The sequence below is a fragment of the Winogradskyella ouciana genome, from assembly GCF_009709615.1.
GTDB classification, from domain to species: domain Bacteria; phylum Bacteroidota; class Bacteroidia; order Flavobacteriales; family Flavobacteriaceae; genus Winogradskyella; species Winogradskyella ouciana.
The window spans coordinates 461,372-519,042 of record NZ_WJYA01000005.1 but is presented as its reverse complement, the minus strand read 5'-3'; the positions used below and the strand labels follow the sequence as shown (position 1 = coordinate 519,042).

General features: G+C 34.6%; 55 protein-coding genes and 1 tRNA gene (2 of these 56 running past the window's edge). 10 read left to right on the top strand and 46 right to left on the bottom strand.

The window, feature by feature from the left end; translation table 11 throughout:
• A protein-coding gene (gene purD, locus F1003_RS09825) for a phosphoribosylamine--glycine ligase (RefSeq protein WP_155089281.1) crosses the window boundary here: on the bottom strand, positions 1–994 show its 5' portion. The gene continues 278 nt to the left of window position 1, outside the view; only the first 994 of its 1,272 coding nucleotides appear in the window; the start codon lies at positions 992–994; the stop codon falls past the left edge of the window.
• Positions 995–1,078: 84 nt separating this feature from the next.
• Between purD and F1003_RS09820 the strand changes: the two genes are divergently transcribed.
• Together F1003_RS09820 and F1003_RS09815 are read left to right on the top strand one after the other, a co-directional pair.
• The gene (locus tag F1003_RS09820; protein ID WP_155089233.1) at positions 1,079–2,389 is read left to right on the top strand and encodes a phenylacetate--CoA ligase family protein; all 1,311 of its coding nucleotides are present in this window, start codon (positions 1,079–1,081) and stop codon (positions 2,387–2,389) included.
• Positions 2,390–2,392: 3 nt separating this feature from the next.
• Positions 2,393–3,553, top strand: coding sequence for a glycosyltransferase family 4 protein (locus F1003_RS09815; protein ID WP_155089232.1), 1,161 nt, complete (start codon positions 2,393–2,395; stop codon positions 3,551–3,553).
• On the opposite strand, the gene F1003_RS09810 is transcribed toward F1003_RS09815, so the two are convergent.
• From F1003_RS09810 to F1003_RS09675, 28 genes are all read right to left on the bottom strand, one after another.
• Positions 3,550–4,905: an undecaprenyl-phosphate glucose phosphotransferase gene (locus F1003_RS09810; RefSeq protein ID WP_155089231.1), complete on the bottom strand. Its 1,356-nt coding sequence runs from the start codon at positions 4,903–4,905 to the stop codon at positions 3,550–3,552. The genes F1003_RS09815 and F1003_RS09810 overlap by 4 nt on opposite strands.
• A 146-nt stretch (positions 4,906–5,051) precedes the next feature.
• Positions 5,052–6,185: a glycosyltransferase gene (locus tag F1003_RS09805; RefSeq protein WP_155089230.1), complete on the bottom strand. Its 1,134-nt coding sequence runs from the start codon at positions 6,183–6,185 to the stop codon at positions 5,052–5,054.
• Positions 6,186–6,221: 36 nt separating this feature from the next.
• Positions 6,222–7,247: a hypothetical protein gene (locus tag F1003_RS09800; RefSeq protein ID WP_155089229.1), complete on the bottom strand. Its 1,026-nt coding sequence runs from the start codon at positions 7,245–7,247 to the stop codon at positions 6,222–6,224.
• Positions 7,234–8,391: an O-antigen ligase family protein gene (locus tag F1003_RS09795; RefSeq protein WP_155089228.1), complete on the bottom strand. Its 1,158-nt coding sequence runs from the start codon at positions 8,389–8,391 to the stop codon at positions 7,234–7,236. The genes F1003_RS09800 and F1003_RS09795 overlap by 14 nt, the downstream gene beginning before the upstream one ends.
• Entirely contained in the window at positions 8,388–9,530 is a 1,143-nt protein-coding gene (locus F1003_RS09790; RefSeq protein ID WP_155089227.1) for a DUF6418 domain-containing protein, read from the bottom strand. Before F1003_RS09790 ends, F1003_RS09795 begins: the two co-directional genes overlap by 4 nt.
• A 103-nt stretch (positions 9,531–9,633) precedes the next feature.
• Positions 9,634–10,653: a hypothetical protein gene (locus F1003_RS09785; protein ID WP_155089226.1), complete on the bottom strand. Its 1,020-nt coding sequence runs from the start codon at positions 10,651–10,653 to the stop codon at positions 9,634–9,636.
• On the bottom strand, positions 10,646–11,899 hold the full coding sequence (locus tag F1003_RS09780) for a lipopolysaccharide biosynthesis protein (protein ID WP_155089225.1): 1,254 nt from the start codon (positions 11,897–11,899) through the stop codon (positions 10,646–10,648). The genes F1003_RS09785 and F1003_RS09780 overlap by 8 nt, the downstream gene beginning before the upstream one ends.
• Before the next feature lie 17 nt (positions 11,900–11,916).
• Positions 11,917–12,945, bottom strand: coding sequence for a pseudaminic acid synthase (gene pseI / locus F1003_RS09775; RefSeq protein ID WP_202913892.1), 1,029 nt, complete (start codon positions 12,943–12,945; stop codon positions 11,917–11,919).
• Between the two features lie 29 nt (positions 12,946–12,974).
• Positions 12,975–13,394: a MaoC family dehydratase gene (locus F1003_RS09770; RefSeq protein WP_155089223.1), complete on the bottom strand. Its 420-nt coding sequence runs from the start codon at positions 13,392–13,394 to the stop codon at positions 12,975–12,977.
• On the bottom strand, positions 13,369–14,943 hold the full coding sequence (gene pseG / locus F1003_RS09765) for a UDP-2,4-diacetamido-2,4,6-trideoxy-beta-L-altropyranose hydrolase (protein ID WP_155089222.1): 1,575 nt from the start codon (positions 14,941–14,943) through the stop codon (positions 13,369–13,371). The genes F1003_RS09770 and pseG overlap by 26 nt, the downstream gene beginning before the upstream one ends.
• Positions 14,915–15,763 carry a cytidylyltransferase domain-containing protein gene (locus F1003_RS09760; protein ID WP_155089221.1) on the bottom strand — a complete coding sequence of 283 codons (849 nt, stop codon included), beginning with the start codon at positions 15,761–15,763 and terminating at the stop codon, positions 14,915–14,917. Before F1003_RS09760 ends, pseG begins: the two co-directional genes overlap by 29 nt.
• Complete coding sequence (locus F1003_RS09755) at positions 15,744–16,517, bottom strand: SDR family NAD(P)-dependent oxidoreductase (protein ID WP_155089220.1); 774 nt, start codon at positions 16,515–16,517, stop codon at positions 15,744–15,746. Before F1003_RS09755 ends, F1003_RS09760 begins: the two co-directional genes overlap by 20 nt.
• Positions 16,518–16,527: 10 nt before the next feature.
• Positions 16,528–17,403, bottom strand: coding sequence for an aldo/keto reductase (locus F1003_RS09750; RefSeq protein WP_155089219.1), 876 nt, complete (start codon positions 17,401–17,403; stop codon positions 16,528–16,530).
• Positions 17,400–18,560, bottom strand: a complete 1,161-nt coding sequence (gene pseC, locus F1003_RS09745; protein ID WP_155089218.1) for a UDP-4-amino-4,6-dideoxy-N-acetyl-beta-L-altrosamine transaminase — start codon at positions 18,558–18,560, stop codon at positions 17,400–17,402. The genes F1003_RS09750 and pseC overlap by 4 nt, the downstream gene beginning before the upstream one ends.
• Entirely contained in the window at positions 18,561–19,580 is a 1,020-nt protein-coding gene (gene pseB, locus F1003_RS09740; RefSeq protein ID WP_155089217.1) for a UDP-N-acetylglucosamine 4,6-dehydratase (inverting), read from the bottom strand. It lies immediately after the preceding gene.
• Positions 19,581–19,656: 76 nt separating this feature from the next.
• On the bottom strand, positions 19,657–20,910 hold the full coding sequence (gene cysN / locus F1003_RS09735) for a sulfate adenylyltransferase subunit CysN (protein ID WP_155089216.1): 1,254 nt from the start codon (positions 20,908–20,910) through the stop codon (positions 19,657–19,659).
• A 13-nt stretch (positions 20,911–20,923) separates the two neighbouring features.
• Positions 20,924–21,829, bottom strand: a complete 906-nt coding sequence (cysD, locus tag F1003_RS09730) for a sulfate adenylyltransferase subunit CysD (protein ID WP_155089215.1) — start codon at positions 21,827–21,829, stop codon at positions 20,924–20,926.
• Complete coding sequence (cysC, locus tag F1003_RS09725) at positions 21,822–22,424, bottom strand: adenylyl-sulfate kinase (protein WP_155089214.1); 603 nt, start codon at positions 22,422–22,424, stop codon at positions 21,822–21,824. The genes cysD and cysC overlap by 8 nt, the downstream gene beginning before the upstream one ends.
• Before the next feature lie 36 nt (positions 22,425–22,460).
• Positions 22,461–22,889: a DUF2061 domain-containing protein gene (locus tag F1003_RS09720; RefSeq protein WP_155089213.1), complete on the bottom strand. Its 429-nt coding sequence runs from the start codon at positions 22,887–22,889 to the stop codon at positions 22,461–22,463.
• On the bottom strand, positions 22,889–23,695 hold the full coding sequence (gene cysQ, locus F1003_RS09715; RefSeq protein ID WP_155089212.1) for a 3'(2'),5'-bisphosphate nucleotidase CysQ: 807 nt from the start codon (positions 23,693–23,695) through the stop codon (positions 22,889–22,891). Before cysQ ends, F1003_RS09720 begins: the two co-directional genes overlap by 1 nt.
• A 26-nt stretch (positions 23,696–23,721) precedes the next feature.
• The gene (gene rfbD / locus F1003_RS09710; protein WP_155089211.1) at positions 23,722–24,573 is read right to left on the bottom strand and encodes a dTDP-4-dehydrorhamnose reductase; all 852 of its coding nucleotides are present in this window, start codon (positions 24,571–24,573) and stop codon (positions 23,722–23,724) included.
• Entirely contained in the window at positions 24,570–25,115 is a 546-nt protein-coding gene (gene rfbC, locus F1003_RS09705; RefSeq protein WP_155089210.1) for a dTDP-4-dehydrorhamnose 3,5-epimerase, read from the bottom strand. The genes rfbD and rfbC overlap by 4 nt, the downstream gene beginning before the upstream one ends.
• Position 25,116: 1 nt before the next feature.
• The gene (gene rfbA / locus F1003_RS09700) at positions 25,117–25,980 is read right to left on the bottom strand and encodes a glucose-1-phosphate thymidylyltransferase RfbA (RefSeq protein ID WP_155089209.1); all 864 of its coding nucleotides are present in this window, start codon (positions 25,978–25,980) and stop codon (positions 25,117–25,119) included.
• On the bottom strand, positions 25,980–26,999 hold the full coding sequence (rfbB, locus tag F1003_RS09695; protein ID WP_155089208.1) for a dTDP-glucose 4,6-dehydratase: 1,020 nt from the start codon (positions 26,997–26,999) through the stop codon (positions 25,980–25,982). Before rfbB ends, rfbA begins: the two co-directional genes overlap by 1 nt.
• A complete protein-coding gene (locus tag F1003_RS09690) occupies positions 26,992–28,044 on the bottom strand; it encodes a hypothetical protein (RefSeq protein WP_155089207.1) in 1,053 nt (350 codons plus the stop codon). The genes rfbB and F1003_RS09690 overlap by 8 nt, the downstream gene beginning before the upstream one ends.
• A gap of 3 nt (positions 28,045–28,047) precedes the next feature.
• Entirely contained in the window at positions 28,048–29,739 is a 1,692-nt protein-coding gene (locus F1003_RS09685; protein WP_155089206.1) for a DUF6909 family protein, read from the bottom strand.
• A gap of 27 nt (positions 29,740–29,766) precedes the next feature.
• Entirely contained in the window at positions 29,767–31,269 is a 1,503-nt protein-coding gene (locus F1003_RS09680; RefSeq protein WP_155089205.1) for a GH3 auxin-responsive promoter family protein, read from the bottom strand.
• Positions 31,269–32,138 carry a M23 family metallopeptidase gene (locus F1003_RS09675; RefSeq protein ID WP_155089204.1) on the bottom strand — a complete coding sequence of 290 codons (870 nt, stop codon included), beginning with the start codon at positions 32,136–32,138 and terminating at the stop codon, positions 31,269–31,271. The genes F1003_RS09680 and F1003_RS09675 overlap by 1 nt, the downstream gene beginning before the upstream one ends.
• A gap of 113 nt (positions 32,139–32,251) precedes the next feature.
• Here F1003_RS09675 and F1003_RS09670 point away from each other — a divergent pair, with 113 nt between their 5' ends.
• Positions 32,252–32,434 (top strand): twin-arginine translocase TatA/TatE family subunit, encoded by a 183-nt coding sequence (locus F1003_RS09670; protein WP_155089203.1) that lies wholly within the window; start codon positions 32,252–32,254, stop codon positions 32,432–32,434.
• Between the two features lie 52 nt (positions 32,435–32,486).
• Here F1003_RS09670 and F1003_RS09665 read toward each other — a convergent pair whose 3' ends face one another.
• The 3 genes from F1003_RS09665 to F1003_RS09655 all read right to left on the bottom strand — a co-directional run bounded on the left by F1003_RS09665 (position 32,487) and on the right by F1003_RS09655 (position 36,297).
• Positions 32,487–33,467: a DUF4837 family protein gene (locus F1003_RS09665; protein WP_155089202.1), complete on the bottom strand. Its 981-nt coding sequence runs from the start codon at positions 33,465–33,467 to the stop codon at positions 32,487–32,489.
• 23 nt (positions 33,468–33,490) lie between these two features.
• Entirely contained in the window at positions 33,491–35,047 is a 1,557-nt protein-coding gene (locus F1003_RS09660) for a LysM peptidoglycan-binding domain-containing protein (RefSeq protein WP_235898307.1), read from the bottom strand.
• A 62-nt stretch (positions 35,048–35,109) separates the two neighbouring features.
• Entirely contained in the window at positions 35,110–36,297 is a 1,188-nt protein-coding gene (locus F1003_RS09655; protein ID WP_155089201.1) for a phosphoglycerate kinase, read from the bottom strand.
• A 137-nt stretch (positions 36,298–36,434) separates the two neighbouring features.
• On the opposite strand from F1003_RS09655, the gene F1003_RS09650 reads away from it, so the two are divergent.
• Positions 36,435–37,595, top strand: coding sequence for a DNA polymerase III subunit (locus F1003_RS09650; RefSeq protein WP_155089200.1), 1,161 nt, complete (start codon positions 36,435–36,437; stop codon positions 37,593–37,595).
• Positions 37,596–37,627: 32 nt separating this feature from the next.
• Here F1003_RS09650 and F1003_RS09645 read toward each other — a convergent pair whose 3' ends face one another.
• From F1003_RS09645 to F1003_RS09625, 5 genes are all read right to left on the bottom strand, one after another.
• Complete coding sequence (locus F1003_RS09645) at positions 37,628–38,182, bottom strand: OmpH/Skp family outer membrane protein (protein ID WP_155089199.1); 555 nt, start codon at positions 38,180–38,182, stop codon at positions 37,628–37,630.
• A gap of 213 nt (positions 38,183–38,395) precedes the next feature.
• Complete coding sequence (locus tag F1003_RS09640; RefSeq protein WP_155089198.1) at positions 38,396–39,253, bottom strand: class I SAM-dependent methyltransferase; 858 nt, start codon at positions 39,251–39,253, stop codon at positions 38,396–38,398.
• A 79-nt stretch (positions 39,254–39,332) separates the two neighbouring features.
• The gene (mnmG, locus tag F1003_RS09635; RefSeq protein ID WP_155089197.1) at positions 39,333–41,204 is read right to left on the bottom strand and encodes a tRNA uridine-5-carboxymethylaminomethyl(34) synthesis enzyme MnmG; all 1,872 of its coding nucleotides are present in this window, start codon (positions 41,202–41,204) and stop codon (positions 39,333–39,335) included.
• Positions 41,205–41,287: 83 nt separating this feature from the next.
• Positions 41,288–41,698, bottom strand: coding sequence for an rRNA maturation RNase YbeY (gene ybeY / locus F1003_RS09630; protein ID WP_155089196.1), 411 nt, complete (start codon positions 41,696–41,698; stop codon positions 41,288–41,290).
• Positions 41,691–45,266 carry a succinate dehydrogenase/fumarate reductase transmembrane subunit gene (locus F1003_RS09625; RefSeq protein WP_155089195.1) on the bottom strand — a complete coding sequence of 1,192 codons (3,576 nt, stop codon included), beginning with the start codon at positions 45,264–45,266 and terminating at the stop codon, positions 41,691–41,693. Before F1003_RS09625 ends, ybeY begins: the two co-directional genes overlap by 8 nt.
• Positions 45,267–45,525: 259 nt before the next feature.
• On the opposite strand from F1003_RS09625, the gene F1003_RS09620 reads away from it, so the two are divergent.
• Together F1003_RS09620 and gltX are read left to right on the top strand one after the other, a co-directional pair.
• Positions 45,526–46,569, top strand: coding sequence for an alkane 1-monooxygenase (locus F1003_RS09620; protein WP_155089194.1), 1,044 nt, complete (start codon positions 45,526–45,528; stop codon positions 46,567–46,569).
• A 153-nt stretch (positions 46,570–46,722) separates the two neighbouring features.
• Complete coding sequence (gltX, locus tag F1003_RS09615) at positions 46,723–48,240, top strand: glutamate--tRNA ligase (protein ID WP_155089193.1); 1,518 nt, start codon at positions 46,723–46,725, stop codon at positions 48,238–48,240.
• 72 nt (positions 48,241–48,312) lie between these two features.
• On the opposite strand, the gene F1003_RS09610 is transcribed toward gltX, so the two are convergent.
• Entirely contained in the window at positions 48,313–48,990 is a 678-nt protein-coding gene (locus F1003_RS09610; RefSeq protein ID WP_155089192.1) for an outer membrane beta-barrel protein, read from the bottom strand.
• Between the two features lie 94 nt (positions 48,991–49,084).
• On the opposite strand from F1003_RS09610, the gene F1003_RS09605 reads away from it, so the two are divergent.
• The gene (locus F1003_RS09605) at positions 49,085–50,014 is read left to right on the top strand and encodes an SPFH domain-containing protein (RefSeq protein ID WP_155089191.1); all 930 of its coding nucleotides are present in this window, start codon (positions 49,085–49,087) and stop codon (positions 50,012–50,014) included.
• Between the two features lie 63 nt (positions 50,015–50,077).
• On the opposite strand, the gene F1003_RS09600 is transcribed toward F1003_RS09605, so the two are convergent.
• The 3 genes from F1003_RS09600 to F1003_RS09590 all read right to left on the bottom strand — a co-directional run bounded on the left by F1003_RS09600 (position 50,078) and on the right by F1003_RS09590 (position 52,922).
• Positions 50,078–50,557 (bottom strand): DUF1761 domain-containing protein, encoded by a 480-nt coding sequence (locus tag F1003_RS09600; RefSeq protein ID WP_155089190.1) that lies wholly within the window; start codon positions 50,555–50,557, stop codon positions 50,078–50,080.
• Positions 50,558–50,652: 95 nt separating this feature from the next.
• Positions 50,653–50,862: a hypothetical protein gene (locus F1003_RS09595; RefSeq protein WP_155089189.1), complete on the bottom strand. Its 210-nt coding sequence runs from the start codon at positions 50,860–50,862 to the stop codon at positions 50,653–50,655.
• A 59-nt stretch (positions 50,863–50,921) separates the two neighbouring features.
• Complete coding sequence (locus F1003_RS09590) at positions 50,922–52,922, bottom strand: glutamine--tRNA ligase/YqeY domain fusion protein (RefSeq protein ID WP_155089188.1); 2,001 nt, start codon at positions 52,920–52,922, stop codon at positions 50,922–50,924.
• A 127-nt stretch (positions 52,923–53,049) separates the two neighbouring features.
• Between F1003_RS09590 and F1003_RS09585 the strand changes: the two genes are divergently transcribed.
• The 3 genes from F1003_RS09585 (at position 53,050) to F1003_RS09575 (ending at position 53,777) form a co-directional block, all read left to right on the top strand.
• A complete protein-coding gene (locus tag F1003_RS09585) occupies positions 53,050–53,250 on the top strand; it encodes a zinc ribbon domain-containing protein (protein WP_155089187.1) in 201 nt (66 codons plus the stop codon).
• Positions 53,251–53,293: 43 nt separating this feature from the next.
• The gene (gene folB, locus F1003_RS09580) at positions 53,294–53,656 is read left to right on the top strand and encodes a dihydroneopterin aldolase (RefSeq protein WP_155089186.1); all 363 of its coding nucleotides are present in this window, start codon (positions 53,294–53,296) and stop codon (positions 53,654–53,656) included.
• Positions 53,657–53,706: 50 nt separating this feature from the next.
• A tRNA-Cys gene (locus tag F1003_RS09575) sits at positions 53,707–53,777 on the top strand.
• A gap of 659 nt (positions 53,778–54,436) precedes the next feature.
• Here the strand turns inward: F1003_RS09575 and F1003_RS09570 are convergent.
• The 5 genes from F1003_RS09570 to rnr form a co-directional block, all read right to left on the bottom strand.
• On the bottom strand, positions 54,437–55,096 hold the full coding sequence (locus tag F1003_RS09570) for a hypothetical protein (protein ID WP_155089185.1): 660 nt from the start codon (positions 55,094–55,096) through the stop codon (positions 54,437–54,439).
• A gap of 60 nt (positions 55,097–55,156) precedes the next feature.
• Positions 55,157–55,846: a LysE family translocator gene (locus F1003_RS09565; RefSeq protein WP_155089184.1), complete on the bottom strand. Its 690-nt coding sequence runs from the start codon at positions 55,844–55,846 to the stop codon at positions 55,157–55,159.
• A gap of 44 nt (positions 55,847–55,890) precedes the next feature.
• The gene (locus tag F1003_RS09560; protein ID WP_155089183.1) at positions 55,891–56,562 is read right to left on the bottom strand and encodes a head GIN domain-containing protein; all 672 of its coding nucleotides are present in this window, start codon (positions 56,560–56,562) and stop codon (positions 55,891–55,893) included.
• Between the two features lie 14 nt (positions 56,563–56,576).
• A complete protein-coding gene (locus tag F1003_RS09555) occupies positions 56,577–56,876 on the bottom strand; it encodes a YbjQ family protein (protein ID WP_155089182.1) in 300 nt (99 codons plus the stop codon).
• Between the two features lie 94 nt (positions 56,877–56,970).
• Positions 56,971–57,671: the 3' portion of a ribonuclease R gene (rnr, locus tag F1003_RS09550; RefSeq protein ID WP_155089181.1), read on the bottom strand. Its footprint extends 1,534 nt past the window's final position; only the last 701 of its 2,235 coding nucleotides appear in the window; the start codon falls outside the window, past its right edge; the stop codon is at positions 56,971–56,973.

Genomic DNA, 57,671 nt, shown 5'->3' with positions numbered 1-57,671 from the left:
GTTCATCAATTTCTATAGTTACACCTGACAACGTTTGATTGGCCATAGCTTGGAAAATTTCAACCAAATCCGTTTTTAATCGTGGTAAAACCACTTCGGTTTCAGGATCACCCATTCTAACATTGTACTCAATTACTTTTGGGTCGTCACCGACTTTAATCAATCCTATAAAAATAAAGCCCACATAAGGCAAGTTGTCTTTTCTTAAACCTTCAACCGTAGGCCTAACAATTTGATTTTCAATTTTACTTAAGAATTGATCTGTTGCAAAAGGTACTGGCGAAACGGCTCCCATTCCTCCAGTATTCAATCCTGTATCACCTTCTCCGATGCGCTTGTAATCTTTTGCTGTGGGTAGGATTTTATAGTCTTTCCCATCGGTAAGCACAAAACAACTCAATTCTATACCATCCAAAAATTCTTCAATAACCACCTTGGTACTAGCATCTCCAAATTTGGCATCAACAAGCATGTTTTTTAATTCAGCTTTAGCCTCAGATAAATCATTAATAATTAAAACACCCTTACCAGCCGCCAAACCATCCGCTTTTAAAACGTAAGGTGGGTTTAGGGTTTCCAAAAACTTGTACCCTTCTACAACATTGTCTTTTGTAAAGCTTTGATAGGCTGCCGTTGGGATATTATGACGCATCATAAACTCTTTGGCAAATTCTTTACTGCCCTCAAGCTCTGCAGATGCTTTTTGAGGACCTATAACTGCAACATGCTTTAAATCCTCGTCTTGTAAAAAGAAATCATGAATGCCTTGCACCAAAGGATCTTCTGGTCCAACGACCACCAACTCAATCTCATTTTCGATAACTGCTTTTTTAATCGCTTCAAAATCAGTTACGGAAATATTTAAATTAGTAGCAATAATTGCAGTACCAGAGTTTCCTGGAGCTACAAAAAGTTTGTTACAATGTTCGCTTTGAGCAATTTTCCATGCAAACGTATGTTCTCTACCACCAGAGCCAAGTACTAAAATATTCATGCCTAAATTTTCTTTGGGCAAAAATAATTGGTTTTAAGATGAAAAAACAATTAATTTACGGAAACCTTTTTGGCTTTAAACATCTTGCGACTATTTGATTTTTCACTTAAAATTAATGGCTTTGACATCAACAAGGCGAGGTTGGCTTTGTCTAAAGTTCAGGCTAAAAATGATTCGGACCTTAAAGCTTATGTTGAAAAGCAGAAAAAGGACATCATTTCTTTCCACCTAAAGAACAATTCGTTTTATAGATCTTTTGCAAGTCAAGTAGATGTCAATGATTGGAGCTCTGTTCCTGTTATGACCAAACGTCACCTTCAGCAGTCGCTAGAGAAACGTTTGAGCAAGGGTTACGAATTGAAAAATGTTTACGTAAACAAAACTTCAGGCAGTTCTGGTGATCCGTTTGTTTTTGCCAAGGACAAATGGTGCCATGCGATGACATGGGCAGAAATTACTGATAGATTTTCTTGGTACGGTATTGATTTTAATACCTCAAAACAAGCGCGCTTCTACGGCATACCGTTAGACAAGAAGGGATATTATAAAGAGCGCTTAAAAGATTGGTTTAGTAACCGATATCGGTTTTCGGTTTTTGATCTGAGTGATAATGCTTTTGAAAAGGCTCTTGTAAAATTTAAGACTTCAAAATTTGATTTTATCAATGGTTATACGAGTCCAATTGTCCAATTTGCTAAATTCCTAAAGCGTAAAGACAATATATTAAAAGATTTGTGCCCAAGTTTAAAGGTTTGTATTGTAACGTCTGAAATGTTATTTGATGATGATAAGGCACTTATGGAAAAACAATTTGGTGTGCCGATTGTTAATGAATATGGTGCTTCTGAACTGGATTTAATAGCTTTTCAGAATACACATAACGAATGGCAAGTAAATAGTGAAACCTTATTTTTGGAAATTCTAGATGATAATGATAATGTGCTTCCCTATGGAGAAGAAGGTAGAGTAGTCATCACTTCTTTATATAACAAAGCACATCCCTTTATTCGTTATGATATTGGTGATATTGGCATTTTAAGTGACAAAAGCACATTAAGAAAACCCATTTTGAAAAAACTTGTAGGCAGAACCAATGATATCGCAGTTTTGCCGAGCGGAAAAAAAGCGGCTGGGCTTACATTTTATTATATTACCAAAAGCGTTATTGAGGATGAGGGTAATGTCTCTGAATTTATTATTGAGCAATCAGCAATAGACACTTTTAAGATTAAATATGTGAGTCGTGAAGTGTTGTCTTCAGATAAAAAAAAGGTAATTACCGAAGCTATGGAACAATATTTAGAGCCTGGAATTTCTATTACTTTTAAACGCGTTGATAAATTAGACCGTTCTAAATCCGGAAAGTTAAAGCAGTTTACATCTTACGTTGACTAGGTTATGGAAGAACTAATGATTATTACGAGTTATTTTCCTCCTGAGATAGGAGCTGCATCTAATCGTATATATCATTTGGCTGAGGGTTTAAGGTCCAGCTATAAGGTTAGTGTAGTGACACCGCTGCCAAATTACCCAACAGGTAGGATTTTTTCTGATTACAAAGGCAAATACAAATCTAAGACTTTAGAAAACGGGATTGAGGTGAATAGGATTTGGCTCTACGCAAGCAAATCTAAAAATAAGTTTATACGCTTATTTGCCATGCTGTCCTACAGTATAAGCTTGGTATGGTTTTTTACTTGGAACAAAATACCTAAGAAGGTTATCGTTCAATCTCCTCCATTGCTTGTTGCTTTTACATGTATGTTTTTTTTGAGGTCTAAAAAACGAAAACTAATATTAAATGTTAGTGATTTATGGCCAAGTGCTGGGCTTGAGCTGGGTGCTTTAAAAAACAACTTTAGTTATAGTATTTTAAAAAAACTTGAGCAATTTAACTATAAAAATGCTGATTTAATTTTAGGGCAGAGTAATGAAATACTGTCGCATATTGAACAAATTACCAAAAAACCTGAGCTGTTTCTTTATCGTAATTATCCTAATATTCCGGTAAACAACATATCAGAAAACCATTCGGACACCAAAAAAATTAAGATAGTATATGCTGGTCTGTTAGGTGTGGCTCAGGGAATTTTAAAACTATGTGAAAATTTAGATTATGATAATATTGAACTTCATATCTATGGCTCTGGCGCAGAAGAGGAAGATGTAAAATCTTATATTGAAACCAATAAAGAATTGCCCATTTTCTTTTATGGTCGAGTAGACAGAAGTGTTTTACACCAAGAATTAAAAAAATATGATGTTGCTATTATTCCACTGCTTAATAGAATATATGGATCGGTTCCGTCTAAAATTTTTGAATATGCCAAATTAGGACTCCCAATGCTATATTTTGGTGGAGGTGAAGGCGAGTCTGTAATCAGTAAACACAAATTAGGCTGGATAGCTGAAGCTGGAAACTATACTGAATTGAATTCAATAATCAACTCCATAAAAAAGTCAGATATAACTATTGAAAGAAAAAAAGCAATACAAGCTACAGCATATACAAGCTTTGATTTAACCGCTCAATTAAATGGCTTAAAAGGCAAAATTTAATAAGCTTTATCCTCTCCCTTTATAGCATTAATGAAAGTCTGTACTATAATCTTTATATCGAGTAGTAAAGACCAGTTTTCAATATAAAAGATATCATATTTTACGCGGCCAATAATATCCTTATCCGTTTCAACTTCGCCTCTAAACCCACTAATTTGGGCTAAGCCTGTAATGCCAGGTTTAACAAAGTGTCTCACCATAAATTTGTCAATCTTCTTGGCGTACATATTGGTATGGCTCACCATGTGCGGCCTAGGACCAACCACAGACATGTCTCCAAAAAGGACATTAAAGAACTGAGGAAGCTCATCTATGCTCGTTTTTCTTATGAATTTACCAACTTTTGTTACTCGTTGATCTCCTCTTGTGGCTTGATATAAATTCGCGTCTTTATTTGGTGTCATAGACCTAAATTTGTAACAATCAAACTCTTTATAATTAAAACCATTTCTAGATTGCTTAAAAAACACTGGTCCTTTGGATTCTAATTTAATAAGAATTGCAATTAAAGGGGTTAACCATGATAAAACGAAAACAATTACAATACTTGAAAATAAAATATCAAAACCTCGTTTTATGACCATGTTTGCCGAATCTTCTAGAGGTATGGTTCTTAATGTTAAAACGGGTATGTAATCATAATATTCGTACCTAAGTCGTTTTGAATAAATCTCTTTGCTATCTGGTATAAATTTTAAAATCTTTAGATTATTATCTGCAAAATCTACAATTTCAGCTATCTGAGAGTTTGTAAGTTCAGAAATGGAGCAATAAATTTCGTCTATTCGTTCATTTAGTACATAATCAAAGCAATCGCTCAATGTGTGTTCTTTATTCTTAAAGTTAAAAGTCTTTTGGTGCAGATACCCATATTCTGGGTTTTTATTAAAAAAATTTTCTAGAGCAAGTGTCTTTTTGTTTGCACCTAAGATAACTGTTGACCTATAGTTTCCGCCAAACGAGACTCTATACTTCTGTAATAGATAATAAACTGTAAACTTTGAAATAGTAATTAACAAAGAACAAAGAAGCGTATATTTTACAATTGGCCTTGGGTAAATGTTTAATTCGTGATACAGGCCCGAAAATGCAAACACTAAAAGCAAAAACAAGATAGATTGTTTTACTACAAGGGCCAAGATATTAACAGGTCTTGTATATCTATAGACTTCATAAAATTTTGAATAAATGGCCAATAAAACCCAGCCGACAGATATAAATATTGAGAAAATTAAGGGGTCTTTGCCTTCTAGCAAATACAGAATTGCTACACCATTTATAATACTTAAATCGATTAAGTAAGATATGGGTCTTAAATATCCTGAATATCTTCCGTGTTTAAATAAACTCAAATTTCTTGAAAATAGATGACAAAAGTAATTTTTTTCCTGAGCTTATTGATTTAAAGTGAATGAATTTTACTACTTTAAAGTTAGCATAAAATGCTAATATATACAACAACTTTTGAGATTTGAAAAAAGAACTTGCCGCTTTAGCTCTAATATGATTGGTGTAGTGATTTTTTATGAGCAATAAAATTTTTGTGTTGTTCGTTTACGTAATCACCAATTTCTTTCTCAAATCGTTCTTTAGAAAATCTCATGGCATTTTGTCTTATTGTGACCGGATCCAATTCTAAAGTTTCAAATTCGCTTATAGCATCTATAATGGATTTCTCGGTTTGATGGTTAAATAGTAATCCTGTTTTTCTGTTTATTACAGTTTCTCTAACACCCCCTTTATTGTATGCTATAACCGGAGTTCCACATGCCTGGGCTTCTACTGGTATAATCCCAAAATCCTCTTCAGCAGCAAAAACGAACGCCTTAGCATCTGCCATATATGTTTTTAGTTCAGCCGTATCTAAAAAACCTGTTAGATGAATGTTAGATTTAGCTATGGCCTTAATTTTTTTATATTCTGGTCCATCACCCGCAACAATCAATTTTTTATTGGGTAGGTTATTGAATGCTCTTACTATAAGTTCAATTTTTTTATAGGGCACCATTCTAGATGCGGTAAAGTAATAGTCATGCTTTTTTTTCTGAAGTTGAAACTGGTTGACATCGACAGGGGGATAAATTACTTCTGCATCTCTATTGTATATCTTTTTAATTCTACCTTTAATATAGTGGGAGTTTGCAATAAACAAATCAACCCTATTTGAGTTCAACACATCCCACATCCTTATTTTATGTAAAGTTCTTTTGGCGTAGATCCTTTTTATTATACCAAAACTTGATGCATTAAGATACTGATGATATAAATCCCAAGCGTATCGCATAGGTGAATGGCAATAACATATATGAAGTTGATTTTGATTAGTTAAAACACCTTTAGCAATTGACGCTGAAGAACTCAATACCAAATCATATTCACTTAGGTCAAATTGCTCTATTGCGTAAGGAAATAATTGTAAAAATTTTCTATGATTAGATTTTGCCGTAGGAAGATTTTGAACAAAGCTTGTGTTTACCGATTTACCATTTAATATATAGTCACGATCGTCTTCCTTCAAAAAATCCACAAGGGCAAAATGGTCAAAGTCATCCCAAATTTTATTAAATGAATGAATGACCTTTTCAGCTCCGCCGTTTATATAGTACCAATCATGTATAAGTGCTTTTTTCATTGCTTAAATTAGAGAATGGGGTTTTTAAATTGATGCCTACTTTTCAATTATGTTTTCTACTCTTACTCCCGTTCGAGAAAATGTCCGTTGTTTAAGAGTTGTATTGATATTTGTTCCTTTTAGTATTAAAGTTTCAATTACTGTAGGTCTAAATTCTTCGCCGATATCAAAATTTACGCTATAAGTGCCTTTTGAGTCTGATAAATCAATAATTGCCTTGTCTATAAATGAATTATGACAGTTTTTTATCCAAAGCCCAGAAAATTTTAACTGTTCCCCCTCTATGCCGCCTTCCATTTTTGCCATATTTTCTCCACTACCAACACCAAATTTTTTAACGTTCAAATATTTAATATCTATTTCCTCACCTGTTAAATACACACCGTGTCTATCTGACGACTCTACAATAACGGTGTCTATCTTTATCTCTCTCGGTTCATTATTATGACCATGCACAATAAAGCCTGCTTTGATATATTTATATTGCTGTGGTCCTGAACCTGAATCTTTAATGAGTACTTTTTTAATGGTAATGTCTTCTGAACCACCATGTATCGAAACACCTGTACTTCTTAAGTTATTCATTTTGTCTTCAACATTTGTTTCAGTAATTATTTCATCTACACTGATGCTCTTAGCGTTTTGGGTATAGAACCTAGACAGAGATTGTATAACACCGTCTATTTTAATTAATTCTGAATTTTTAATGTTAATGGCACCAGTAAACGTAGCGCTATCAGAATTTATCTTAATATTTTTACGGTTTTCTATATTAAAAGTCCTGTCGTAAATACCTTTTGGGAAAAAAATTTCGACTCCAGTTTCTGAAATATCTAACAGGACATCTAGTTTGTCTTTTAGTAAGGTTGGGTGCTGGCCTATTCCCTTGCCCGGCTCTACACCGTAACGTCTAACATCTCCAACTTTAAAGGAGCTGTCTATAGTATATAGGGAGTCAACGTATGTATGCTCTTCTACAACATCATTCTCCTCAACGGTCTTATTTTCATTTTTACATGATGCTAAAAGAAGTAATAGCAAAAAAAACTTAAGTACTCTCATAAGATTTATTTCTAGTCAAAGATAATATAATAGCTATAGAATATACTCCCATTTGCCTTGCTAGTAGGTTTTCTACCAAAAGAAATAGCAGGGCCGCTAACAATAATAATGCATTAACGATGTTTTTTTCAAGATAACTGGATCTTAATGCCATAAAAAAGGGGGAAACCAACAAAAAGAGACCAAGCAAACCACCTCTAAGTAACTCATTTATATATTGATTATGAGTGTTATATTCTTTCATTATAAATCTTGTTTTATCAGGCTGATAATCAAAATTTGCTTCTTTTTTATAATAATTGAGCAGTTTATTTTTTACCTCAGTCTGACTACTCAATCCGAATATGGGATTTGCGTCTTTACTATATATGGATTTTGCTCCTTGCCAAACTACAATTCTAGTGTCATACTTTAATTGTTGAAATCTATTTTTCAATGGATTATTAGATTGAAAAAATATAATTGTAGAAGTTAATAATGCCAATATAAAAAGCAACAGATATTTTAAATTAATCTTTATTTCAACTAATACAAAAACTAAAACCGCTAATAATGCAATTATTAATCCTAGTCTAGCTGATATTATTATTATTATTAATACAGAAAACACACTAGAAAGTACAAAAACCCACTTTCTAAAATTTCTAAATATCCTATAGCTAATAATGATATTTAATGCTGATAAAAAACCTAAATATGGTCTTTCAAAATGTAAAATTTCATTAATACCTGCGTAACTTCTCAAAGCAACTGTCTTTCCTTCTGTGAAAAAATAATACTCAATAATACCAAACAAAGCTATAAATTGATTCACTAGTATCGCTGCAAATAAAAAGTACAACCCCTTTAATAAGGTGTCCTTTTTGATGTAGGCCATGCCTATGGGTATTAAGACCAGTGGTAAAAGTTTCAAATATTCTTTATACTCTAGGTTTAGGGTAGATGTGCTTAATATTACAACATAACAGAAAAGTAATATTAGGCTAGAGAACAGGATTTGCTTTAACGGATATACTCTCTTACCAAAAAAAAGCGCAACAGTTATCAAAATTATTAAGCTTACATTACTCAGAAAAATTGAAGTAGTTAGGAAAAACATCAAAGCGAAATATGCTTTTGGTATTATATCTTGAAGGTTTTTCATAATTTTCTTTTTGCTCTAGCATTTATGTATATATATGATAAAAATGCAATAAACAAAAATATTAAAACCACCTTTAATATTCTATGAAAATAAGCCATCGAATACACGTTTGTTAACCATAATGTTAGCTGAAACAAAATGACTGCAATAAGGTAATTTTCATTACGTATTGCTTTTACAAGCAATACGTATATTAGGGGAACAAAAGAAAATGCTATAAAATGAAACAAAAGCGCTATAGGAAGTGGAAAAATCCTCATTAGTATAGCTGGGTAAGCATTAGTCCAGCTTACACCTCCTTCCCATAACCTTTCTAAATACCTCTGATGAAATTCTGGTGTAAAGTCTCTCATAACAACATGCATCCCATATGGCAATTCGCTTAAGTCCCACGTGTTAGGCGCGTCGTTATAAACATATTTTTCATTTACGCCCCAAAAAACATGAGCTTGTAGTCCAAAAGCTCTATAAAAAACAGACTCTACAGGAGTTAAATTTAAATAAGCAAATGGATTTTTATTAGAATATTTTAGTAGGACTAAAGAAAATATTAAAGTTCCGACCAACACTAAATAACGTTTTTTGAAATTCAAAATACTCTTACTTTCTTTTTGCCTTAGACCAATAATAGTATATGAAACAAAAAATCCTATAAGACCATACAAAAAGGCTGTGAACTTTTGATCTACACCCACTAAATAAATAATATAAAGCCCAACCAATAATAATGTCAACTTTTTATATCGTCTAAATGTTATCCCAAAAATAAAGGGTAAATACCCTATAGTACTTCCTAACAATGCACTTAAACCAGGATATGCAGCTGTTTCCCAGTAATTGAATTTAGTTATTTCTTCAGACGTGTATACAGAGGGAGAAGACAACAGGCTTATATAAGCAACAACCATAATTATAATGGCAATAGCGTATACAATGGACAATTCTGATTTCTTAACTATTTTAACCTTAGGTAAGTTGAGCTTTAAGCCTTTTTGAAAAACTGTATAAAAAAACAGGAAAGAAACAACAGACACAAAGAAGAACATAAGCAAATAAAAATTAGTGAAGTAAAACTCACCATGTTTGTCTTGTTCACTAACATAAGCACCTTGCTCAATAACCAAAACTGATGCAGCCATCCATAGATACTGTATAAAAAAAGGAAGGAAGCATATAAATGCTATTTTTTTCTTATTAAAAAAATGATAGCCAATCAATACAATTACCAATATGCTAATAAGGTTAAAGATCATTTTCTATAATTGTAAAGTTTAGTTTTTTAAAGAGCGGGTTTAGCACACTTTTATAAAAAGGCATTACAGTAATATTTATTTGCTCCTTTAATTGTAATGGAGCTTCAGAATATATACTAAACACAGCACTTGAGTCAAAAGTATATATATTTCTACATTTTAATTCGTCAAAATATAAGTCTTCCATACTCGTCTCATCATCTACATAAATTAAATTATGGTTTTTAAAATCTCGTTTTAGTGCTTCGAAATCTAATCTCGGACCATGTCTATGGGGTTTGTAATAGATTTTATGAGTTGCACTGTAATTATCTGAACCTATTACTTGAGTTAGGAGTTTTTTAAGTTTAGAAATATAAACGTCTGAACCAAACATATTGCCATAAGGCTCTTGACCTACAATTAAATTATTGTTGCTAAGCTCTGTTAATTTTCGCTTTTCTTGTGGTAATTGCCTGGATTTTTCTGGTTTAATTGCGAAATTTGGTTGGCGAACTAGTTGATATTTCACTTTATCATAATCGATCCCTGAAGTGTGCCCAATATATGGCTTAATTTTTATGCCATACGCTAGAGCAATAAGTCTTTTAACTAAAAAATTAAACTGAGAAACCTCTTCTAGGGTATGCATATAATAATTTAAAACACCGTCTTCTATTACCACACCCTCAATATTTCTTGAAAAATAAAATAGCATATGATTAGATAACATATCTTCCAATGAAGAAAAATATACTCTGAGTTGAGCCTTATTTCTTAAGTCTCTCAATTGCGCAACAACATCCTTATATACTGATGCTTTTTTTATAATGGTCTTGATTTTAGAAACTGTAGAGTCAGATTGATTGTATGCTTTAGATTTAAGATAAATTAACCTATCAAATATGGTTTTATCTACCTCAAAATCCCTACTTGTAATTAAAATGTTAGTCGCCTTTTTTTGCTGCTGAGCAATTTTTTCGCAATACTTAACGTGGTGGGTAGAAAGTGCAATAAAAATATTATTCATAACCAACCTTTTTACAACTCGATTTTCTCAGGTAAATAATGCATATACTTGTTAACAAGAAAGCTACACATGTACCTGCAACCCCAAAATAGTATGTTAGAATAAGAGTTGTTACTAGATTAAAAAAACCACTTTTGATGGTAAGCCATAAAATAGTTCTGTCTTTTTTCTTAATATAAAGATAAAAATGATACACTAAAGAATAGTTTATTATTGCTGTGGAAATCAATAATATGAAAAATATATACAGATAATCTTTATAAAGCGGTATATCTTGCCAATATAAAATTGGCGCAATAGCAATCAATAGTAAAACTATAATTATAACGATTTGTTTCAAGAATGAGTTTTTAAATATTTTAAAGTACTTACTAAAATTAGAGGTATTGCCTTTTTCTATTAATAGAGGCAGTTCAAAAGAAATAACAATAGCATTAATATAGACAGTAATTACTAAAGCTAGATTAGAATAGAAGCTGAAAACACCTGTAATTTCTTTTCCCAAAAATAAGTCTACAATATAACGGTTAAGGTACTCAATTGATTTAAGGGATAATGTACCTAAAAAAAACAAACTGCAAACTACAATTCCTCTTTTTATAAATGCTATGCTTAATTTTAATGAGCCCTTATTATTTATTGCTGGCCTTACTGCAGTTACAACATTTAAACCAACGGCAACTAAATTGAATATTAACCAATAGTTCAAAATAGTCTCTAAAACTAGATTTTTATTGAAAAAAAGTATTTCTATAGTCAAATAAGACATCCACAAGAATACTCTAAAAAAGAAAATTAAGTTTGCCGTTAGCACCTTCTTGAATGCTATTTGAAGCCGATATGCCTCTTGGCAAAAATGTTCCGTAATGCAAATTAATAAAATCGTAAGAGTGACCTTTAAAGACATACCCATACCATCACTAAAATGATAATAGACAGCAACGCAAGACATCGCAATAATATAAACAACAATATAAAGTAAAAAAGTGCTGAACACTTTACTAACAGTATTTTGGCCATTCATTAAAATCTCTCTAATAGAATAGTTGTAAAAGTCTAATCCTAGCACAAATATGGAAATAGTAATTGTAGTTGTAATAAGTGTATAGCTCCCATAAATTTCAGGACTTAGAACTTTTGATAATACGGCAAAAAATAAAAATTTAACACTTAAGGGAGCTACCCTAAGACCTAAGTTGAATAACTTATAAAATCCAAATTTTGAAGGAACCAAATGCTTGATCATACTTATTTACCGTTACCTCAAACATTAAAACCTTCAATCATTTGTTGAGAAAGTGGTGTGCCTTTTTTTAAATCTTTAGTAAAACTTTTGCCTAAAATATTATTATAGTGCTTTGGGTGTAATCCATGTCCTGGTCTAACCGATTTAACATTCGAAGATGTGATTAAATCCCCTGTCTTTACATCTTCAGAAACAAATAGAGATCTAGAAAATTCGCGACTTTTTATTTTTTTTTCTGTTAAATCATAATCCACCTTACCTAACATTTTTTCGGCTTTTCTCACGGCTTTTACTAGTTCCGTAAATTCCTTTTCGTCCAATGAGAAATGCGCATCTGGTCCACCAATACTCTTATCAACCATAAAATGTTTTTCGATTACTTTTGCGCCCAAACTCACTGCTACTACTGGCGCTTCAATTCCTAAGGTGTGGTCAGACAAACCTATTTTAGTGCCAAAACGGATTTTTAAATCTGGTATTGTATTTAAATTACAGTCTTCTGGAAGTGCTGGGTACTGTGATGTGCATTTAAGCAAAGTGATATCGTTATTGTTTTCTCCTCTGCAAGTTTCTAGAGCCAACTCTATGTCATCTATTGTTGCAATTCCTGTAGATATAATAATAGGCTTTCCTTTAGAGGCAACATATTTTATCAAGGGTATGTCCGTAATTTCAAAAGATGCTATTTTATATATAGGAACATTTAATGATTCCAATAAGTCAACAGCACTAAAATCAAAAGGAGAAGAAAAACACACTAGCCCTTCGTTCTCTGCAGTTTCGAACAACTCCTGATGCCATTCCCAAGGGGTATAAGCTTCTTCGTATAAGTCATAAAGATATCTTCCGTCCCAATGAGAATTATGATCTATCTTAAAATAGTCGTTCTTTACGTCTAAGGTAATGGTATCCGCTCTATAGGTTTGTAGTTTTATTGCATCAGCTCCAGCTCTTTTAGCCGCTTTAATGGTCTGTTTCGCAATGTTAATATCTCCTCCGTGGTTGGCTGAGAGCTCTGCGATTATAAACACTGAATTATTATCCATACCTAACATTTATCACCCCTTTAAATAATCTATAAAAATTTTGAATTTTGAATTAATGCTTCGCCAGTTACTACCTCTTCGTTGTTATTATTCAAAATATAAGTGCTGACTAAAGCCCTGTGCCTGTCTTGCATATGTTCTATTACCTCAAATACGGCAGTGTATTGCGTGTCTGCAAACATAGGCTTCATAAATTTTAAATCTTGTTTAAGGTAAATGGTGCCTTCACCGGGAAAGTCCATGGCAAACACTTTTGAAAAAACACTAGTTCCTAAATAACCATGGATAATTCGTCGTTTAAAAATAGATTGAGCGGCGTAAGCCTCATCCAAATGGATTGGGTTTTTATCTCCAGAAATTTCAGCAAATCTATCCACATCATTTTGGGTGTAAGCAAAACTCTCTCTAAAGGTACTTCCCTTTTTAATTTGTTCTGTAAACTTTGGCATGCATTTTATCTTTTAAAATTTTCCATTCGCTCTCTAGCATTGCTAAACCAACAACATCGTGGTATGCTCCATTTTTATAACAATGGTCTCTATAGTACGCCTCTCTTCTAAACCCAAACTTCTCATGCATTGAGATTACTTTGTCATTAAAAGTAAAAACTTCACATCTAAGTTTGTGTAATTTAAGCTCTTCAAACACATAGCTTAATACATTGTATTCTACCTTACCTCCTATACCAGCGCCTCTTACCGATGTGTCTCCAAGGTAAAAAGCCCAATAACAACTACTTAATGTTCTATTTATATCAGTTATGCTTGCCAGTCCTAACTTTTTACCGTTATAATTAATAATCCAATATTCTGAAGTCGTATCAGTACTTATTTTCTTATACCAGTTTTTCTGGTCTTCTGCAGATATTTTATTCTCCGTATACATATATGAAGCTACCTCATCTGAGTTTCTCCAGCTTCTAATAAGCTCAATATCGTCAACTGTGACCTTAATCAATTCAATATCGATATTATTCATTACAATAGTGTTTTTTATTATTTTTAGATGTCGTTGTGCCTGCTGTCCGTCTAAAAGTTTTTCTTGTTTCTCTAGCATATCCAAATGATTAGATTTTAAAATAGACTCTTCCAATTTAAGTCTAAGTTGCTCTTTTGACAATTTGGTAAAATCCCCTTCCCCATATACCACACCGGACTTTTTAAATTCTAAAAAAGCGTTTTTTTGATTATCAACAAAATATCCTGAAAAAATCGGAATTTTAACACAAAAAAGCTCAAATAAAATTGTACTAGAAGGCACTATGGCAAATGTACAAGATTGCATTACCTTAATCAATTCATTTTCAGATAAATTTTTGTGAATGTTTATTTTTTCACTGTACCTGTTTTTTAATTCAAATAAACGTAAGTCTAAATATGCCGCTCCTAAGATTATGTTTATAGATTTTATAGCTGATATTTCTATAAGTGTGCTTACTGTTTTATAGGTTAGGCCTAGTACATCAGATCCACCGAAATTTACAAATACTGAATCAATTGGCTGCAAGACCATGGGTTTCCTAGCTGCTTTTAAAAATGCCGGTCTTAACATAGCATAGTCCATTCCTAAAGCAAACTTTGTATAGTTTTGGGCTTTAAAATCATCCGACCTAATTTGAGGTGAATGATTTATAACCCAATCGGCATACATATGCTCTGTAGCCAAATCGTCTATATAGATTAAATTAAAACCATAGTCTTTTATTAACCTTTGGTATGTAGAATTAAAATGATACCCATCCGCAATAATAATGTGTTCAGAACTATTATAATTCTCGGATAACCACTCTGGTTCTTCCATGAGTTTTATCTGCATTGGAATAAAATCTAAATTATAATCTGTAGGTACTACAGAACGCGTAGAGTTTTCTTTAGTAAGGAATACAAAGTCAAATTTGTTTTTAACAGTTTCTACTAAGCTAAATAAACGGTATAGGTGACCTAAGCCAGTGTTTGCATTTCCATCTGCTCTAAAGATTATACTTTTTTTGTTTTTCATCTTTTAGAAAGTCTGATAGTTTATTTAACTCTAATAATTTGATTATAGGAAGAATGGCGTCTATCTCTTCATTAAAAGTCTCTGCTTTTATTTTTTGATAATTGTTACTATTTATCTTAGATAGCCAAGAGTTTTTTTCAATAATATTAGAGAAGTCTTTTAAACAGTGGGATATATTATTATCTAAATAACTATATATAAGGTTCATAAATGCATAATCACTAGGGTAGTCAATTGTAAATCTTATATTATTTATTGGGTCTAAAGTTTTAAACTTGAAGATCTCTTGGTTTGTTGTGTTTTCAATAATGTAAGGTGTTACATGCTCTCTATGATAGGCAACCTTAGTGTTTTTATCTGCTGATATTAATGAAGTGCTCTTGATCATCTCAAAATTACAACCCAATGGAAGTCCTTCGCTTTTAGAATAATCTAATCCTTTGGTTAAATGGTTGTTAATAAACTTTAGAAGAAGGCCTGTGTCTATTACCGGATTGTCTGCTGTAAATCTTAAAACATAGTCGCTGTTATTAGCGCTCACTATTTCAGAAAACCTAGATAACACATCCTCCTCACTTCCTCTATAACAATTTAGACTTAGTTTGTCGCATTCTGACTCTATACCATCATTGTTTTTAACTTTAGATGTGGCAACAAATATTTCGTCGATTAAATCAACTTGCTTAAGTGCCGAAGTGATAATTTTTAATATAGAATTATTTGACGTTGCTGGCAACGGTAACAAAACTTTATTAGGCAATCTTGTAGATCCCAACCTTGCTTGTATTATTGCTGTTATTTTAAATTGTCCACCCTCCATCTACTACAATATTTTGTCCAGTTATAAAACTTGAAGCATTAGAGGATAATAACAAGATGATTCCTTTCAAATCTTCCGGATTACCAATGCGTTTTAGTTTTGTTTTTTCTTCTAAGCGCTTTACAAAATCTTTGTCTTTCTGCACCAATTCTGACGGAAATGGTCCTGGTGATATTGAATTAACATTAATATTATATTTAGCCAAATACATTGCATAATATTTAGACAAGTGTATTACTGCTGCTTTAGAAGTTCCATAGTTAGCAGGATTTAACAATTCTTCCCTGCCTTCATATATATCAAGATCTGGCACAACGACTCCGTACATAGAGGCAATGTTGATGATTTTTCCATTTTTAGATTTTTTAAGAAATGGGGTTGCTGCCATTACGGTATCAAAATAATGATTAATTCCCCCCTCCATACCAATTCGCCAATCATCTGCAGAAAGCTTCTCTGGATGATCTGTAGCCCCAAAATGAGCGTTATTGATAAGTACGTCGATTCGCTTTTCGGTCGAATATATAGATTGAAAGGCGTTGGTTATGGATTCTCTATTTTGAACATCCATTTTTATAAACTTAATTTCACCTTTAGCAGCATTAAAGCGATCATTAAATTTTTCTTTTCTACGGCCTGCCACATATACTTTTGCCCCATAATCAGCCAAAACCTCACACATAGTGGCACCTAGATAGCCATATCCACCTGTTACTATGACTATGCGATTCTCTATGTCCTTAAATAAATTCATATTAAAAATTTTAAGCCCAATTTGCAGGATTAAGTAAATCTAATTCATTTACATCAATTTTATCGATTTCTGTCCAATCTACGTCTCTATACGTATTGCAAATTACAAGATTCGCTTCTAATTGTGTTCTTGTTTCAACACCAATCAATACATTTTCAATATATGTTTTTTGTAATACATATTGTAATGCTAAAGCTTCTATAGGAATTTGCCAACGGTTTGCAATAGAATTTAATTTAGACAAATAAGGCTTTAGAGGTGTTAGTCTTGATTGTAATTCTTGATCTTTCTTAAAAAAAAGCCCTTGTAAAAAGGTGGACCTCGTGTGCGTATCTATATTTTTTTGTTTCGCTTTTACTATTAAATCCTTGCGTTTTTTAGAATTATCGAGAAGATTAAAAGGTATTTGAATAAAATCAAATTCACTAAAATTTTCAATAATGTCCTCTATTTCATCATTGGTATATACTGAAACGCCTATGTTTTTGACGATTCCCTTATTTTTTAACTCTATAAAATCCTTAAAAAGTGATGGATTAATTTTTAAGCTATTATAGCTATGAAACATATAAGCATGTAATTCGTTTACAGACAATGTATTTAAAGTTTCAGCAACATAAGTTCTCAAATCCATACTTGTTGCATCAACCAATGGATTTAGTTTACTTATGACGCGAAATCTTTTATTGGAGTAGGCTTTGTGGAAGGCTCCAATAATTTCAATTGAATTTCCATAAGCTTCTGCGGTATCAAGTTTTCTAAGACCTTTATCGTAAGCGTAGTTTAATATAGAAAAGGCTTCTTCTTGTGTGGGTTTGCCAGAACAATTATTAATGCCGTAGTCTAAGCCTAGTTGTACTGTTCCTAATATTAATTTATCTATCATTTAGTGTGTTCCTCAAGGAATTCTAGTATCCTATCGACAACATAAGTTTGTTCTTCTTCAAGCAGTGTTGGGTACATTGGCAGGCTAATGCATTTAGAATAGTAGTTTTCAGAATTTCTCAAATTTGCATCACCATACCCTATTTCTTTATAATAAGGTAATGTATGTACTGGTATGTAATGAATTTGTGCAAAAATGTTATGGGTTCTGAGGTAATCGTAGAGTTTTTTTCTGTCAACTACCTCTATTACAAATAAATGGTGAGCATTATATGTCTGGTCTGGTAAACTTTGATATTTTATTTTATCCCTAAATGCTTCTTTATATCTATTAGCTATTTCGTTTCGCTTTAACACTCCTTCATCATTTTTGGATAGTTGAGTAATACCTAGAGCTGATTGAATATCCGTAAGCCTATAATTATAACCTAGTTCTTGCATTTCATAATACCAACCACCATGGTTTTCTTCCATATTGTCCTTGGTGATACCATGTGTTCTTAACTTCGATAATTTATTATATAATGCTTCATTATTAGTGGTAACCATACCGCCTTCGCCACAAGCAATATGTTTTACCGGGTGAAACGAAAAAATCCCGATATCAGCATATTTCCCATTGCCGCACATTTGTTTTACGCCTTTTGTATCCGTAAAATAACCACCTGGTGCATGGCAAGCGTCCTCAATTATCCATAAATTGTGTTCATTTGCCAGGTTTCTAAATTCCTCGAGGTCTACTGGTAGACCTGCAAAATCTACTGGTATAATTCCTTTAAAAAAGCCTTTGGGCTTACTTTCTATGAGCCGTTTAGTACTCTCTAAGGATAAAGTGTAGGTATTAGCATCTATATCGGCAAACCATACTTCACCGTCACAGTATCTTACACAATTTGCCGAAGCCGCGAAAGTAATTGGAGTCGTTATAACACGCTCACCAGGTTTTAAACCTAAAGCCATTACCGCTATGTGTAAACCAGCAGTTGCGTTAGAAACGGCTACAGCATATTTTGAGCCGACATATTCAGCGAATTTTTTTTCAAACTCACTCACTTTAGGGCCTTGAGTTAAAAAATCTGAAGTTAACGTATTTATCACAGCATCAATATCATTTTGATCTATGTGCTGACGGCCATATGGAATTATTGGTTTGTCCATTTATACTTCGAAGGTAGAGTCAACATGTTCTTTAATTAGGTGCCGTAAACTTTCTATAGTCTCCCACTCCTCATTCTCACCAGAGTTATAGCTGAAGCCCAATGGTACTTTTTTCGCATCAAAAGCTTTAATAAAATCCTCTAATTTCCATTGATGCGTAGCAGGAAGAATAGTGTAATATTTCCCCAAGTCGTAAGTGTAAAATGAATCTGAAGCGGTAATCATTTCCTCGTGCACTTTCTCACCTGGCCTGATACCGACCACTGGTTTTTCGCATTCAGGTCCAATAGCTTCCGCAACGTCCATAATTTTATATGAAGGTATTTTAGGCACAAAAAGTTCACCTCCCCAAGCATGTTCTAATGCGTGCATTACCATATCTACACCTCCTTGAAGTGAAATATTAAACCGTGTCATATTTGGATCAGTAATTGGCAAACTATTCTCCTCTTTTTTCTTATTAATAAAGAAAGGGATTACTGAACCATTTGAGCCCATTACATTACCATATCTAACCACTGAAAATTTAATCGGATTCGTGCCTTTAATATTGTTGGCTGCTATAAACAATTTATCTGATGTCAGTTTTGTTGCACCATACAAATTAATTGGGGCACACGCTTTATCCGTCGATAGAGCGACTACACGTTCCACATTTGTACTTAAGCATGCATGTACCACATTCTCTGCACCGTTAATATTAGTTTTTATACATTCATCTGGATTGTATTCTGCAATATGCACATGTTTCATTGCTGCAGCATGTATCACATAATCTATATGCTGAAATGCCCTCACCAAACGTTCTTTATCTCGCACATCTCCTATGAAAAACCGGATTTGAGGAAATTGATCCGTTGGGTACTCTTGCGCCATTTGAAATTGCTTCTGTTCATCTCTAGAAAAAACAACTAACTTTTTGACCTCAGGGTGTTTTTGTAATATATGAGATGTAAGTGCCTTTCCTAGAGATCCTGTCCCACCAGTAATTAATATAGATTTATCTTTAAAGCTAAACATAGAGTATATAGAGTGTTATAATTTTAGATGGTAAAAATACCATAATAATTGTCTTTGACCAATATAATTGGCACTACTAAACAACCATACCAGCCGCTACGGTTTCGTTAGTAGTATCATCAATAAGTATAATGCTCCCTGTGGTTCTGTTTTCTCGGTATGAATCTACCATCAGTGGTTTTGTGGTTCTAATTTTAACTTTTGAGATATCATTCATGTTTAAGCTTTTGTCCTCTGTATTCCGATTTAAAGTCTCAATATCTATTTTGTAGATAATCTCTTTAATCATTGCTTTTTGATCATTGCTTGTGTGCTTAATGCTGTACTTAGTTCTTGGTTTGGCTGAATTGTCATTTAACCAACATAACATCACTTCTATATCTTGAGAGGACTCTGGTTTATTATTGGTTCTTACAATCATATCTCCTCTACTAATATCAATATCGTCTTCTAAAGTCATTGATATTGACATAGGTGCATAGGCTTCTTTCAAAGATTCATCCAAAACATCTATAGATTTTATTTTAGACGAAAAACCAGAGGGCATTGCCGTAACCTCATCCCCAACCCTAAAAATACCACTTGCAACCCTACCTGCATATCCTCTATAATCTCTATGTTTATCACTCTGAGGTCTTAATACGGTTTGCACCGGGAATCTGGCGTCAACTTTATTTATATCACTGCTAATGTGCATGGTCTCTAGGGTATGTAGAAGTGGTGCTCCTTGGTACCAATCCATATTTTTAGACCTGTTTACCACATTATCACCATTTAAAGCGCTAATAGGTATAAAGCGAATATCTTGGACTAACAATTTTGAAGAAAATTCTTCAAACTGGTTGATCACTTCATTATAAGCGTCTTCAGAGTAATCAACCAAGTCCATTTTATTAATACATACAATTATATGTGGTATCTGCAGTAAAGAAGCTATGAACGAGTGTCTTTTTGTTTGTTCAATTACACCATGCCTAGCATCTACTAGAATTATTGCTGCGTTTGCCGTAGAAGCACCTGTAACCATATTTCTAGTATATTGAATATGTCCAGGCGTGTCTGCTATTATAAACTTGCGTTTTGGAGTTGTAAAATACCTATAGGCTACATCTATCGTTATGCCCTGCTCTCTTTCGTCTCTGAGTCCATCAGTGAATAAAGCTAAATCTACACCGTTGTGTCCTTTCTTTTTACTGGTGTTTTCAATTGACTGCAATTGATCTTCAAAAATAGATTTTGAATCGTATAATAAACGACCTATCAAGGTACTTTTGCCGTCATCTACACTTCCTGCGGTTGTAAACCGTAATAATTGATTGTTGTCTAACATTACTCTATACTTCTTAAAAATATCCTTGGCGTTTTCTGTCTTCCATTGCAGATTCAGAACGCTTATCGTCACTTCGGTTTCCTCGTTCTGTTTGTCTCATTCCAGACACCTCATCTGCAATTTTATCCAATGTGTCCGCATCGGATTCAATACCACCTGTAATCGTAATATCTCCCAGGGTTCTAAAGCGAATCTTTTTGGTGACAATTTCTTCGTGATCTTCGAGCACTAAAAACTCTGAATTAGGAATCCAACTATCCTGCCTCCAAACCACTTCACGTTCATGGGCAAAGTATAATGATGGTATTGCTATGTTTTCTCTTTTAATGTAGTTCCAAACGTCCATTTCTGTCCAATTACTAATAGGGAAGGCTCTAAAATGCTCGCCTTCAAAATGTTTACCGTTGAAAATATTCCAAAGTTCTGGCCTTTGATTTTTGGGGTCCCACTGTCCAAAATCATCCCTATGCGAAAAGAAACGTTCTTTAGCTCTCGCTTTTTCTTCATCTCTACGTCCACCACCAATAGCACAGTCTATTTTATTAGTTTCTATCGCATCAAGAAGTGTTGTAATTTGCAGTGCATTTCTTGTGGCGTTTTTTCCTTTTTCTTCTGCTACGCGTCCTTCATCAATAGATTCTTGAACCGAACCTACAATAAGTTCTACACCCAGCTCTTTTATAATATTATCTCTAAATTGAATAGTTTCAGGGAAATTATGGCCAGTATCAACATGCATAAGGGGAAAAGGAATCTTGGCTGGGTAAAATGCTTTTTTTGCTAAATGAGTAACTAAGATAGAGTCTTTCCCTCCAGAAAATAAAATAACCGGGTTATCAAATTGAGCCCAAACTTCTCTTAAAACATAAATTGCTTCACTTTCTAACTCGTCTAAATAATTTAAATAATATTTACTCATTGTTGAGTTTTAATTTTGGTATTATATAATCTACTATTCGTTTTACCGAATCCTCAATCGGTTCATTTTCTGTTTCTATTTCAATCTCAGGATTGTCTGGTGCTTCATAAGGAGCAGAAATACCTGTCATGTTTTTAATTTCTCCTGCTCTGGCCTTCTTGTATAAACCCTTAACATCCCTACGCTCACACTCTTCAATACTCGTGTTTACATAAATCTCAACAAAGTTAGCATCTTTAACGATAGTTCTAATGTCCTGTCTGTCTTTTTTATTTGGGGACACGAATGCCGCTAAAACCACTAAACCAGCATCTATCATAAGCTTAGAAACCTCGGCAATGCGTCTAATGTTTTCCGTTCTGTCTTGTGGCGAGAAAGAAAGATCATTATTAATTCCTTTTCTAATGTTATCGCCATCTAATGCATATGTTTTTATTCCTCTTTTGAATAAAGAATGTTCTACAAGATTAGCTATAGTCGATTTTCCAGATCCTGAAAGACCAGTAAACCAGATTAATAAGGGTTTATGGTTATTTAAAGCCATCCTTTCCTTTAGAGATATCTGATATGAATGTGCCGTTATATTCTCCTCCATTGATTTGAATTTTATTTGGTCTTACTTTATTAGAGACTAATTGTTTTTTCTATTTGTGAGCCCATAATTGAACCTATACCAAAATCTTTCATGAAGATAATATAAAATCATTTTAGAAAAAACTTCCGCAAACCCAATCTTTAAACCAATTAATGGATTCCCTGAAATCCACCATGCCAATAACATGGTATCTAATGTCCCTATAAATCTCCATGTGAAAGTTTTGGCTATGTGCCTTTTTCGGCTTTCAAGTACTCGGCCATCCTTTGATAGGTTAATGTTAAACCATGTACGTTCATGTAAATAATATAAAATCATTTTGGTGATAACCTCTGCAAATCCGATTTTTAACCCAATTGATGGACTACCAGAAATCATCCAAGAAAGTATTACCGTATCCAGAGTGCCAACAATTCTCCATGTTAATGTTTTGGCAATATGTCTCTTGTGAGATTGGTCCTTCATTATTTTGAGGCTACAAACCAAGGGTTTAGTAAGTTTTCCTTATTGTAAAGAAGCGGTTCTTTAGTAGCTTGAGAAATCACATTAATGCCTACGGCATTACAAATGGCTTGACCAGCAGCTGTGTCCCACTCCATAGTCGGTGCAAATCTTGGGTAAACATCAGCTTTGCCTTCAGCAACAAGGCAAAACTTTAATGAGCTTCCTTTGGAAACTATGCTTACCTCCTTTCCAGATGATCTAATATTTTCAACAAAATCCAGGGTTTCTTGGCTCATATGAGAGCGGCTTCCGACGACTTCAACCGAATTTGAAGAGGTTTTTGGCTTTAGTGGCTTTGCGTTTGCACCTACTGTGTCTATAGATGAATCATGAGATGTTAGATCTGCGGAATAAGCATTTTTCTCCTCTACATTTGCAAAATATAATCGTTTTATAGTTGGCACATAAATCACGCCTAATATTGGCCTCCCACTTTCAACCAAAGCTATGTTTACTGTAAATTCACCGTTCCTTTTTATAAATTCCTTGGTCCCATCTACTGGGTCTACAATCCAACAAGTGCTCCAGTCTTTTCTAATGGAGTAGTCAATTTGTTTATTTTCTTCACTAATAATAGGAATTTCAGTATCTATTAAATATGAATTAATCACTTCATTGGCTTTTTTATCAGCTTCTGTTAATGGCGATTTGTCATCTTTTATTTCAACATTAAACGAAGTGTCGTAAACCTGCATGATAACTTTTCCCGCATCTAAGGATGCTTTGATGGCTGTCATTATTTTCTTATTTTCGAGTATATTAATCATATTAATTCTTTTATTATCAGTTAAATCTATATCTTTAATTCTTCTATCATGGCTTTTAGGCTTTCTTGCCATTCATTTAGGTTTCTATATACTTTTTCCGTTTCTAAAATGTCTAAAACGCTATATTTAGGTCGCTTAGCTATGGTTTTATAACTGTCTACAGAAAAAATATTTGCAGTTTTCTTTGAGTTAAAATGCTTTACTATTTCTTTTGCAAAACCGTACCAAGTTGTTTTCCCTTTGGCCGAGAAGTGGTAGATTCCGTAATGAATATCGTGTGATTTGATTAGATAAATAATAAACCTTGAGAGATCCAAACAGCTTGTGGGTGTACCTTGTTCTTCAGTTGTAATTTTTAACTCTACATTTTGTTTTGTTTTGTTGACAATGGTTTTGAGAAAATTTTTGCCAAATAGAGAATAAAGCCAAGACGTTCTTATAATGTAATGCTCTTTTATTGTTTCCTTAATATAGAGTTCGCCTTTAAGTTTAGACCTACCGTACTGGTTTATTGGATCGGTTTTGTCTTTTGTAGTGTATGGTTCTCTTTTTTTTCCGTCAAAAACATAATCCGTAGAAATGTGAACTAATTTTATATTTTTTGACTGGCAAACCTCTGCAATATTCTTTGCTCCTTCTGCATTTACTAAAAAAGCTTGGTCAACGTTTTTTTCTGCCAACTCAACATTTGTAAAGGCGGCACAATTGACACAAAAATCAAAATCATTCTTATTAAAAAGAGTGCTAATTGACTCCTTATCAGTTATGTCAACATCCTCTTTTGAGTAAAAGCTATAACTGTCTGGCTCTTTATCAACTAAAGAATTTAGTGTCTGGCCTAATTGCCCGTTAGCACCTAAGACAGCTATCCGCTTCATAATTTAGCGTTTTTAAAAGATGGTAAAAGCAAGTCTTTCTCTGAGAGAATTAATTCAGACTCTGGGTATTTCCAGTCTATATTTAAATCTTTGTCATTGTATATTACCCCTGTTTCTGATTCTTTGTTATAAAAATTATCACATTTGTAACTAAAAATAGTATTATCCTCTAAGACCAAAAACCCATGGGCAAAGCCTCGAGGTATAAAAAGTTGAGTTTTGTTTTCTTCAGATAGAATTGCTGAGACGTGTTCGCCAAAAGTTAAGGAGTTTTGTCTCAAATCAACTGCAATGTCCAACACTTTACCTTTAATAACCCTGACCAATTTTGCTTGTGCAAACTCACCTGTTTGGTAGTGGAGACCCCTTAAAACACCTTTAGAGGATTGGGATTCGTTATCTTGAACAAAGTTATTGTTCTTTCCAAGGGCTTTTTTAAATACGTTTTCATTGTAGCTCTCTATAAAATAGCCCCTTTTATCTTCAAACACTTTTGGTTGTAGTGTATAACACCCTTTTAATTTTGTTTCTTTTATAATCATATTATTCAGCCAGTAAACTCAGGAGGTGCTTGCCGTAACCGCTTTTGGTTAGGGTTTTTGCAACTTTTTTGAATTGCGCCTTATCTATAAAACCCATTTTGTACGCTGCCTCTTCAATAGCTCCAATTTTTAAACCCTGTCGTTCTTCTATTACCTGGACAAACTGTGAAGCTTGCATCAGTGAATTAAACGTGCCTGTATCTAGCCAAGCTGTACCTTTATCTAAAACACTTACTTTTAGTTTCCCCTTCTCTAAATACGTTTTGTTAACATCGGTAATTTCTAATTCTCCTCTTTTACTTGGTTTTATGTTTTTTGCTATTTCTACTACTGAGTTATCGTAAAAATATATTCCTGGAACTGCATAGTTAGATTTTGGCTTCATGGGCTTTTCTTCAATCGACACCACTGTACCGTTTTTATCAAACTCAACAACTCCGTAGCGCTCTGGGTCGTGTACATGATAGGCGTAAATAATTCCACCGTCGGGATTATTGTTTTGTTGAAGTAATTCTGATAAGCCTGTACCGTAAAAAATGTTATCTCCAAGGATTAAAGCAACTTTATCCTTTCCTATAAAATCTTCTCCTATGATAAAAGCTTCAGCAAGACCTTTGGGTTCTTCCTGTACTGCATATTGAAAATTACAGCCATACTTTTTACCATCTCCCAATAACTTTTCAAATAGTGGAAGATCCTCTGGTGTAGAAATTATAAGTATGTCCTTTATCCCAGACCACATAAGCGTAGATACGGGATAATAAATCATAGGCTTGTCATAAATCGGCATAAGTTGTTTACTTATGGCTAAAGTTAATGGATGCAATCTTGTACCTGATCCGCCCGCTAGAACTATCCCTTTCATTAGTTTTCGTATTTATCTAAGTACCAGTGTATGGTTTTTTCTATTCCTGTTTCAAAATTCTCTTTTGCTTCCCAGCCTAATTCACTTTCAATCTTTGAGGCATCAATAGCATATCTAAAATCATGTCCAGGTCTATCCTTTACAAAGGTTATTTGTTTAGAATATGGTTCTTTTTTCGGTTTGATACTGTCTAGGATTTCACAGATCTTATGGGCTATATAAAGATTATCTCTTTCATTCTTTCCTCCAATATTGTAGGTTTCTCCTTTTCTTCCTTTTTGAAAAACCAAATCAATTCCTCTACAATGGTCTTCTACATACAACCAATCTCTTATATTTTTTCCATCACCATATATAGGAATGTTTTCTCCACTGATAGCTTTTCTTATAATTGTTGGTATTAATTTCTCATCATGCTGTTTTGGTCCATAGTTGTTACTGCAATTTGTAGTAACTACGTTCATGCCATACGTATGGAAATAACTCCTAACAATAAAGTCTGATGATGCCTTAGAGGCGCTATAAGGACTGTTGGGAGCGTAGGGTGTTTCTTCTGTAAAAAGCCCTGTTTCCCCTAGGGTGCCATAAACCTCGTCTGTAGAAATATGATGAAACCTATTGCTTACAAAACCTGATTTGGGTTTAAAGGGGGCGTCCATCCAAAAGGTTTTAGCTATATTAAGTAGATTAAAGGTGCCTTCTATATTTGTTTTTATAAAAGCATCTGGATTGCTAATTGAATTGTCTACATGAGACTCGGCAGCAAAATGAATGACTCCAGAGAAGCTGTGTTTTTTGAAAAGTTCATTAACCAATTCTCTATCGCATATATCTCCCTTTACAAAACTATAGTTTTTATGGTTTTGTAATTGTTTTAAATTAGAAAGCTCGCCTGCGTAGGTGAGCTTATCTAAATTAACAATATTGATGTTTTCTCGCTCTTTTAGCAAATAGAAAATAAAATTTGAGCCAATAAAACCAGCACCACCTGTAATTAGTATTGTTTGCTCTTTACTCATAGTTTTTTATGTATTGAAATGTTTTAAGCATTATGTAGCCTAATATTATAAATAGCATTGTTAAAGCAGGAAAAAGAATGGTGTATCTTTCTAGGAAACTTTTTTCTATGGTTCCAACATCTTCAAAGCCAGATAAAATGTCATAAAAATCATTGTTTTTAATTAATTCTTGCTCAAGTATTTTAAGAGAGTCTCTTATTACCATTTCTTTCTGAAATAATTCGTACTCTCTTGTTGTTGTTTTTTGATTGGTTAAAGGTATCATACCGTTAAGGCCAATTGATACTTTATCACTTTCGGATTCTGTTGTAAGAACATCGAAATATATTTTTTGCAGACTATCTATTCGTTTCAATTCGCTTTTATAAGCTCTAGTTTTTATCTCAATAGATTTATCCCTTATTTCTTTTAGCTTCTCTGAATATTCATTCTCGAATGTTTTTACAAAGCCCCTTTCTAAACTTGTAAAAATATCACTAGCCTTAGATTTAGCTTTTATAGAAAAAATACTACCGCTTAAAATATCCCTATTATCCACATATTCTTCATAGGTCATGTCTTTTGCTAGCGTACTGTCTATTTGTTTTATATAATCGTTATATTCTTTAAGTAAATCATTACCTGTTTCAGGTCCTATTTCAATATCAAAGCCCATTAACTCAGAGGCTGTTGTAGTGTCAATTTCAAATACAGAAGACAATTCTTTTAAATTTTCAGAACCTATTAAAGCATTAAAATAATTGACATTATTTGCTAATTGGTATTTAGAGTCAAAATAAGGTTTAACTAGCATACTCGAAGTGTAAACCGGTTTTTTAAATTTTTCCGCAAAAAACCCAATAACAGCTGCAGCCATAAGAGCAATGGCTATTACTTTAAAATTATTTACAATAGGTTTTAGAGCATAGATTAAGATAGAAAATAGTCCTTTGAGGATTTTGCCAATAAACAAAAATAACTTTTCAAACAATCTGCCAATGACATTAAATAATTGCCCTAAATCTACTTCCTCAGTTTTTGTGTTTTCAGGTAATTTATCACTCATGAATTAAGAATTAAATATTTGTTCTAGTATTTTTTTTGTTATGACGTATGTTGGTTTAACACCCGATGCTCCTAAACCTCCTGAAGCCAATGTGCTTCCAGTCTCTAGTGGGTTGTCACTAGCATAATAAGCATATCTTACTTTTACATCTTCATTTATACTGCCTCTTACTCTTGATGCCGCTTGTATCGCTTTTTGATAATGTGCTCCTTCCATTTCTAAACCAATGACATTCCATGTGGATTTTTTAAAGAATTTTAAAATTTCTTTATTCTGCAAGGAAGTGCCTAATACCGTAACCATTGTACCTTCATAAACATCAACTCCGCAATCTACTAAATCGTTTTTACTTAGTTCGTTTTTAAATGGGTAATTGTCAGCTGTGCCTTCAAAAATATGTGCCGAAGGAATCATAACATCTCCTTTGCCTCCCTCTAAAATACCTGCCTTACCCATAATGGATATGGATTTAACATCTAAATGAACTTTTTTGCCATTGACCTTTATCGGTTTTAGAAATTCATCCATAGTCTCGTACGCTTGTTCTCCAAACGCATAGTCCATAACAAAAATTACAGCTTTGTCATCCTTATTGGATTGTGAATACTCAAAGTCTGTATTAGAAAAATCTATTTTATCTGTATCAAAAATTTGGACATCTATGTTGGTTCCAGACGTGTCCTTTATGTAGATCATTCCGTTCTGCAACGCAGATTTCTCTACTTTATTGCGCATTGCAACACTTTTTGAGTTGCTTAGAGTTTCGTAAACCTCAAAAATGTCTTTTTTGGAATCAGCACCCTTAAGAGTACCTTTCGCGAAAATAGAATTCATAACGCTGTGCATGTTTGCGCTAATAATATGTATCGGTCGCTCTAATAGCCCGTGCTTATTTAATATCTCTTTGATATTGTCTGCCCATACTTCACCATGGATATGATGGCCCAGACGTTCTCTTAAAACTGGGCTAAAAGTTATGGTTCTTTTATTCCCGTTTATAACCTCCTCAATTGCCAACTTACCTAACCAATAAACAATGTGCAATAAGCGTTCTGGTTGACTCTCTGTCGCAAACTTAGGATATGCTTCAGTTAATTCATTGAAAGTTCTCCCTAAAATATTTGCGGTATGGGTAATGGCAATTTCGCGCTCTTTTTGCGTTAATTTCTTAGTTGACAAAACAGCACTCTCTAACTTCTGCCAGTCTCTTACCGTAGCTCCCTCTTCATTAATAATAATCCGCTTACTTATTTTGTGAGACTCTACAAACAAAAATGTAAGATGTGTTAAAATGTCGTAGATTTCTGAACGACCTCTTGTTATTTCAATATTCATTTGCTCATCGTCTATACGATAGCAATTTCGTCTTCGTTTTGGTGGGATTATAGGCTTAAAATGTGAGTTGGTATAGCCTTCATCACTTGTTAGGTTTATGAACGTGCACTCTTCTATGCCTCGAGGTAAACGATCAATAACATAAAGTAAACCCTCTATTTCTGCTTTTTCATCGGCAATAGAACCGTAGATTTCTGGACGTAACAACAACAATGCCTCACGTAAAGTTTCGCCCGAAACTCCCATTGGTTTATAAAATCCACGATTAAACAAATGCCGCATGGTTATATACATACGCTCAATTGCATTTGAGCTTTCTTGCGCTCTAGTTCTTTCGTGTTTTTTCTTAACTGTGCTCATACATTATTTTAACCTACAAATATAGAGTTATTTAGTTAATTGAAGTTCGTATATTTTATCAGCTACTTTTCTATCATTGGATAATCTTGGGATTTTATTTTGTCCACCTAGTTTTCCTATGGATTTCATATAGGTTTTGAAACCATCTTTCTTTACTCTAGTAATCTTTAAGGGTTGCAAGACCTTTCCTTTTATTAAATCTAGATAATAGCTGTTTTGTTTTTGAAGCGATTGCTCTAAATCTTCTATAAATTTAGCTTTGTTTTCAGGTTCATTTTCATACTCAATAAACCATTCGTGATAAGGTAGCCCCTCCTCTGGGTTAATTTGAGGTGCTACAGTAAATTCATTAACAGTAATTGATGTATTTTCTGTAGCTTCTTTTAGGGCTTGTTCAACTTCCTTCCCTATAACGTGTTCTCCAAAAGCAGAAATAAAGTGTTTTATTCTGCCACTAACAATAAGTCTATAAGGTTTTAGTGACATGAACTGCACTGTATCTCCAACATTATACGCCCAAAGTCCAGCTGTTGTAGAGATAATCATAACGTAGTTAACGCCAAGTTTTACATCTTTTATTGTTATTCGTTCCGGATTGTCACTAAAGAAATGTTCAGCTTCAACAAACTCATAAAATATACCGGAGTCTAATTGTAAGAGCATCCCTTTTTCATTTTGCTTGTCTTGAAATGCAAAAAAGCCTTCACTTGCAGGATATAGTTCTATACTATCAACCTTTCTCCCTATTAGGTTTTCGAATTTAGCTTTATATGGCTCATAATTAACGCCTCCAAATATGAATAAATTAAAGTTTTTGAAAATTTCGCCCACCTTGTTTCCTCTCTTTTCTATCAACTTTTCAAAATACATTTGCACCCATGACGGTATCCCTGAAATAACCGTCATGTCTTCGTCAATAGTTTCTTCAACGATGGCGTTTACTTTAGTTTCCCAATCTTCAATACAATTGGTTTTTAAGCTAGGCAGTCTGTTTTTTTGAAGGTATTTAGGTACATAATGTGCCACAATGCCAGAAAGTCTTCCAAGCTTAATCCCGTTTTTTTCTTCAAGGGTTGGGCTTCCTTGTAAAAAAATCATCTTGCCATCTACAAATTTTGAATTTCCGGTTTCGTTAATGTACATTAGAATGGCATTTCTAGCGGCATCAACATGTGTTGGCATGCTTTCTTTAGTAATGGGAATATACTTAGCACCAGATGTCGTACCAGATGTTTTAGCGAAATACAATGGTTTGCCTTTCCACAGTATACTCTCTTCGCCTTTAACAACGCGTTCTACATAGGGCTTTAAGTCTTCATAGTCCCTTATGGGAACTTTAGACTTAAAATGCTCATGGGTAATAATCTCACTAAAATTATGGTCTTTACCAAAAACAGTGTTTTTTGCTTCAGTTATAAGGTTTTGAAACACATTTTCTTGGGTTTCAATAGGATTTGAAGCCCATTTTTTTATACGCCAAGCTATAATTTTGGCAAAAGGTTTGGATAGTGCTGCTTTAACCGATGGCATTACTGAAAATCAATGAAATTAGTTGGGTTTACTGGGTAGCCTTTACTCCAGAGTTCAAAATGAAGGTGCGGACCTGTGCTCAACTCTCCCGTATTTCCAGACATAGCGATGACTTCTCCTGCCTTAACTAAATCGCCTTGAGACTTTGTAATGGCTGAATTGTGCTTGTACACAGAAATTAATTCTTGGTTATGCTCAATAATAACTACATAGCCCGTTTCTACAGTCCACTCTGCAAATATAACTGTTCCATCTGCCGTGGCCTTAACAGGAGTGTCATTAGCGACTACAACATCTACAGCAAAGTGCTTGTCTTCAATATTATACTCTTCTGATATAGTTCCATTAACTGGCGGAAATAACACAAAACTATTTTGGTTTGTTGATTCTTCAAACAAGTTATATTTATCCTCTTTTTCAACTTTTTCTCTTAACAAAGAGTCCTCTTTGTTGGTCGTAATCTGCAAAATATCTACGTCGTTTTTGGCCGCTTCAATAATGGAATCTCTGTTAAATTCAACCGTTGATACATCACCTGTAAGAACTTTTCGGATTGAGGCATAATATCGTTTATTTAGCTCCAATTCCTGAACCAACGAGTCTGTTTTATAGTTAAGGACAGAGGCTTCTTTTTTAAGCTTTGCTGAAGAATACCCAGGAATATACTCGCGCAACGGCGTAAAGGCAATCAATAGAATGGTAAAGAATACCAAGAAAATTGCCGAAAGTGATGTTAAGACAAAAACATTAAGGCGTGTTAGTTTAATTGCAAAACGTTCTTCAAAAGTATCTTCATTAAGGATTACTAAGCGATACTTATGAAGTAGCTTTTTAGCAATTTTTTTTTCTTTTTTTTTCTTTTTTGCCATTAAAACAAAATTAGTTAAAATAGTGAAATAGCGCTATCAATAAGTGCTAAAGTTGGGTTTACAACGTTATAATTAAAGTATAATTACTAACTTTGTGGTCTAAATTTAAAAATATGATTTCTAGCAATATAGTTTTAGCGTTGGGTCCATGGCAAATTGTTTTAATAGTTGTGGCCATTTTACTATTGTTTGGTGGTAAAAAAATTCCTGAACTAATGAGGGGTTTGGGTAGTGGTATCAAAGAGTTTAAAGACGCAAGTAAAGAAGATCCTGCTGACAATAAGGAAAAAGAATAGTTCCTTAATTGAAAAACATAAAAAAAGCCAACTGAATCAGTTGGCTTTTTTATTACTTAATAGTTATGGATTTAACGATTGACTCTATTTCAAAAATGTATTCGCCCTTATTAAGTGATGGTGCATACACATAACCATCTGCAATTAAATAGCGTTTGTTCACTTTATCCTCTATGGCGAAGGTTATAAAAGGCCCTCCCATGGTATAACCTTCCATATCCCAAAGTCCTCTGACTTCATAAGTTGGTTTATTATCAATTATGGTTTTAAACATTGCCGGTGCGAAGGCGTCTTCAACCTTCATATAAATACCATCTTCGCCTGGGACTTTAGTTTTTGTAATGTGATTTCGCATTTTAATAATGTCAACAACAGTGCTATCACCTTCAGAAATTGTTTCCATTGGAACTTCATAAAACATAATATCTATAGTTTTACTATTGTCCAACGCTTTCCTTAGCCAATAAAAGTCTTTCTCTGATTTTCCAAACTTATAGACTGAAGGAATATCAACTGTAAAACCAAGCTGATTTTCCATTTTTTCGTCTTTTAAAAGTGATTTATTGATTTGTCTTTGCTTCTCCTTTACTTCTTCTTTATTAAATGCATCAATAATTCTCGCTTTGCTTTCTTTTAATTGAGCAATTATATCTTGATTTGTTTTCCCACGAACTACAGCTACGGTTTGTGGCTTTGCAAAAACATTATTCTTAATAATAGTCGTCGCTTCTACATCACTTTTCTCAATTTTAAGAACAATTCTGCTGCGTGTAGCAAAACCGTCAAAAACTTGAGGCGGAATCTGTTTTAAATTAAACATTGGTTCGTCTGTTGGCAGCCCATTAAGTGGTGCGGCAAAAATTTCTCTAACACTTTCACCCACACTACCTTCCCAAAGCGTATTGTCTACAACCACCGAAATACTGTTTAAAATACCGTTAGATGCTGGGAGATAAGTTGTTTTGTCATCGTCTTTTTTGTCACCACATGCAACCAATAGCACACAGAACAGTAAAGTGTATAATGTTCTCATAAGTTTATTTTTTGTTGATTTTTTTATTCTGACACAACAAGTGTCATTCCTATTTTGAGTTTACTACCACTAATATCGTTCCATTCTTTAAGATTTTGAACAGAAACTCCAGAAAATTTTTGGGCAATACTCCAAAGCGAATCACCAGATCTTACTTTATAAATTTGTTTACCGTTTGTATTTACAACCTTTTTTTCTGTTTTTGGTTTTGTAGAAGCAACTGGATTTCTCGGGTAGATGGTTAGGCGCTGTCCAATTTTTAGGTTGTTACTTCTGAGACCGTTCCAACGTTTTATCTGGCTTACTCGCACTCCATACCTCCTTGCAATCTTGCCTAAATAATCGCCACTCTTAACGCGGTATCTTATTTTGGTATCAGAATTCAACAATTGTGGCAAAGGTTTTTCACGCTTATTAAATTCTGCATTTGCAAAAGCATATATTTTATCTTCGTTTGTGGTAAAGATACCGACAGCTTCTCTGGGCAAACGTAGTGTGTAGGTTTTTCCGTCTACCTTAGGTATAATGTCCAATTTATAAGACGGATTCAAAAACTGTAGCTCTTCAATTTTTACTCCCGTAGTCTCAGAGACCTGATCTAAAGAAATCATTTGCTTCACATGGATGGTGTCTGTTTGTACATACTGAAATGCTGGTCGCTCAGGTTTAAAACCGTGTTCTTTAGCATATTCAAAAATGTACATAGTTGCCAAAAACGCGGGAACATAGCCAGCTGTTTCCCTTGGTAGGTTTTGGCGGATATTCCAATAGTTCTTATAACCACCTGAACGCCTTATGGCTTTATTGACATTTCCTGGTCCTGAATTATAGGCGGCTAAAGCTAAGTCCCAATCTCCAAAGATTTTATAAAGCCTAGATAGGTATTGAGCTGCTGCAGTTGTCGATTTTATTGGGTCACTTCGTTCATCTACATAGCTGCTCACATCCAATTTATATTCTTTCCCGGTAGCAAACATAAATTGCCATAAACCTGTTGCACCAACTCTAGAACGTGCTCTGGGTTTTAGTGCAGATTCTACAATTGAGAGATACTTCATTTCCAAGGGAATATTATAATTGTCAAACTCTTGCTCAAACATTGGGAAATAAAAATGGCTTAATCCCATTAAGCGCTCCATGGATGTGCGTCTATATTTGAGATAGTTTTTTATAACACTTTCTAATGAAGGGTTATATTCTACATTGAAAGGTGTTCTGGCATTGAGTCGTTTTAGCCTCGCTTTTAAGGTATCTGTGGTTAATTCTGGATAATCAACAGGTTCGTAAGTTAGTTCTGAAACCGATTTGTAAATGGTATCAAATAATGAGTTGTTATAAAGCTCATCTAACCATTTTTGATCTAACTCAGCAGCTTCAGCTAAATCCTGAAGGTTTTTGATGTTTAAAGAATCAATCTCGGCAGGAATATTTTTATGTGGTATTACAGAGCCATCAACTATGGTGTCTGTTTTCTCGGAAATCTTTGTTTGTTGCTTAGTTATGCTATCAGTTTTTACTTGAGAAAAACCAAAAGACATAAACATGAGTAAGCAAAATGATACAATACCTTTAATTCCCATAGACCTAGTTTAGATGTGCCAAATATAACGTTAGAGGCTCTAAAATAGTATTTTTTACGACTTTAGTCTAAAATAGCAGCAATTCCTGGTAAGGTTTTACCTTCTAAGCTCTCTAACATTGCCCCACCACCTGTGCTCACGTAGCTTACCTTATCTTCAAACCCGAATTGCTTTACGGCTGCAACAGAGTCTCCTCCACCAACTAGTGAGAATGCGCCATTTTTAGTGGACTGCGCAATCGATTCGCCCAAAGCTATAGTGCCTTTTGCGAAATTTTCCATTTCAAAAACACCAAGGGGACCGTTCCATAATATCGTTTTGCTTTGGTTTACTACATCATCGAAAATTTCCAAAGACTTTGGTCCAGCATCTAAGCCTTGCCAACCATCTGGGATTTGCCTAACATCACAAATTTGTGTATTCGCATCGTTACTAAAAGCATCCGCAGCAACGACATCAACAGGTAAGTGGATTTTGACATTTTTTGCTTCTGCTTGTTTCATAATGTCTAAAGCCAAAGCTGTTTTATCGTCTTCGCAAATAGAATCTCCAATATTTCCTCCTTGGGCTTTTATGAAGGTAAACGTCATTCCTCCTCCTATAATTAAATGATCTACTTTATCTAATATATTTTCAATCACTGTGATTTTTGAAGACACTTTTGCTCCGCCAAGTACTGCTAGTACTGGTTTTTCTCCACCTTCCAATACTTTTTTAATACTTTCTATTTCCTTTGCCAATAAGTGACCAAAACATTTTGCCTCAGGAAAAAACTGTGCAACGATTGTGGTAGAGGCATGTGCTCTATGCGCTGTACCAAAGGCGTCATTCACATAAATATCACCTAGTTTAGAAAGTTTTTCAGCAAAATCCACATCACCTTTAGTTTCCTCTTCATGAAAACGCAGGTTTTCAAGCAACAAGATTTCTCCAGGTTGCAGTGTACTTGCTTTTTCCTCTGCTTCTTCGCCAATACAATTTTTGGCGAATTTTACTTCAACACCCAAAACGTCTTCAATTTTATCTACAATGTGCTTAAGGGAAAATTCTTCCTGAACACCCTTTGGTCTTCCCAAATGCGACATTAGTACACAACTCCCGCCATCTTCTAAAATCTTAATTATAGTCGGTTTAGCAGAGACGATTCGAGTGGCGTCTGTTACTTCAAGGCTATCGTTTAATGGCACATTAAAATCTACGCGTATTAATGCTTTTTTATCTTGAAAATTGAAATCGTTTATGGTCTTCATATTTTAAATTTTGAAAAGCAAATATAAACCCATAATGTGCATTTGACAAACAGAACCTTTAGATGCTTAAATAGCATTATGTCTATTACATTTAATTGATAGTTTTTTATGGATAAAATAATGCATAGTTTTGCCCTATGCTATTTTCTGAAGTTTTAGGACAGGCTCATATTAAAAACCACCTTACAACCAGTGTTGATAAAGGTAGAATTGCACATGCGCAACTTTTTGTTGGACCTGAAGGTTCTGGTACGTTACCAATGGCACTAGCATATGCGCAATATATTCTGTGCAGTAACACGAATGGCGAAAATACGGGCGGAAATGATGCCTGTAATTTAAAGTTTAAAAACTTCTCGCATCCTGATTTGCATTTTGCGTTTCCGGTAACCACCAGTGATAAAGTAAAAAGTAAGCCTGTTTCAAGCTTTTATCTCGAGGAGTGGCGACAACTTTTAGAGCAGCAGCCCTATGGTAATCTATTTGATTGGTATAAACTTCTTGGAGTAGATAATAAACAGGGACAGATAGGTGTTGATGAAGCCTTGGAGATTGTGAAATCTCTTTCTCTAAAATCTTATGAAGGTGGCTACAAGGTTATGATTATTTGGATGGCTGAAAAAATGAATATACCAGCCGCCAATAAACTTTTAAAGTTAATTGAAGAGCCACCTGAAAAAACCATCTTTATTCTGATAGCAGAGGATGAAGAGCAAATCATTAATACCATTCTTTCTCGTTGTCAGGTTTTACACTTTCCTCCTTTAGCAGAAGAGGCTATTACCGAGGCATTAGTAAAGAATTATCATATTGAAAATGCTGTTGCCACAAAAATTGCACATCAGTCCAACGGAAACTACAACAAGGCTTGTGATTTAATCTATCAGGATAGTGAGGATATTCAATTTGAAAAATGGTTTATCCTTTGGGTGCGTTCTGCTTTTAAGGCTAGAGGAAATAAAAGTGCCATTCACGATTTAATTTCTTGGTCTGAGGAAATTGCCAAAACAGGTCGGGAAACACAAAAGAAATTCTTAAGCTTTTGCTTAAATTATTTTAGACAGGCTCTGCTGTTGAATTATAAAGCTGATGAATTGGTTTATCTAGAACCCAAATCAGAAGATTTTAAACTTGAGAAATTCGCGCCTTTTGTTCATGACGCAAATATTTTAGAGATTTCCGACGAGTTGCAAGATGCTATTTACCATATTGAACGTAATGGGAATTCTAAAATTATCCTGACAGATCTGTCTATTAAGTTAACAAGGTTATTGCATAAAAAAAGCCAAGCTATGTAGCTCGGCCTTAGTTTGAACTATGTTATCAATATTTATTCTTCTTTTGCCTCTTCAGAGGTAGAAGCTTCAGCATCTTTTTTACCGTAAGCATCATTTAGTGCTTTGGTAATGGTTTCTGAAATATCGTTAGCATCACTACCGTACATCACGCTTCCCGCTTCATTTTTTCCTAAAATATAAGTGTAGCCGTTGTCTTTTCCATAGTCTTCAACAAAAGTCCTGACTTTAGATATTACAGAGTCAATCTCGGTATTGAATTCCTGCTGCATCAGTTGTTGCTCATACTGAAACTGTTGCTGTAACATTTGTTGTTTTTGCCCCAGCTCATTATAAATTTCCTCTTGCTTGGTCCTTGACATCTTTTGTGCATCAACACTTAGTTTTTGCGCTTCTGTTTGAAAAGCTTTTCCGACACTATCCATTCTCTTTTTAAAAACTTCGTCTTTTCCTTTAAACTTTTCTTCTATATCAATTTTCATTTGATAATCATTAATGACTTTACTGTTATCAATGAATGCGATTTTTTGTTGTTCTTGGCAAGACGCAAAAACGACCAAAGTAATTAAGGCAACAATTATTTTTTTCATGATTTTAATTCTATTTAAATTTTTGCAAATGTATAAAAGTTAGCTTGTGAATTACATAATTTTATTACCATTAATAAAACCTATGGTGACTTACCTCTTTTATTATTAAAAGTTATTGGTTTTGAGCTAAAATAAAGCGTTTTAAGCGCATTTTGGTTTTTTAGCCTGTAATCTGCTATTATAATGGACTAAAATTAAACAGTTGTCTTTTATTTAAGTATCCTGTTGTTTTAAGATATAAATATGAGATGAATACTCTTTTGAGCGTTTTGCTTTTTGATTTGATTGCATTCCTATCCAAAATGCTCTAAGTGGGTTCATCCATCCTGATTTATATTTTTCTGAAAGCAAACTCACGTAATAGGCGTCAAAAACCATTGGTAAGATTTTTACTACTTTAAGGTTTTGTGGTTGAAACATTTTTGAAATTGAGGTTTTTGAAAAGTGCCATAAATGTCTCGGCACATCATAAGCTGCCCAAAAGTTTTGATAGTGCTTAGCATCATAACTTTTAAAATTAGGAACCGCTATCACCAATCTGCCATTTGGTTTTAAAAGTCGCTTAAATAATTTAGCATGCATATCTAAATTTGGCAAATGTTCTAACACGTGCCAAAGCGTAATAACGTCAAAAGTGTTTTGTTCTAAATCAGCTAAGTGATCTATCTCAAAAACTGAATTATTAGTTTTAGAATTTGCAATTTGTCTTGCATTTTTGTTAGGTTCAATTCCTGTGATTTGCCAACTATCATTTTGTGCGGTTTCTAAAAAATCACCCGTTCCGCAGCCAATATCTAAAAGTGTTTTATCTTCTGACTTAAAAGCGTTAATGAGCTTAAGTTTTCGTTTTAGTGAAATACTTCTCACTATGTGATAAACTCGTTCAAATAAATTTCGTTTGGTATCGGTATGAGAAATATAGTTCTCGCTGTTATAATAATCTGAAAGATTCTCTGCCTTCGGCTGCGGGAATGTCTCCAACATATCCAACTCGTCATTATATAATAACTGAAAGGTTTCACCCGAGACCGAATGATCTTTTACTGTTAAATATGTTGGTTTATTATTCATTCTAAAGGGTTCTGAATCTAATTCAGAATGACAAATTATGGTATATAGTTTTGTTATGTTCCACGTGGAACATAATATATTATCGACCTAAATAAACCAGTAAAACCGAAACATCATTTGGCGACACACCACTAATTCTTGATGCTTGGGATATGGTTACAGGCTGTATTTCTGATAATTTTTGCCTTGCCTCCATGCTCATAGACTTAAGCTTTGAATAATCAAAATTAGACGGAATCTTTACGTTTTCAAGACGGTTTAGTTTATCGGCATTATTCTTTTCTTTCTCAATATAACCAGCATATTTAACCTGAATTTCGGTTTGTTCTATAACTTCGGAATCTAGATTATTTTCTTTAATGTAATTATCTACAGCCTTCACTTTGCGCATGTCCTCTATCACAATATTAGGTCTCGCATACAGCTTAAACATTTTGTCTTGCTGTTTAACTTTAGCTGAATCCTTAGATTCTAAAACAGGATTTATTTCTTCCGGCTTTACACTTGTATCTTTAAAAAACTGGACAAATGCATCAGATTTAGATTGTTTTTCTTCCATTCTGCGAAGACGCTTTTCAGATGCTAAACCAAGATCAAACCCTTTTGGAGTTAATCTAAAATCTGCATTGTCTTGACGCAATAAGGTTCTATACTCAGCTCGAGATGTAAACATCCTATATGGCTCTTCAGTTCCCTTTGTGATTAAATCGTCAATCAAAACTCCAATATAAGCTTCGTCTCGTTGCAGCGTAAAAGCATCTCTTTCCTGAACTTTAAGGCTTGCATTTATACCAGCCATTAAACCTTGAGATGCTGCCTCTTCATAACCTGTGGTTCCATTGATTTGACCTGCAAAAAACAAACCTTCAACCAATTTAGTTTCCAGTGTATGCTTTAATTGTGTTGGCGGGAAATAATCATATTCAATAGCATAACCAGGCCTAAAGAATTTAACATTCTCAAACCCTTTTACAGATCTTAACGCATTGAACTGAACATCTTCTGGTAGCGATGTTGAAAATCCATTGACATAAACTTCAACAGTGTTCCAACCCTCTGGCTCCACAAACAATTGATGACGATCTTTATCAGCAAATCGATTAATCTTATCTTCTATAGAAGGACAATATCTTGGTCCAACACTCTGTATTCTTCCATTAAACATTGGTGAACGATCAAAACCTTCTCGAAGTAAATCATGTACTTCGGGACTCGTATAAGTCATATGACAAGAACGCTGTTCTTGCAATGGTTTTGTAATATCTAAATAAGAAAACTTCTCAGGATTTTCATCTCCGGGTTGTTCTATCATTACAGAATAATCTAACGATCGTCCATCGACTCTAGGCGGTGTTCCTGTTTTCATTCTACCAGAATCAAAACCCATTTCAATCAACTCTTCCGTTATTCCAGTTGCAGCTCTTTCACCTGCTCGACCTCCGCCAAAATTTTTATCACCAATATGAATTAAGCCATTTAGAAAAGTTCCATTGGTTAATACAACGGTCTTAGCCTTCACTTCAATTCCTAATGATGTTTTTACCCCAACAACTTTATCCTTCTCTATAATGAGGCCAGAAACCATTTCTTGATAGAAATCAAGATTAGGTGTGTTTTCCAATAGCAATCTCCAATCTTCAGCAAAGCGCATTCTATCTGATTGCACTCTTGGACTCCACATAGCTGGTCCTTTAGATTTATTGAGCATCTTAAATTGAATCGCTGATGTATCTGAAACAATTCCGCTATAACCGCCAAGTGCATCAATCTCGCGTACAATTTGTCCTTTCGCAATTCCTCCCATCGCAGGATTACAAGACATCTGAGCGATGTTCTGAAGATTCATTGTTATTAACAAAGTCTTACTTCCCATATTGGCAGCCGCAGCCGCAGCCTCGCTACCTGCATGGCCAGCACCAACAACTATAACATCATAGACTTCGTTAAACATAACTTAATTCTTTTTGTTCCACGTGGAACATAATTGCAAACTTAAATTTTTAGGCGTGCAAAGATACGTTGAAATAGCGATATTTACGAACGTTTTGACAAGTAGTGGTCCTCTTTAGAGCGCATCTGATTTTTATCTTCTTCTGTTTTGTCTTTGTAACCACAATAATGAAGAATGCCATGAACCATTACTCTTGCTAATTCATCTTCAAATTTCACATTGAATGCCTCGGCATTTTCCCCTACTCTATCCACTGAAATATAAATATCGCCATGTAGTTCTTTTCCTACCGAGTAATCGAAACTTATAATGTCCGTCAACGTATCATGATTCAAAAATTCTACATTGATTTTATGTAAGTAGTGGTCCGAGCAAAAGATATAGTTAATCTCACCTTCCTTGCAATTCTCCTCCTTAATGGTCTTAGAAATCCAATCGGAAAATTGGTTTTCATTATCTAAATTAAAATCGGTTTCGTAGTTAAAACTAATCATCGCTCTTAAAATACTCTTGAATCTTTTTCTTAAAGTGATTCTGCAAAGGTAGTGCTTGACGATTTAATATTTCAGTGGTATTGAAGTATTGTTTAGCTGTTGAAATTTGATTTGGATTAGCATTGTCAAATTCCTTTTTATTAGTTTCAGATTCGCGCTTGGTGTCTTGTCCTTGCATGAAAGTAGCATTCTCTAACTTCAACAACTGATGTTGTAAGTCCATCATCTTTTGCAGCGTTTGATTGGTGAAGCCGTAATTCAACAAATCGAGCTCCACCTCTTCCATTTGCTTTATTAATTGTCCAGCGGATTCAATTTTTCCTTCCTTAGCCATACGATCTTCTAGAGCTTGTCTGAGTTGTTGCTGTTGTTGATATATTTTAAAGAGTTCTGCGTTCTGTTCCTCATTCCCACCTTCACCGTAGCCATCATTTTTCCCTTCATTACCGTCACTACCATTTCTTCCATCTTTTCCGTTCTTTCCACCTTTTCCTTCTTTTCCTTCACCATCTTGATTGCCTTCACCGTTCTGATTGCCGTTCTCTCCATTTTGACCTCCTTCACCGCCTTCACCTTGCTGTTCTCCAGACTTGCCATTTTCACCACTCTGACCGCTTTCTCCTTCTTGGCCTTTCTGTCCTTGTTCTCCTGGCTGTTTTCCTTCGCCTTCTTTTCCGTCTTTACCATCTTCACCTGGTTTTTCTCCTTCACCCTCTTTTCCTTCTTCACTCTTCTTAACCCCTTCTTCCATTTGCTTATTAAGCTCTTCTTGACTCATTATAATATCTGGAAGCTGTTGACCTCCACCACCACCAGAACCGGGTGATGGCATCATGGACATTTCCATGTTGTCCAAGACATCACTCAAGAAACTCGCTAGCTCATTACTGGCCGTAATTGCGTATTGCTGTGAGGAAACCCCTTGATATAATCTGTTCTCGGTCAGCTGACCCAGAGCTTTATCAATGTTAAAATATACCTCAGTTATTTGTGAGTTTACTTTCTCTGAAATCTTTGGCTGACGCAAAGACAAGGCGAACAAGCTGTCATCGATATGCTCAAAGTGTTCCCTTAGATTGCTCTGGGAAATAATGTATTTACCGTATTTGTTGTTGTTGATGTCAATGCTTTCGAAGGTATTCATCAACTCTTCCTGATCAAAAGAATAGAGTAACAAATTTTCTAGGATTTGACGAAGCGTGTCAATATCCTCAGACATTTGGTCGCCTCCACCTCCGCCACCACCGAGCTTCTGCATCATCTTTTCGCTCATTTCTTTCATCTTCTTGGCAGCCTTCTTCTGGTTCTCTTTTGCTTTTTGCTGCTGTTCTTGTGCTTCTTGTGGCTTTCCTTGTTCTTCGTTTTGTTCCTTTTGCTCTAACGCTTCTTTAGCTTCCTTTTGATCAAACTTTACACCATCTTCCAAGAACTCATCTACCTTAACATCCATTGGCTTTTGAAGTCGTCGATCTTCTTGTTTTAGGTCTTCTATATCCTCTTGCAGTTTTTCAAACTCTTTGTTTAATTCTTCCTGTTTGTCTTTTGTGTTTTCTTTGTCCTTGTTTGAAAGTTCTTCTTGCTTTTTGGCCAAATCCCCTAATTGATTCGCGATTTTCTCGGCCTTTTTCATCACGTAGAAACGTTTGGTCAACTCTAAGAGTTGTTTCATGCTTCGTTTCTTGTTCTTGTTCTGCTTAGCTAATTCTTCAAGTTTTTGGGTAAACTCTTCCTTGTTGATTTTGTCTTTTAACTCCTCAAGCTCCTCTAAAAGCTTTTCGTCTTTTTTGAGTTGCTCTTCATTTTCTTTTAGGCGCTCTTTTAAGTCTTCTTTAAACTGATCTTCCTTCTTCTCTTCTTGGAATTCTTCGAGATTATCCTGAAGTTTTTTGTTGAAGTTTTTCATCAGCTGCTCCTGCTGTTTCTGACGCTTTAAAAAATCCTCAAACTTCTTCTTGTCATTAAAGTTGAGTTGTTGCTTTTCTTTTTGGGTTTTAGAAAACTCTTCTAGTTTTTTATCTTGTTCTTGCAGCTTCTCAAAAGTCTTACTAATATCCTTTATGGTTTCGTTTTGTTCTTGCAGTTGCTTCTGCTCTTCTTCTTCTTTAGTTCGCTTTCTGTAACTAAACACACTACTTTTTGTGCGTTTGTAATTGTGTAATGCATCATTGTCAAATACTTCAAAATACAGTTGGTAACTTACACCTTCTTCTAAATTCAACTGGTTTGGAAAAGCACTTACAAACTCACTAAAATTGGATTTTGAAATAGCAATGGGTTCAACAGCCTTATTTGCTTCATCATTAACTGGGTAATACACTAAATTCAGCCTTGTTAAACCAAAATCGTCACTTGCCTGACCGTAGAAGTATAAACTTTGCTGATCTAAGGAATCCTTTTGCACTTTTATGCTCAGTTCTGGACTTAAATCCTTAACCACACTTATGCTGTATGCTAAATTTTCGTAATCTTTAAGGTTGTTGTTACTTGTTGAAATACTGTAATTATAGTTTCTATATAGACGTTTGGTGGCTTCAAACTTTCCTTCTTCGTTTTGCTTGAAGGGCAAAGTATCGTTAGCATAAATATTGACTTCGCTTGTGGATTTTGTCAATGCCTTCCAGGTTACTTTTGTGCCTTCAGGAATTACGGCAGATCCTGTGCTTTTTAAAATCTCATCTTGTTTTCTGGTGTAGGTTGGATAGTCTAAAACCATTTCAAAATTGACAAGATTTGGCGTGTTGACCACTTCTAGAGCATAGGTTTTAGAGCTGACGTCGTTAGCCGATAAACTAAACTCAATGTTGTTTTTTGGCAAATTAAAGGTGTATTGAAATTCCCCTGGTGCCAATTGCTGTAAATAATAGGACTGACCATTGAATTGAATCTGTGCATTCTCTGGTATAACATCACCTGCTGTAGATACTTTTAATTTAAAATCCTTGCCCTCAATAGCCTGAAGAGATTCATTTAACACAAAAAATTGAAACGGTGCCGGTGGCTCATAGGCTGTTTTGTAATTAACAACACGCTCGTAGCTATCACTAAACCAATTGATTTTTCCTGTTAAGAATGATAAAAGTAAAATGGCAATCGGAATTGCCGCATACTTTAAGTATTTGGTGTTAGATTTAAAATTAATCGCAGATTTAAACGGAATAGGCTGCAATTCTTGCGACTTCTGCTCAATGCTAGCAATCAAAAGATCCGATTGTGTTGGGCTTTGGTTTAATTGAAGTACGTTGAGTAATTTGTCGTTGACCTCAGGGAAATGACTTCCAATCAATTTTGAAGCCGTTTCGTAGTTAATGCCCAATCTTAAATTAAATAGGTGTGCTAGCGGAATAGCGATGAATTTTATAAACAAACCAATCTCTACAGCAATGAATGTCCAGAACAAAACAGTTCGTGCTGTCGGGTTAAGCCATAGCACATACTCTACAAAAAGTGTCACAATAAGATACAGCAAACCAATAGCGAAAAACAGTATTGAGCCTTTGAGCAATTCATTAGTGTAATACTTTCTAATGAATTCTTGTAGTTTGTTTTTTATGGTTTCGAAATTGCTCATTAATTCTAAAAATCGTTGCTTCCGACTTTGTCGGAATTTCAAGAAACGATGTTAATTGCCATCCATTTTAAAACTTACAAAATTTCGAAGTCTCAAAACACTTTTAAAGTTCGCTTTTTGACTTTGGAATTTGGGTTTTAACTATTCGTATTTCCTTATTAACTGACTAATCTACGATTTTATTTTAATTGTCAATTCCTTTAATTTGGTAAGATTCTGTTAATTTAGGGGCTTTAACTGTTAAATACGGACCCAAAGCATGAAAGATCTTAAATATTTAGCTGCATTTTCGATTCCAGTAATGGCATTTATTGGATTGTACCTTAAGGGCTATTGGGCTTGGGCTACACCAATTTTTGGTTTTGTTTGTATTCCTGTTTTGGAATTGATTTTTCCTGTGGACACCAAAAACCTCCAACCCGAAGACGCGGATAGCAAACTAAAACACAAGCTCTTTGATTGGTTGCTATATTTAAATCTTCCTGTCGTATATGGGCTCGTTCTATATGCTTTGGTTTTGGTTTCTAATCAACCTTTAGAAACTTATGAATTTGTGGGTTTCGTCATTTCCATTGGTATTGTTCTAGGTGTTAATGGTATCAATGTTGGTCATGAACTTGGTCACCGACAAACTACTAACGAACGCTTTATTGGTAAAGCGCTACTTCTGCCCTCGTTCTACATGCATTTTTATATTGAGCATAATTTTGGACATCATCTCCACGCTGCAACACCTGAAGATCCTGCAACGGCTAGATACAATCAATCTGTTTATTCGTTTTGGTTAACCTCATCTATTAGACAATACTTTAAGGCGTGGAACATTCAAAAGAAGTTGTTGAAGAACAACAACCGATCTTTTTTCTCTATTAAAAACGATATGCTTTGGTTCACTCTATTTCAGATTGGGTATTTAATGGTCATTGCACTCACTTTTGGAACTACAGCTTTAATATTTGCAGTGCTAGCGGGAATTGTTGGTTTTATTCTACTTGAAACCGTGAATTACATTGAACATTACGGTCTACTACGCTTAAAAACCAAATCTGGTCGTTATGAACGTGTTAAAGAAATACATTCATGGAATTCCAATCACGTGATTGGGCGGATCGTATTGTACGAACTCACTAGACATAGCGATCATCATTATAAATCTTCAAAAAAGTATCAAGTTTTAGATTGCCATGAGGAGAGTCCGCAAATGCCTTTTGGTTATCCTACCTCTATGGTTTTGGCTATGGTACCTCCACTTTGGTTTAAAATTATGAATAAGCGTGTGCCGAGAAGTATGATTCTGGAATAGTTTTCAGTAGCTGTTTTAAGAAACTTTGAACTTGAAACTTTGAACTTTGAATTTCAAAAATCTATCTTTGCAGCCATTCTGCTAAGCACTAGCTTTTGAAGACACTTCGACTGCGCTCAGTGTGACAACAGACTTAATTTTTGAAATTATATTATGTCTAAAAATGTACGTGTGCGATTTGCACCAAGCCCAACAGGCCCTTTACATATTGGTGGTGTAAGAACCGCTTTATTCAATTATTTATTTGCCAAAAAGCATGGTGGTGATTTTGTGCTTAGAATCGAGGATACAGATCAAAACCGTTATGTTGAAGGTGCTGAAGGTTATATTGTAGAGGCTTTAAATTGGTGCGGCATTCCGTTTGACGAAGGCCCTGGAAAGAACGAAAAATTTGGACCATACAGACAAAGTGAGCGTAAGCATCTATATAAGCAATATGCGGATCAATTGGTTGCTGAAGATAAAGCATACTATGCTTTTGACACGGCTGAACAACTTGATGCACATAGAAAACAACACGAAGCCGAAGGAAAAACCTTTATCTATAATTGGCACAATCGTGAAAAAGGGCGTTTGGTCAACTCTTTGGTTCTATCGGAAGAAGCAACTCAAGCCAAATTAGATACAGGTGAAGACTATGTTGTCCGTTTTAAATCACCACAAGATGAAACTCTACACTTAAAGGATATTATTCGTGGTGATATCTCTATTGACACCAATACACTTGATGATAAGGTTTTGTTTAAAAGTGATGGCATGCCAACCTATCACTTAGCGAATATTGTCGACGACCATTTAATGGAAATCACACATGTTATTCGTGGAGAGGAATGGTTGCCTTCTTTAGCATTACACCAATTATTATATGATGCATTTGGATGGGAAGCTCCTGAATTTGCGCATCTACCATTGATATTAAAACCCACAGGAAAGGGAAAATTAAGTAAGCGTGATGGAGATAAATTGGGGTTCCCTGTATTTCCTTTAGAATGGAAAGACCCAAAAACCGAAGATGTTTCTAAAGGCTACAAAGAAGAGGGCTACTTCCCTGAAGCTGTGGTTAATTTCTTAGCGTTTTTAGGTTGGAACCCAGGAACAGAACAAGAAATCTTTAGCCTGGAAGAACTCGTACAAAGTTTCGATTTAGAGCGCGTTAATAAAGCTGGTGCGCGTTTCGATCCTGATAAAACCAAATGGTTTAACCATCACTATATGCAACAGCAATTAGATTTGGATTTGGCAAAAGCATTTCAAGCAAAAAATATTCTTTTAGAGGGTGTTGATGTTAATTATATTGCCTTAGTTGTTGGTCTTATTAAAGAACGTGCAACATTTGTTAAGGACTTCTGGGAATTGAGTCATTTCTTCTTTGTGGCTCCAGCTAATTATGATGAAAAGGCGTCAAAAAAGGCACTAAAAGAAGATACACCTCAATTGATGCAAAAGGTTATAGAAATTGTGACGGCAACTGGAGATTTTACGGTTGAACACCTTCAAACTAAACTCAAAGGTTGGATTACCGACAACAACATAGGTTTTGGTAAAGTAATGATGCCATTGCGATTAGCGTTAGTTGGTGCTTTACAGGGTCCCGATGTTTTTGAGATTATGTTTATGATTGGTAAGGCTGAAACAGTTAAGCGTGTAGAAGCTTTGATTAAGACCATGTAATTGCTGGATGAGATCCTTAAGCGGCACTTCGACTGCGCTCAGTGTGACGGTTGGTATGGCAACTTAAAGTTGCTAAAACGTAATTAAAGCAGTAAAAACCAAAAGCGATTGGTTTCCTTTAAAACGGTCTGAGTTGTTTAGGTTAAAGTCGTTATCATTCAACTTTCCTAAAATATTAGTGAAGCCATAGACATATTGCGCGCGTAATCTAAAGCTACCAAAGCCGGCAGATAATCCTACAGCTCCATTAACGTTAAACTTTGAGATATCGGATATGTCTTCAGTAAATAGATTGTCGTAACCTGTAACCAAAAAGCCTTCTTTAGAATCGTCTTTAAGTTCTAGCTCGCTATTGTACTGTAGCATTGGGCCCAAATCTAGAGTCACATTACTGCTGATAAGTTTTACATGCCACAAAAACGATAATTGTGCCGTTAACATTTTATATTCAATATACTCTTCTCTTGCCGTAGCGGGAGTTTCACCTAGTATATCAATATTGTTTTCTGATAGTTGAATGTTGTAGCTTACATTATACCATTTGTGCGGAATGTTAACAGAAGCCGTTAAACCTCCCAAAAAACCAGTATTGGATTTGGTTTTAAAATTATCGGTAATGATATCAAATTGTGTGATTCCTCCCTGTATACCTATACCATTTTTTATGGCATAACGCTTATGTTGTCCGTAGCTCATTGTAACAAAAGTTATGCAAATAGCTACTAATAAGAGGTGTTTTGTTTTTTTCATACCGATTTAAGGCTTATTAAAGCAAACCTAAGTAAAATAATTTAATATTACTTACATTTAGTTTCTCGTATTCACTAACCTTAAAAAACTTGTTATGGGTCAATTTATTTTAGTTCCGATTATATTTTTTGGATTACTTATCCTTATTTCTTCATTCTTTATCGTAAAACAGCAGACTGCTGCTATTGTGGAACGCTTTGGTCGTTTTCAATACATAGCGCAATCGGGTTTGAGGATAAAAATCCCTCTTGTTGATCGTGTTGCTGGACGTTTGAGTCTTAAAATTCAGCAATTAGATGTTATCATTGAAACTAAAACCTTGGATGACGTATTTGTGCGTTTAAAGGTTTCTGTACAGTACAAAGTAATTAAAGATAAAGTTTATGATGCTTTTTATAAACTTGACTATCCGCATGATCAGATCACGTCATATGTGTTCGATGTGGTGCGTGCCGAAGTTCCAAAAATGAAACTGGATGACGTTTTTGTTAAAAAGGATGATATTGCCTTAGCGGTTAAAGCAGAACTTAATGATGCTATGTTGGATTACGGTTTTGATATCATTAAAACTTTGGTAACAGATATTGATCCTGATGCGCAGGTTAAACAAGCCATGAACCGTATCAATGCTTCTGAACGCGAAAAAATTGCTGCGCAGTTTGAAGGTGATGCTGCTCGTATTCTTATCGTTGAAAAAGCAAAGGCGGAAGCAGAAAGCAAGCGTTTGCAAGGACAGGGTATCGCTGACCAAAGACGTGAAATTGCACGTGGATTAGAAGAGTCTGTTGAAGTTTTAAACAGGGTTGGTATTAACTCGCAGGAAGCATCTGCTTTGATTGTTGTGACACAACATTATGATACGCTACAGTCTTTAGGTGAAGAAACCAATAGCAATTTAATCCTATTGCCAAATGCTCCTCAGGCTGGAAGCAATATGCTCAACGATATGGTGGCGAGTTTTGCAGCTAGTAACCAGATTGGTGAGGCTATGAAAAAAGCTAGAAAAGAGAGTGACGAAAAATAAGCGTCAAAAAATAAAAACCTCGGAAAATTTTCCGAGGTTTTTATTTTCATGTGGTTAAATTCACTATCGCCATCCACAGACAATTGCTCCCATTACAGCTAAAGTAAGCGTCCAGTAGCCCACATTAATAAAAATGTGTTTCCATGATTTACGTTCAAACAAACCATTGGTTCCCATTATAGGAAGTACAAAGAAGATCCCGAGCAAAGCTCCATGAAATGCTCCGTGTTTAAACGTTCTAAATTCATCTTTATAATCAGACATGAAAGCCTCATATGAAGGTAGTTCTCCCAGTTCTCCCTGAACCAAGCTAAATGCACCCATTTGGTGATTCGTTACAGTTGGTAAAAAGAAGGCCAACAAAATTGCCAATAAAAATGACACACCGAAAATGACTCCCATGTTTCCGCTTTTCATTTTCTCTTCAGTCATTCCAGACTCTCTCATCCAGGCTTTACCAAAAATTGCCGGATTATACCACAGAAACCCTAACACCATAGGTACAACCGCAGCAACTAAAATTGCTAAAAAATTAAATTCCATTTGTTTTGATTTTATTAGTTAGTATGTTTTAAATGTACAAAAAAACCCAAGAATATAAGTCCTTGGGTTTTTTATTGGTGTGGTTTAATGTTGTTTTAATGCTCTTTCTTATATTTTGAAACCAATTCCTTCAATTGGCTTAAATAATTCTCTAAATCCTCTTTATTTAATGTTGCGCTAGCGTTAGAGCCTTCCGGCAAAGTACTTCTCGTTTCGTTGAGATATTTCATGAGTTCTGGATAGTTATCCTCTATCTCTCGTGTAACGGTTGCTATTTCTGTTAGTATTTGTTGTGTTTCTTTCATAATGTTCCAAGTTTATACTAAGATAAAAATTTATAATGAAAACAACTATGAAGACTTTGTTAAACCTCTGATGCTTCCTTTACCAAAAGTTCATTTTTATCTTCTAGAGCTTTTTCTATAAATTCATTTATGGCGTCGTTGCGCTCTAATCCTTTATTCAAAAGTACCTTTAGCGTTATCATAGTGGCAATGCGTGTCCCAGCCTTTTTTACCGCGGTACCAAACCAAGGTTCCAGTTCTTCGTAAGAAACTTTTTTAGCCAGTTCTTGTATTTCCGCTTTTGTACGTATTTGCTTTTCCTCAGGTAAATTTGTGTATTTTTTACCTAATTGTTGAATAATACTAATCGCTGGACGTTGCGGTTGTTGTTTTTTTGGTTGTTGCTTTTGTTCCGGTTTTGGTTTTTGCTTTGCCCAACTATCACGAAGTCCAACTGTTTTATTAAATACCAATTTATCTTTGGTAGAATCTTCATCCACCACAAAATAGCCTAAGCGCTGAAACTGAAACCGTTCTCCCGCTTCAACACCAGACAAACTGGGTTCTAGGTAGCCTGTTTTCACATCTAATGAGTTCGGGTTCAAAAATTCCATAAAATCCTTATCCTTGTCGCTGTCTGGTGCTTCATGCATAAACAAACGATCATATTCTCTTATTTCAGCTTTTATGGCATGTTTTATAGAAACCCAGTGCAAAGTGCCTTTGACTTTCTTTGAGGTGTCTGTATCATAGGTGCAGTGAATTTCTATGATGCCTCCATTTTCATCTTTAATCACATCATTTGCTTTAATAATATAGGCATTCTTCAAGCGTACTTCACCACCAAGCTTTAATCTAAAAAACTTGTTTCCAGCCTCTTCCTTAAAGTCTTCTTTTTCAATATAGATTTCTCGCGAAAATGGCACTTTTCTATAACCGGCAGATTCATCTTCTTGGTTGTTTTCTGCCTCAAGCCATTCTTCCTTATCCTCAGGGTAATTGGTAATGACTACTTTCACGGGATCTAAAACCGCCATCACACGATTTGCTGTTTTGTTTAAATCTTCACGAATACAGAATTCAAGTAATGATACATCAATGACATTTTCACGCTTGGCAACACCTACTTTTTTTATGAACTCACGTATTGAACTTGGTGTATAACCTCGTCGTCTTAAGCCAGAAATAGTTGGCATACGTGGATCGTCCCACCCAGACACAATACCCTCCTCAACTAAGCGTAACAATTTACGCTTGCTCATTATGGTGTAGCTGAGATTTAATCTTGCAAACTCGCGTTGTTTAGGCGGAAGTGGTAATTGGTCCTTAGCATATTCGTAAACATGATCCCTAAACCAGTTATAAAGCTTTCGGTGAGGTTTAAATTCCAGAGAGCAAAGTGAATGTGAAACTTGTTCTATGTAATCGCTTTCACCGTGCGTCCAATCGTACATTGGGTAAATGCACCAGTCATCACCTGTTCTATGGTGTTTGGTGTGTAAAATGCGATACATTATTGGGTCTCGCATCAACATATTTGGGTCCTCCATATCTATTTTAGCGCGCAGTACATGTGTACCCGCTTTGAATTCCCCAGCTTTCATGCGCTGAAATAAATCAAGGTTCTCCTCTACACTTCTGTCTCTGTATGGACTGTTAGTTCCCGGTTGTGTTGGCGTCCCTTTTTGTTCTGCCATAGCTTCAGAAGACTGGCTGTCTACGTATGCTTTTCCATCTTTAATAAGCTGAACAGCCCAATTGTAAAGCTTATCGAAATAGTCTGAAGAATACAGTTCATTTGCCCATTCATAGCCTAACCAAGCAATGTCTTTTTTTATGGCATCTACATACTCCTGCTCTTCTTTTGCTGGATTGGTATCATCAAACCTTAGGTTTACGGGAGCATTATATTTTTTGCCTAAACCAAAACTAATACCAATAGCTTTTGTGTGGCCAATATGCAAATAGCCATTTGGTTCAGGAGGAAAACGGAAACGAAGTTTCTCTTTTGGCAAACCGTTGGATAGGTCTTCTTCTATAATATGCTCAATAAAATTGAGTGATTTTGTTTCTTCTGACATTGTTTAGGTATTGGGTAAAAGTTCCAACTTTGCCAAGGCTTTGTTGGACGTGGCAAAATTAAGCAAAATGTAACATTATTGCACTATAGGATACTTATAGAATAGATATAACATAAACCAAAAAAACATGAACTACAAATGTCCTAAATGTGATAACACCACTTACGAAATTGGTGAAATGAGAGCTACAGGAGGTACATTGTCTAAAATCTTTGACGTACAAAACAAAAAGTTTACTTCAGTAACTTGTAAAAAATGTACCTATACTGAGTTTTTTAAAGCTAAAACTGGTGCTTTGAGCAATATCTTTGATTTCTTTACAAATTAACTCAACGTCCAGTAACAATTAAGGGATTCTCTATATTTGCAGCATGGGAGTTATAAAAGTTGAAAATATCCGTGTTTTTGCATATCATGGCTGTTTGAGAGAAGAAACCGCTATTGGTAGTGATTACCGTGTTGATTTAGAGGTTAAAGCAGATTTGAAGCCTTCTTCTAAATCTGATAAGTTGAGTGATACCGTTGATTATGTCTTTTTAAATAAAGTTGTAAGGGATGAAATGGCTAAACCGTCTAAACTGCTAGAAACCGTTGCACAACGGATTATTGATAAAATTTTTAGTGAGGATAAATTGGTTACCAAGATTAAAGTTGCGGTTAGTAAGATTAATCCTCCTATTGGTGGTGATGTGGAAATGGTGACTATAAAACTTTCTGAAAAGCGAAAAAAGTAAGCCTGTATAGGGTAAAACGTTTATAATTTATATATTTGCCCTCTCAAAAGGGTGTCGTGGCCGAGTGGCTAGGCAGTGGTCTGCAACACCATCTACAGCGGTTCGAATCCGCTCGACACCTCAAGAAAGAGATACCGAAAAGTATCTCTTTTTTTATTTTAAAATTTTAGAAAAATTTAATTAAAGTAACACACCAGCTACAGCGGTTCTCTATACACTTAGGAGGCTCGATAGCTCTTCAAACCTTCAATATATATAAAAAGCTTTTTGTTTTAAAAATTTTAAGAAAATTTAGATTAAGACATGCGCGGTTCAAATCCAAGAAAGACATCTTGAAACGTTTTACTCAACTGAGATTTTTTAAATTTTTTATAAAAAATTAATTAAAGACCCAACATCATCTACAGCGGTTCTCCATACACTTAGGGACGCTCGATACTCTTCAAACCTTCAAAATATATTGAAAGCGTTTTGTTTTAAAATTTTAAGAAAATCATGATTATGTCATTGCGGTTCGCGTCCAAGAAGGATACCTTGAAACGTCTAGCATAACTGAGTTTTTTGTGAATTTTTTACGAAAATTAATAAAAGACAGACGCCGTCTATAGTAATTATCCGAGTCTTTATGGACACTTGACAGCACGGAGAAACTTCAACAAGAATCGAAGAGTTTTTAGCTATAATAGTTATGACGAAGCCTATTGAAAGTCATACAATACAGATAAAGATTTTTAGATACCTTAAGAAGCCAAAATTTCACAAAGAGTTTTCTTTTAATAACTATTGGTCTGACTCCAGGTGTTCTATTAATTGGACTATGGTTAGTGGCTCTTTTGTATCGACATCATGTGTTTTTCTATAGGTTTTAATGTCTTTTTTTCGGTCTTTATAAAGCTTCTTAAGTTGGCTCAATGATTTAAACTTTGTTACAACATCATCTTTATAGAACCAATATTCCTTAATCGGTTTAACCTTATACATTTCTGGTAATTCCAGGCCGTATAGATTTCCTCGGTTTTCTATTGAAGACACTGTTCTACCTGAGGTGGTTTGCGATGTTCCACCATATCCACCACTAGCAGCTGTTGAAGATTCTAAATTACATTTATGTTCCAAATACAACTCAACCTCAGACTTCATAAGCAATTCTAAAAAGACACCATCTTTTCTTATAAATTTTCTATTTGATACATAAACCGTATCTATCCTCCCAATATCAGTTTGTGTCATTGCTAATATCTCATCGTCTTTTTTAAAAGCAAAGTTTTCTGAAAGCGCATTATAATTTAAAACTTCAGTCAGCTTACTTCCGTCCTTCATCAAAATTATACCTTCGGTAAACTCTGGTAAAATATAATGCGGTGATTTACTGGAACTGTCTTGTGCATATCCAAAGCTCATAAAAAGCGTAATACAAAATAAAGTAATTACTGATTTCATTATAAATCGTATTTGTTGGTTGTGGTAATTTATACCTCAAGAATTATACCTATCTCTATCCTACTCGTTTTTTATTGGGTTTACTCTATCAATCTGTTCCTTCCCTTTTTCATATAAATCTGGGAACAATCCCTGTGATAAAAGTAGAATTCCAAACCCTAAAATAACCAAAGCCACAATTTTTTTTGTCTTAAAAATAAGTCTAGGTGTAAGTTTGCTTCTTAAGCGTTTTGCCATAGCTATTTTAAAAAGATCGCATAAAAAATACGATATCAACATGGTAGTAATAAAGATTGCGACACCGTTTGAAGATTCTGTTATTGACGTACCGATAACGATGAAGCCTAACCAGCCCAAAAGCACTCCGATGTTAATAAAGTTGAGCAAAAACCCTTTAACAAACAGCTTTCCGTAGTCGTTTTTTGGTAATTCTATGCGATGGTGCTCCCTTACTATGGAACGAAAAGATTTTGACGTTTTTATAAAACTTATGACTCCATAAATTACTAGAAGAACACCTCCAAACACCAATAAATTAGGGTCGTCTTTAATTTTGTCTAGTAGCGTATCTGTGCTTTTAAAAATAACAAGTATAAAGACTATATCTGCTAGAATAACACCAAGATCAAAAACCACAGCTCTTGTAAATCCTTTTGTAGCACTTGTTTCTAAGAGCACAAAGAATACTGGACCTATGGTAAAGGCTAAAATAATCCCAAAGGGAATGGCTGTTAAGATATCATCTAACATGTAAACTTGCGGTTTACACAAAAGTAACAAAAAGTAATAGGAATTTACATACGCTTTACTTTGCCACCAAGAACTGTCTTTTCGTCTATGAGTTTTGGATTACCGTATATAAAAACATTTCCGCCAGCTTTTATCCTTACATCCACATACTCAGATGCATTGATATAAGCTTCACCACCAGCATTGATGCTTACTTCCGTTTGCTCCGTTTTTAATTCTTTTGCATTAAAAACTCCGCCTGTATAAATAGATATATCTTGATTTTTAGAGCTTCCTGTTGTATTGATTACAGCACCAGTTACAGCTCTAATATTTGCATAAGTTGTTTTTATATCTGCTGTGATTTCCGCTCCTTCTTGTGCTTTTAGGTCAATCTCATATTGTTCTAAGGTTTCATCTACGTTAACTTTTGCTCCTTCATTTGCATCGATAACATCTACAGAAGTGTAATAAAGAATAACGACTGTGTCATTTCCGTCATAACTCTCTTCTAGCTTCATTCTTATTTTTAGCTTACCGTTATTGTTCAAAACCTGAACATCTTTACGGTTTTTACCATAAATAACAACTTTGTTCTCATCAGATTTTTTCATCTTTAGATTAATTAGGTCGTAAACTTTTACGGTATTAAATTCACCAACTGTCTTCTCAATAGTATCTTGAGCAGTAATAGAACAGCTAAATAAAAGAGCAAGGGTAAGAATGATATTTTTCATTTGATTTTAATAATTTATGTTGCCACTTTTACTGCGGTTCCTGTCACGGAAACCATTGCATAGTTACTTGTAGTTAATTCAATTTCTACTTTAATACCAACGATGGCATTGGCATTTAATTGTTTTGCATTTTCCTGAAGACTCTGAAATGCTTTTTCTTTGGTTTTATCTACACTATCTTGAATTGTCTTATAGTATTTAGAGACACTAAAGCCCATTGCCAATTTCTCTTCATTCATAGCAACACCAGTGACAATGCCTAAATAATCCATTATTTTAAAACCTTCTATGGAATTTGTTGTGGTTAGAATCATACGATAAATTTATTTATATGTCTATGTCAAATATAAATCGTTGCACCACAACATACAAGATACTGAAACAAGTTCAGCATGATAAATTTAGGTTTTATTCAGGTTTTCCTACCAAATAAAAATCCAAATGTTTTTTTACCAAGTCGGTATTTTTAACCTTTACGATGATTTCGTCACCTAATTGATATATATTCTGAGTTTTACGACCAACCATAGCATATTGATCCTGATCAAAAGAATAATGATCATCTTTCATGTCTCTAACACTTACCATTCCTTCGCATTTGTTGGAGATAATTTCAACATAAATTCCCCAATCCGTAACACCAGATATCACTCCTAAAAACTCTTCGTCTTGGTGATCTTGCATAAAGCGTATCTGCATGTACTTAATTGAATCGCGCTCTGCTTTAGTGGCTAAATATTCCATGTTACTGGAGTGTTTACACTTTTCTTCGTAAATCTCTTCGTTGGCTGATTTACCACCATCTAAATAATGCTGTAACAAGCGATGTGCCATTACATCTGGGTAACGACGAATAGGTGAAGTAAAGTGACTGTAATAATCAAACGCTAGTCCGTAATGCCCTATGTTTTGCGTCGTATATTCTGCTTTAGACATGGTACGGATGGTTAAGGTATCAACCAAATTTTGCTCTTTCTTACCTACAACATCTGTTAATAATTTGTTTAATGATGAGGCAATACTATTACGATCCTTAAACGTGAGTTTGTGCCCAAAACGACTTACTACGGTTTGTAGTTGTGCTAATTTAGCTTCATCTGGCTCGTCAT

What these genes read in the sequence shown, in the direction of transcription:
- F1003_RS09590 (WP_155089188.1), bottom strand. Translation starts at nt 52,922, where the DNA reads ATGTCAGAAGAAACAAAATCACTCAATTTTATTGAGCATATTATAGAA.
- F1003_RS09610 (WP_155089192.1), bottom strand. Translation starts at nt 48,990, where the DNA reads ATGAAAAAAACAAAACACCTCTTATTAGTAGCTATTTGCATAACTTTT.
- F1003_RS09780 (WP_155089225.1), bottom strand. Translation starts at nt 11,899, where the DNA reads ATGATCAAGCATTTGGTTCCTTCAAAATTTGGATTTTATAAGTTATTC.
- F1003_RS09675 (WP_155089204.1), bottom strand. Translation starts at nt 32,138, where the DNA reads ATGGCAAAAAAGAAAAAAAAAGAAAAAAAAATTGCTAAAAAGCTACTT.
- F1003_RS09555 (WP_155089182.1), bottom strand. Translation starts at nt 56,876, where the DNA reads ATGATTCTAACCACAACAAATTCCATAGAAGGTTTTAAAATAATGGAT.
- pseG (WP_155089222.1), bottom strand. Translation starts at nt 14,943, where the DNA reads ATGAAAAACAAAAAAAGTATAATCTTTAGAGCAGATGGAAATGCAAAC.
- cysC (WP_155089214.1), bottom strand. Translation starts at nt 22,424, where the DNA reads ATGGAGGAGAATATAACGGCACATTCATATCAGATATCTCTAAAGGAA.
- F1003_RS09815 (WP_155089232.1), top strand. Translation starts at nt 2,393, where the DNA reads ATGGAAGAACTAATGATTATTACGAGTTATTTTCCTCCTGAGATAGGA.
- F1003_RS09790 (WP_155089227.1), bottom strand. Translation starts at nt 9,530, where the DNA reads ATGGCTGCATCAGTTTTGGTTATTGAGCAAGGTGCTTATGTTAGTGAA.
- F1003_RS09785 (WP_155089226.1), bottom strand. Translation starts at nt 10,653, where the DNA reads ATGAATAATATTTTTATTGCACTTTCTACCCACCACGTTAAGTATTGC.
- rfbA (WP_155089209.1), bottom strand. Translation starts at nt 25,980, where the DNA reads ATGAAAGGGATAGTTCTAGCGGGCGGATCAGGTACAAGATTGCATCCA.
- F1003_RS09585 (WP_155089187.1), top strand. Translation starts at nt 53,050, where the DNA reads ATGAACTACAAATGTCCTAAATGTGATAACACCACTTACGAAATTGGT.
- F1003_RS09595 (WP_155089189.1), bottom strand. Translation starts at nt 50,862, where the DNA reads ATGAAAGAAACACAACAAATACTAACAGAAATAGCAACCGTTACACGA.
- rfbC (WP_155089210.1), bottom strand. Translation starts at nt 25,115, where the DNA reads ATGATTATAAAAGAAACAAAATTAAAAGGGTGTTATACACTACAACCA.
- F1003_RS09645 (WP_155089199.1), bottom strand. Translation starts at nt 38,182, where the DNA reads ATGAAAAAAATAATTGTTGCCTTAATTACTTTGGTCGTTTTTGCGTCT.
- folB (WP_155089186.1), top strand. Translation starts at nt 53,294, where the DNA reads ATGGGAGTTATAAAAGTTGAAAATATCCGTGTTTTTGCATATCATGGC.
- F1003_RS09625 (WP_155089195.1), bottom strand. Translation starts at nt 45,266, where the DNA reads ATGAGCAATTTCGAAACCATAAAAAACAAACTACAAGAATTCATTAGA.
- F1003_RS09795 (WP_155089228.1), bottom strand. Translation starts at nt 8,391, where the DNA reads ATGAAAAACCTTCAAGATATAATACCAAAAGCATATTTCGCTTTGATG.
- F1003_RS09665 (WP_155089202.1), bottom strand. Translation starts at nt 33,467, where the DNA reads ATGAGAACATTATACACTTTACTGTTCTGTGTGCTATTGGTTGCATGT.
- F1003_RS09600 (WP_155089190.1), bottom strand. Translation starts at nt 50,557, where the DNA reads ATGGAATTTAATTTTTTAGCAATTTTAGTTGCTGCGGTTGTACCTATG.
- F1003_RS09650 (WP_155089200.1), top strand. Translation starts at nt 36,435, where the DNA reads ATGCTATTTTCTGAAGTTTTAGGACAGGCTCATATTAAAAACCACCTT.
- F1003_RS09680 (WP_155089205.1), bottom strand. Translation starts at nt 31,269, where the DNA reads ATGCCATCGGTTAAAGCAGCACTATCCAAACCTTTTGCCAAAATTATA.
- F1003_RS09720 (WP_155089213.1), bottom strand. Translation starts at nt 22,889, where the DNA reads ATGAAGGACCAATCTCACAAGAGACATATTGCCAAAACATTAACATGG.
- F1003_RS09565 (WP_155089184.1), bottom strand. Translation starts at nt 55,846, where the DNA reads ATGTTAGATGATATCTTAACAGCCATTCCCTTTGGGATTATTTTAGCC.
- F1003_RS09805 (WP_155089230.1), bottom strand. Translation starts at nt 6,185, where the DNA reads ATGAAAAAAGCACTTATACATGATTGGTACTATATAAACGGCGGAGCT.
- F1003_RS09605 (WP_155089191.1), top strand. Translation starts at nt 49,085, where the DNA reads ATGGGTCAATTTATTTTAGTTCCGATTATATTTTTTGGATTACTTATC.
- gltX (WP_155089193.1), top strand. Translation starts at nt 46,723, where the DNA reads ATGTCTAAAAATGTACGTGTGCGATTTGCACCAAGCCCAACAGGCCCT.
- F1003_RS09560 (WP_155089183.1), bottom strand. Translation starts at nt 56,562, where the DNA reads ATGAAAAATATCATTCTTACCCTTGCTCTTTTATTTAGCTGTTCTATT.
- F1003_RS09570 (WP_155089185.1), bottom strand. Translation starts at nt 55,096, where the DNA reads ATGAAATCAGTAATTACTTTATTTTGTATTACGCTTTTTATGAGCTTT.
- F1003_RS09760 (WP_155089221.1), bottom strand. Translation starts at nt 15,763, where the DNA reads ATGGAGGGTGGACAATTTAAAATAACAGCAATAATACAAGCAAGGTTG.
- F1003_RS09690 (WP_155089207.1), bottom strand. Translation starts at nt 28,044, where the DNA reads ATGAGTGATAAATTACCTGAAAACACAAAAACTGAGGAAGTAGATTTA.
- mnmG (WP_155089197.1), bottom strand. Translation starts at nt 41,204, where the DNA reads ATGTTTAACGAAGTCTATGATGTTATAGTTGTTGGTGCTGGCCATGCA.
- pseB (WP_155089217.1), bottom strand. Translation starts at nt 19,580, where the DNA reads ATGTTTAGCTTTAAAGATAAATCTATATTAATTACTGGTGGGACAGGA.
- F1003_RS09660 (WP_235898307.1), bottom strand. Translation starts at nt 35,047, where the DNA reads ATGGGAATTAAAGGTATTGTATCATTTTGCTTACTCATGTTTATGTCT.
- F1003_RS09640 (WP_155089198.1), bottom strand. Translation starts at nt 39,253, where the DNA reads ATGAATAATAAACCAACATATTTAACAGTAAAAGATCATTCGGTCTCG.
- F1003_RS09655 (WP_155089201.1), bottom strand. Translation starts at nt 36,297, where the DNA reads ATGAAGACCATAAACGATTTCAATTTTCAAGATAAAAAAGCATTAATA.
- F1003_RS09770 (WP_155089223.1), bottom strand. Translation starts at nt 13,394, where the DNA reads ATGCCAAAGTTTACAGAACAAATTAAAAAGGGAAGTACCTTTAGAGAG.
- F1003_RS09750 (WP_155089219.1), bottom strand. Translation starts at nt 17,403, where the DNA reads ATGATAGATAAATTAATATTAGGAACAGTACAACTAGGCTTAGACTAC.
- cysN (WP_155089216.1), bottom strand. Translation starts at nt 20,910, where the DNA reads ATGTTAGACAACAATCAATTATTACGGTTTACAACCGCAGGAAGTGTA.
- F1003_RS09800 (WP_155089229.1), bottom strand. Translation starts at nt 7,247, where the DNA reads ATGAGAGTACTTAAGTTTTTTTTGCTATTACTTCTTTTAGCATCATGT.
- pseC (WP_155089218.1), bottom strand. Translation starts at nt 18,560, where the DNA reads ATGGACAAACCAATAATTCCATATGGCCGTCAGCACATAGATCAAAAT.
- rfbB (WP_155089208.1), bottom strand. Translation starts at nt 26,999, where the DNA reads ATGAGTAAAGAGCAAACAATACTAATTACAGGTGGTGCTGGTTTTATT.
- F1003_RS09620 (WP_155089194.1), top strand. Translation starts at nt 45,526, where the DNA reads ATGAAAGATCTTAAATATTTAGCTGCATTTTCGATTCCAGTAATGGCA.
- ybeY (WP_155089196.1), bottom strand. Translation starts at nt 41,698, where the DNA reads ATGATTAGTTTTAACTACGAAACCGATTTTAATTTAGATAATGAAAAC.
- F1003_RS09670 (WP_155089203.1), top strand. Translation starts at nt 32,252, where the DNA reads ATGATTTCTAGCAATATAGTTTTAGCGTTGGGTCCATGGCAAATTGTT.
- rfbD (WP_155089211.1), bottom strand. Translation starts at nt 24,573, where the DNA reads ATGAAGCGGATAGCTGTCTTAGGTGCTAACGGGCAATTAGGCCAGACA.
- F1003_RS09685 (WP_155089206.1), bottom strand. Translation starts at nt 29,739, where the DNA reads ATGAGCACAGTTAAGAAAAAACACGAAAGAACTAGAGCGCAAGAAAGC.
- cysQ (WP_155089212.1), bottom strand. Translation starts at nt 23,695, where the DNA reads ATGATTAATATACTCGAAAATAAGAAAATAATGACAGCCATCAAAGCA.
- F1003_RS09755 (WP_155089220.1), bottom strand. Translation starts at nt 16,517, where the DNA reads ATGAATTTATTTAAGGACATAGAGAATCGCATAGTCATAGTAACAGGT.
- cysD (WP_155089215.1), bottom strand. Translation starts at nt 21,829, where the DNA reads ATGAGTAAATATTATTTAAATTATTTAGACGAGTTAGAAAGTGAAGCA.
- pseI (WP_202913892.1), bottom strand. Translation starts at nt 12,945, where the DNA reads ATGGATAATAATTCAGTGTTTATAATCGCAGAGCTCTCAGCCAACCAC.